Source organism: Parabacteroides sp. AM08-6, from assembly GCF_003473295.1.
In the GTDB taxonomy this organism is placed as follows: Bacteria; Bacteroidota; Bacteroidia; order Bacteroidales; family Tannerellaceae; genus Parabacteroides.
Genome location: NZ_QRMP01000013.1, coordinates 1 through 57,671, shown reverse-complemented (window position 1 = coordinate 57,671; position 57,671 = coordinate 1). Strand labels below are relative to the sequence as shown.

Genomic DNA, 57,671 nt, shown 5'->3' with positions numbered 1-57,671 from the left:
TCTTCCACCTGCCACATGTACAACAGATATTCGGCAATGTTTTCTTTTCTTTTTTGTCGTGCGATAATCATGGTTGCAAAGATACACTATATTCAGATAACGCCTGATAAAAATCAGCATCTTTTACACCTAACTGTCGGCAAGCCAGACGCGCAGCATTCAGATTAATAAGGAAATAGCGGTCCGGCACATAGACGGGATAATCTCCGTAACGTGTCTTCAGATACGTCTGTCCATCCTTTTCTATTACTTCATGCTGGTTGTAGGGCATGGCAGTGATGTCTTCACGCACTTCTCCCGCCAGCTGCAACACGACCGGATCGCCTTCAAAGTAAATCAATTTGCCTTCACGTTCGATGGAAGAAGCAAAATTACGGAATGTGCTATGATAAGCCTCCGGCGAGGCGTGGTCCGTCTCGGGCGTCCACGACAAATTAGTCAGGATAGCAATATGCGGACGGTAGAATTCGAGCCGGAAACGTTTTTCCAACGCAGAAGTCACATGCTCATCCCCTTCGATAATCGCTATCCGGGCTTCATAGCTCAGATGCACACGGTTGGACAAGAGAGGTATTTCACTGGTCAACGCATAGTCGAACGCAAGTTTCTGTCGCTTCAGGGCACAAACAATCATCGAAATGATTGTTTTCTTTCCCCGGCTACCGGCTACAACCACTCGTATCTTTGCTTTGGTCCGCTGAAAAATAAATTCAGGGATTGAAAGCACCAACAATCCCAATTCCTTTGCTCGTATCAATTCGGGGTTTTCCTGCCTGACAGTAGCCCCTAATACCACAAATTGAATATCTTTAGTTAATCTCTCCGGAAACCATCCGTTCCCATAACAGGAACATCCTTCTTCTCCAAGTTTAGCCAGGACTGCATCTGTCAGTCCGTCTCCGGATACGCTTACTTCATATCCTTTTTGATGAAGCGCTAATGCCAGATCATAAACCAGAGGTTCGGTTACGGAGATTAAATGAACTTTTCGCATTGCTTAGATTTTGAATGCAAATGTACGCATTTTCATTTATGGAACAATTGCCTTGAAAAGAAAAAAACTTCCCTATATTTGTATCCAAAGTATAACAGATGGACTTACAACTCATTGACACAGGCTTTTTCTATGCGGACGGTGGCGCCATGTTCGGTGCCATACCCAAAACGGCTTGGAGCCGCCGTTATCCCTGCGATGAACGGAACGGATGTGTGCTGGCCATGCGAACCGTTTTGGTGACTACAGATTGCGGGCGTATCATCCTGATTGACAACGGAGCCGGGGAGAAACACCTGAAGCAACTCAGCTATTACCGTTTTTTCGCCCTTGCGGACTTGAATACCGAATTACTAAAACGAGGCATCTCGCCGGAACAAATTACAGACGTAGTCCTCACCCACCTCCATTTCGACCATTGCGGCTACGTGACCCGGGAAAAACAACAGCCGGACCACACGCCGGGCTATGAATTATCCTTTCCCAACGCCACCCATTGGGTGAGCAGGAGGCAATGGGAGAATTTCCTCCATCCGAACGCACTTGAAAAGGATTCTTACTTCATTGAAAACATGCAGGCGGTGGAAGAGAACGGCAAACTTTACCTGATAGATGAAGATACGCAGCTTTGCCCCGTTGTGAACCTCCGCCTCTTCGACGGACATACGCCCGGCCAAATTGCCCCCTACATCACGATGCCCGAACGTACTTACGTATTTGCCGGTGACGTAATCCCCCTGGAGGCAAGCGTTTCCCCCGAATGGATTTCCGCCTACGACACCTACCCTGTTCTTTCCTACCGCGAAAAAATCCGGATGCTGGAAGAAGCTGCCCGCGAGAAACAGGCACTTATTTATTGCCACGATGCCTATACACGTTGCAGCACTGTGAAGAAAGTAAACGCCTTTTACAAGAAAGAGAATGTGATTAATCTATAATAAAGATACGAGAGAGGTAAAAAGGGTCGGTAGCTTTCCTAAGAAAGCCGCCGAGTATTAAAAAAAGACTATAGTCTTTCATTCAAAAAGCGTAAGACTTTTCGATAAAGATTCATATCTTCTTTTTTCATTCGACAACATGAGCCCCTTTTTCTTTCCCGAAACGTACATGTTTCAACTCTTTTTCCAGACGGCTCCGTTCGCGCAGGGTTCGTGCGATACCTACCACAACCAATATCAATCCGATGACCAATACCAATGTGGCAACCGTCAATACTAAAATGAGTATTTGCCCATGCATATCCGATTATTTTTTGCACAAAGATGAAGAATAAGGAGGAGAATTATGTCTCATGCTGTCCCGGCTTTATCCCAAATTGTCACTCTTTGCGGGATTTTTCATGAAACAAAATACCCAAAAAGAGACAGAGATTAAAGGATACAGCCTCTTAAACTTCTTTCGACCGGCAGTTGTCAGCCCTGTTGCGACTTGGCAATCTTACGGTATTCCGTAGGACTGATACCATAATGTTTACGGAAAAGACGATAGAAAGTGTTGACCGCATTGAACCCACACTCCAACGCAACGGCCTCGACAGTCAGTTCAGGATGTTTATCCAAACGCCGGCGAGCTTCATCGAGCTGCAACACCCGGATATATTCCATCGGCGTTTTTCCGGTGACAACCTTGACTGCTTCGGTCAGCACATTCTTATTCGTACCGAGCACGGAGGCTATCTCGTCACGGGCAATATTCGTATCGGAAAGGTTGTTGCCTGAAAACAAATAGTCCCGCAACTGTGCAACCAGTTCGCGCTGCTGGCTACTTCCGGGAAGCATATCGTCGGCCGAGTCCACAACCTCCACAGGAGGCGAGACATGGGTCAGCAACGACAATTCGTCCGCCATACGATCCTGTTCCTTAATTTGCTTATACAAATTACGGTTCTTGGCAGCAATAATCCGGTTATAATAAACAACTCCTGCGAGCAGCAAGACCAGAAAAAGACAGATACCGAGCGTGAAGAGGAAATAAATCCGGTTATGCTCCTTCTCCGCAACGTATTTGTCCACCTCGTACTGTGTCCGAATTTCATCCAGCTTGGCATTAAAATTCGTATTATAATCCGCTTCCAGTTCCTCTATTACTTTATAGAACAGCTCCACAGCTTTCTCCCTTTCTCCCATTTGGATAAGCGTCATCAGCTTCAACCCTTTCGATTCGAGCAGATGAGGAGATACCTCTATATCCTTGTCGAACATTTCGAGTGCTTCCTTATAACGTTTTTTCCCGTAAAGGATGTGTCCGCGTTCCTTATACATCTTGATTGAACCTTTAGTGACACTGTCTACTTTGTTAATGTATAACTGTGCCTCGTCGAATTTATTCGTCTGGCGATAGAGATCTATATAGCTGAACCACAAGTTGCACCATGCGGAAAGCTGAACGGATTTCGATGCTTTTTCGTAGCGGCGGTTCACCTCCTCTGTCTCATGGGCGGCTTGCATGGCATCGTCATAGCGTTTTTGGGCAATAAGATTCTGCACAAGATTGTTGGAAACGGTTGCCAGCATATTCAGATAGGGCGTTTGTGGCTGCAACATGTCGATGCTTTCCCTCAAACACTTTTCCGCTTCGGAGAACCGCCTTTGAGAAGTATATATCTTAGCGATAGCATACTGTATGAGTCCCATTCCACCACGGTCGTTTTGCTCTTTGGCATAGTTATAGATACTATCGGCCTTATCGAGAGCTTCTTCATAGTCCCCTTTACGCCGATAAGCTTCGATGAACATACTGCACGATTGATAGTAATTTTTCCATAAATTGTTTTTGGCAAGAAAATCGAGGATAGCAGGGCTTTGACGGATTACTTCGTCGTAAAGGCGTTTACTGGAGATTGCCGCAAGACGGTTGTAGCAGGCACTTCCTTGCTCTTCAAGGTTTTCCAACTTCCGGGCATCAGCATCTATCGCATCGTAGATAGTAAGAATTGTATCGAGCACCTGGTCTTTGTTCACTTCCATCTGATAGAGACGAACCAGTTTCTTGTTAGCTTCCAACCGTTCGGCAGCATCAGCTTTTGAAATGACAAGGCGCAGGGAATCTTTTTCCTGCTGACGGGAATTTTGTGCCGAAACAGGCGAGACGAAACATAGGTATAGAAATCCCCATAAGGAAATCAGGCAGATGGTGCACTTCATAATGTAGCTTATTTTCTTTATTCTCAACAAATATACTATTTATTTTATTGAAACAACTATGCAAATACGCTCTTTTCTGCTACCACTACCGATTGGCAGGATGTTCTTTTTTTGGGTGTTTTGCTATCTGTTTGATACGTTAAAAAGGGTTACATGTGCGGGTAATTTATTTTACCTGCTATACTAATCCCATTTAGTTGCTCTATTAATGACATTTTGATAGTCGGCTTAGGATACATTTCCGACACAACAGTCTATCTATTGAGTGAAAAGATTATACCTGTTACAAACGTGCGAATACAAACATAATATGTGCGTTTTCGCTCTACAGGAAAAGACATTCCGGACTGTTTAATGGTGATTATCAACCTGTAATCTCTTTGGCATATTTTTTGTATCATCAATAAATAATATTTATAAAGAAAGCATACCATTATGATAGCACATATTATCAAAGTCAGCATTCGAAATCTATTAAAATATCGTCAGCAATCCATAATCAGCATCATCGGATTGGCAGTCGGAATTGTCTGTTTCGCCTTATCAGCCTATTGGATACGCTATGAGAGAGGGTTTGATGCTTTTCACAAAAATGCAGACCGTATCTATCAGGTCAGACAAATCGACCCAAATCACGAATATGGAATATATATTAATACGCCACCGCCATTGGCACAGACTCTGGAAAAATATTTTCCCGGGATAAAAGCTAGTGCCGTTTCTCAGAGAGTTTACGACATCGAACCAGAGGAAAGCAAAAAAGAGATTGATGTAGAAGAAGTTGATAAAAACTTTTTTGAACTGTTCGATGTTCAGATACTTCTCGGGTCTATTGATTTTAATGACGAAAGAGGAATACTGGTAAGTGAATCCTTTTCCAAAAATTATTATCATACAGACAATCCGATTGGAAAAGAACTTATCCAATATGTCAGTGGAGAAGAATATAAGCGATTTACCGTACGGGGAGTTATAAAAGACTGGCCTAAAAATACGAATATGCCTTTCCAGGCGATTTGTCCTATCGGAAAAGAAGAAATCTCAAATTGGAGCATCCCGAGCATAAACTATATTCTTTTAGACAAAGAGACAGACGCCCGGACTTTTAAGGAAAAACTGGAGAAACTTCCTGTTAAAGAAATGCTATCCTCCCCGTCTTTCACCATTGTTCCAATCAAAGAAGCTTATTACACAGAGCCTACCTATAATGATGCCGGACTTAAATTCAAGCAAGTAGCGCTTTTTGCTTTATTAGGCCTGCTTGTTATCGCTTCCGCATTATTCAATTACCTAAATCTATACGTAAGCCGCATCTGGATACGAACCAAAGAATTATCTCTCAGAAAAGTAATCGGGTCCTCTAAGTTCGAAATATTCATTTTACTGTCCACTGAATTCCTGATTCTACTCCTTGTCGCTTGTTCAATCGGGCTTATCGGCATCGAATGGAGTCTGCCCAAATTCAAGACATTTGCAGATATACAATCCGACACTATCCTGATATATCGTGAATTAGCCGTTTATCTTTTCATTCTGATTGTTATTTCCTTGTGTATGGTTTCCGTTGTCATTCATTATACGCAACGTCGTCTATTCCAAGAATCCATTCGTACGGTTCTACATCCTCGCGGAAAAGGGATATTTAGTAAAATAAGTCTTTTGCTACAGATGATAATCGGTGTAGGATGTATTTTCTGCACAACGGTTTATTATAAACAAATTCATACATTAGGCCATGCGAACCCGGGATTTGATAGGAGCAACATTCTTTCATTCCACACATCTCCCAAAAACACATTCTTTTATAGGCCCTCTGCGCAAGAGTTTGAATTGATTTCCAGCGGATTAAAAAGCATCCCTACAGTCACTCAATTCATGCCAATCGGATATGGCGCTATTCTACCACGCACAATCTCAAGCAGCTCGCAAGCCCGCACTGAAAAGATGAACGATAATGAATGTATTGAATACAATGATTTCTCTGTATATCCGGATTATATCAAATTCTACGGTTTACAACTCATTGCCGGAAAAGACTTTAAGACAACTCCTGAAGAGAATGGGGCAGATGTGATAATTAATCAGACTCTGGCTCAAAAACTCGGATTGAAAGATCCGGTCGGGCAAGTAATCATAGAAATCCCAAAGGCTTATTATCTACCAGATGGAACGTCTTTCCAACCACAATGGAGCCAAAAGCACACCATCATCGGTGTAGTAAAGGACTTTGCTTATGCTTCACTAATCACTCCTTGTCCGCCGATTGTTCTATCTGTAAAAAATGAATTTATAAGCACTGCTGTTAAATATCAACCCGGCACCTATAAACAAACAAGAGAAGCGATAACCCAAATGGTAGAAAAAAAGATACCCGGTTATGAAAGTAAAATTTTTAACATGGACGAAGAATACAGGAAACAGTTTGCCTCCGAAGAATCATTGCGTTTTCTGTATGCACTATTGACCTTGGTCTGCGTGATTATCTCCCTGTTCGGGATTTATTCGATGATAGCACTCGACTGTGAGCAGTACAGAAAAGAAATCGCCATCCGCAAAGTAAACGGGGCTTCTCTACTTTCCATCTTCTACCTGCTTTTCAAAGGGTATATCCAACTGCTGGGTATTGCATCCGTTTTTGCTTTCACGACCGGATACCTCATCATAAAACCTTGGACGGAACATTATGTCCTGCAAACCAAGATTAATTGGTGGCTCTACCCGCTGCTGTTCCTTATCACTACAGGGATTGTATTCCTAACCGTATTTGCCAGGATTTGGCACACTGCCCATATTAATCCGGCGGAGGAATTGAAGAAAGAATAAACAAAAGAAAAACAGAATGACACATAAGCTGGCCTAATTTTTCATTTTTTATTTCTATCTTTACGCGCAATCAGCTACAATTTGGAATTATCATGAAAAAGACATTATTAGCGTCGCTTGTCATTCTGGCTCTTTCGGCAGTGGTGGTTTGTTGTAATAACAGTGCTCCCAAGCAGGAAAAAGTACTCCGGCATGTGGTAATGTTCGGCTTTAAGCCAGAAGTGTCGGCCGAACAAATCAAAGAAGTGGAAGACGCATTCTCTGCCCTCCCTTCTAAAATAGACCTGATAAAAGGATATGAATGGGGAACCGATTGTAGTCCCGAAGGGCTACAGCAGGGACTGACCCACTGTTTCTTCTTGACTTTCCATTCGGAAGCCGACCGGAATGCTTATCTGGTACACCCGGACCACAAAGCGTTTGGAAAAGTACTGGGCAATAAAGCGTCGGCCGTCACGGTTGTCGATTACTGGACAAAATAACAAACAATACTTTTTATATCATAACTTATAAACGCATGAATAGACTAACAAAGTACGCATTGTTGCTGGCAGCTTGTGCCGGCACAATGGCCTGTTCCGACAGGAAAAAAGCACAAGGTGATTTTGAAATCGTCCCATTACCACAGGAAGTCAAGGCTCAAAACTCACATCCGTTTCTGCTGACACCGGCTACAGTGATTACCTATCCCGAAGGGAATGAACAAATGCAACAGACCGCTTGGTTTCTGGCTTCTTACATAGAGGATGTAACCGGCTATGCTATCCGAACAGCTCCTTCTGCCGAAGGAAAAGCACCCATTCATTTATCAGTAGACAAGAGTATCCAGAATCCGGAAGGGTATCGACTGGCCGTCACAGACCAAGGTATCGAAATAGCCGGTGGGTCGGAAGCCGGCGTTTTCTACGGAGTGCAGACACTGCGCAAATCTCTTCCGGCCACAGCAAAAGCGATGGATATAGAAATTCCGGCTGTGCAGATAAACGATTATCCGCGCTTCAGGTATCGTGGAATGATGCTTGACGTAAGCCGTCATTTCTTCTCCATCTATGAAGTAAAGAAATATATCGACATCCTGGCTTTACATAATATCAATACTTTCCACTGGCATCTTTCCGACGACCAAGGTTGGCGTATCGAGATAAAGAAATATCCGGAACTGACCCAAATAGGTTCACAACGAAAGGAGACGGTCATCGGTCACAATTCCGGTGAGTACGACGGACAGCCTTACGGTGGCTTCTATACGCAGGATGAAGTACGCGACGTCATTGCCTACGCGAAGAAACGCTTCATTACCATTATCCCTGAAATCGACATGCCCGGCCATCAGTTGGCAGCTTTGGCTACCTACCCGGAACTGGGATGTACCGGAGGTCCGTACGAAGTATGGCGCCAATGGGGTATTTCGGAAGATGTAATCTGTGCCGGAAACGAAAAATCCATGCAGTTCCTCGAAGATGTATTGGCTGAAATCATCGACCTTTTCCCCTCGGAATATATTCATGTCGGAGGTGATGAATGCCCGAAAGTACGCTGGGAACACTGTCCGAAATGTCAGGCACGTATCAAAGCCGAAGGTATCAAAGGCGACAGTAAACACAGTGCGGAAGAATACCTGCAAAGCTACGTAATTTCACGTATGGAAAAATTCGTGGAAAGCAAAGGCCGCCATATCATCGGTTGGGATGAAATTCTCGAAGGTGGACTGGCTCCGAACGCGACAGTGATGAGTTGGCGGGGTGTCAGCGGCGGTATCGAAGCAGCCAAACAACAGCATAATGTGATTATGACTCCGAATACCTATCTATATTTCGATTATTACCAATCTTCCGATACGGAACACGAGCCTCAGGCCATCGGAGGATACCTTCCGCTCGAACGCGTTTATTCGCTCGAACCGACGGCTGGAATACCGGATGAGTCGAAGAAATATGTAATCGGTGCACAGGCCAATCTGTGGACGGAATATATCCCGTCATTCAGACAGGTGGAATATATGGTAATGCCGCGTATAGCTGCTTTGTCGGAGGTGCAATGGAGCGATCCGGCTAAAAAGGATTATAAAACATTCCTGCCCCGTCTGGTTCGGTTGACAGCCTTATATGACCAACAAAGATACAATTATGCCAAGAACATCTTCGATATTCAAGCCACATTCACTCCGGATACGGAAAGCGGACAAATCATCGTAGACCTGACAACAATGGGCAATGGCGATATCCGTTATACGCTGGATGGAAGCGAACCTTCGGCAAACAGCCTGTTATATGAAGCCCCCTTGAAAATAAAGGAAGATGCCGACATCCGGGCAGTTGTTGTACGACCGAACGGAAACAGCCGTGTTTTCTCTGAAACAATTCATTTTAATAAAGCGACCTCCAAACCGGTCACACTGCTTGTTCCGCCCAGCCGGGGATACAGTTTCAACGGAGCCCCGGTATTGACGGATGGACTTACCGGAGACGGAAACTACAAGACCGGCCGCTGGCTGGGCTTCCAAGGAGTGGACCTCGATGCAGCTATCGACCTCCAGAAACCAACCGAAATCAGTAAAGTATCTTTCAACACCAACGTGGTAAAAGGAGACTGGATTATGGGAGCTACCGGTGTAACGGTGAAAGTCTCGGAAGACGGCCAAACATTCAAGGAGATAGCAACCGAAGCTATTCCTTCGCTGAAAGCAGACGATAAGGACGGCATATATCCGCATGAACTCACTTTCTCCCCGGTAAAAGCCCGCTACGTAGAAGTAATCATCAAAAGCGATAAACTCCCGGCCTGGCATGGTGGTGCCGGTAATGCCGCATTTCTCTTCGTAGATGAAATAAATATAGAATAACAGCATCTTTTATTCAAGAAAGATTATAAAAAAGAAGTGTGACTCTAATTATGGGCCACACTTCTTTTTTATTTCATACAAGCCTACCATATGCTTTTCAATATATCATTTACATCCAAATGTAAGCATGAAAATGCAACCTCAATAATCAGTAATTTTCCCTGTCTGCCGCTTCAACTGTTCAAACCGAATCATCATCTGGCGAAGGCGACGAGGTTCCTTGGTCGCTAAGTTATTCTGTTGATTCACATCTTCCTTTACATTATATAATTGATAACAATTCCCCAAACCGGAGAAATCGGCCTCTTCCTCATCACCATAATAGTTGGGGTAAGGGGGAATCATCACCCAGTCGCCTTGACGAAATGCATAGTTGAACATGCCTTCGATAACAAGTTCCGAACGTCCTTGCTTGTTCTGCCCTAAAAAAACGGAGAGCGTATTCTGGCTATCAGTCTTATCCGCATACGTCTGTCCTGTCAATGCGGCCAGAGAAGCCAGCAAATCCATTTGGCAAACCAGCACATCCGAAACAGCCGGTTTCACTACAGCCGGCCAGCGAAGCATAAAGGGCACACATGTTCCACCATTATACAAACTGGTTTTTCCTCCCCGGTAAGGCCCGGCCATCTTATGGTTGCCTACCAGTTCCACTGCCTGGTCTTTGTATCCGTCATCCAGCACAGGACCGTTATCGCTGGTAAAAATAACTAAGGTATTTTCTGTCAGCCCCAGTTTATCCATTTCTTTCAGGAATTCAGTCACACACCAATCAGCCTCTAAAATTACGTCACCACGCGGCCCCATACCCGATTTACCGGCAAAACGCTCGTTAGGAACGCGGGGAACATGCGGTTGATGTAACCCGTAATACAGAAAAAACGGTCTATCCTTATTCTCCCGCATAAAACCTTTTGCCTTTTCCAGAAAAAGCTCAGCCATCTCTTCATCTTTCCATTGCGCAGCCTTCCCCCCTTTCTGGAAACCAATACGGGGAACACCGTTCACAATCGAACCGGCATGCCCCACACTCGGATGCATACGAAGCAGTTCGGGATTATCTTTTCCCGTCGGTTCGCCTGCAAAGTTCTTTTTGTAACTGACCAAAAGAGGGTCGGAAGGATTAAGCCCCACCCCTTCGCCATTTTCGATAAAGATACAAGGAACACGGTCATTGGTTGCAGCCTGTATAAAGGAATAATCATACCCGACCTCTTTGGCTCCCGGATAGATTTTATCATTCCAATCTACAGAACCGTCTCCCAGTCCCAAGTGCCATTTACCGACAGAACCGGTCACATAGCCGGCTTGCTTCAGAACCTTCGGTAAGGTTATTTGCCGGGGATTGATAATCAATGCCGCATTGCCGGGAAGTATTTTAGCATCCGTATTCGTCCACGGATACATACCGGTCAATAAGGAATAGCGACTGGGCGTAGAGGTAGCGGCCGTACAATAGCCTTGCGTAAAACGTAATCCTTCGTTCGCCACCCGGTCCATTCCCGGCGTTTTGATGGAGGATGCCCCATAACAGCTTAAATCGCCATAACCTAAGTCATCGGCAACAATAATCACGATATTCGGTTGTTTTTGTGCGTTTTGTGCGTTCGAAGCAACAGGCAACAGGCTTGCGAAAGCCCCTAAAGATAAAAGATGAGTGTGTTTCATGTTAGTCTCTATAGATTGATATACAAAGAAAGTATAAATTTAAGATACTTGAAAATAGATGATTAGATTTTTATTAGGAGATAATTGATAACTTTGTCCGAAAATATCAAATTCACAAGCCATGAAGAGAAACGCCTTGCTATTAGCAGCACTATGTGCCTGCAACCTACTTTTTGCTGAAGAAGTAATTGTCAGGCAGTATAATTACGCAGGTCCCTACGAAGTTCAGAAGCCATTTCTGGCAGACAGCTTGGACGTAAACAGTAAGAAGTTTACGGAAGCAGAGTTATTAAAAGCCACATTGCCTTTCGAGAATGTCCGGCAAAACGGTCGGATACTTGAGGCCGCATCCAACGGAGAACTATCCCTCCCGGCTCCGGCAAGCAACTATGCCGTCAGCCTCGTCTCTTTCTACCTGAACAGCGACCGATACGTAAAAGGCACGTTGCATATCAAAGGGCCTGATACGTACGAAGTCTATATTGACAACGAGAAACAGACACCGGCAGAAAATAACATCGCCCTGACTCTGGAACCCCGCCGATACGAAGTCATCATCAAATATCTTGCGGAAGGAAAGAAAGAAACTTCCCTGAAAGCCTCTTTCGAAACAGAAGCCGAAGCAGTCGTTTCCGCTACCACCAATCCGGAAAAGCGATACACGTTAAACGAAGTTTTCGACGGTACCCGTTTGCGTTCCGTCAGTCTTTCGCCAAATGGGAAATACCTGCTTACTTACTGGCAAACAACTTATCCGGGAGGCCAAACAAACAGTTACCAACAGGTAACGGATAAAGCGACCGGACAGGTCTTGCTGGAAAGCAGTACCGATGATTACGACTGGATGCCTGCCAGCAACCGGCTGTATTATACCCGCAAAGGAATAAACGGAAAAGAGCTGGTCACTGTAGACCCGGTCACCAGAGCTGAAACCGTTTTGTCCCACAACCTGCCGGATGGCGCATTCATCTTTGCCCCGACGGAGGACTATCTTATCTTTGTGATTTCCGAAGAAGGACCGAAAAAAGGGGAAGACCTGCAAGAAATACTCGTGCCGGACGACCGCCAGCCCGGTTGGAGAAATCGCTCCTTCCTTCATAAATACGACTTGACTTCCGGGCTTTTCCAACGACTAACGTACGGACATACTACCACCGCCCTGAATGACATTTCGGAAGACGGTCGCTACATCCTTTTCTCCTGCAGCGAACCGGACTTGACCAAACGCCCGTTCGAAACGGCCACCCTCTATCGCATGGACTTGCAAACACGGGAAGTTGAGGAGTTGCTGAAAGACGCATTTTTCAGTTATGCCCGTTTCTCACCCGACGGTAAACAGCTTGCAATAGCTGCTTCCGGAGAAGCATTCGGAGGTATCGGCCTGAACATTCTTCCGGGACAAACCTCCAATATGGGTGACGGACAACTGTTCCTTTACAACTTGGCTGACAAAAAAGTAACCCCTGTCACCAAGGACTTTGACCCTTCTGTCCAGCGCTTTGCCTGGAACAAAAACGATAAACAAATCTACCTGCAAGGAGAAGACAAGGATTGTGTCCGCCTATATATGCTCAACCCCACAAATGGAGCCATCAAACCGGTTCTGTTAAAAGAAGACATTCTCTCTGATTTCACATTCTCACAAACCACCCCTGAATTAGTCTATTTCGGAGAAAGTGCTTCAAACTCCCAACGCCTGTATGCCGTAAATCTGAAAAAGCAGACCTCCGTTTGTCTGAAAGATTTATCCGAAGACATCCTGAAAGACGTGGTACTTGGAGATGTGCACGACTGGAACTTCAAAGCTGCTGCAGGCGATACGATTTACGGTCGCTACTACCTGCCTCCCCATTTCGACGCAAATAAAAAATACCCGATGATTGTCAATTACTACGGAGGAACCAGTCCGACGGAACGTTCACTTGAAAACCGTTACCCTTCACATGTTTACGCGGCATTGGGATACATTGTCTACATCATCCAACCCAGTGGGGCAACCGGCTTCGGACAGGAGTTTTCGGCCCGCCACGTGAACGCATGGGGAAAACGGACAGGAGATGAAATCATCGAAGGGACAAAGAAGTTTTGCGAGGAACATCCGTTTGTCGACAGTGAAAAGATAGGTTGTATCGGCGCCTCCTACGGAGGATTTATGACGCAATACCTGCAAACGAAAACCGATATTTTCGCCGCCGCCATTTCACATGCCGGCATCAGCGATATTACCAGTTATTGGGGAGAGGGCTACTGGGGCTACTCCTACAGTGCCCTTGCCAGTGCGAACAGTTATCCCTGGAACGCGCGCGACATGTACACACAGCAAAGTCCGTTGTTCAATGCCGACAAAATCAATACGCCTATCCTGTTCCTGCACGGTACGGCCGATACCAACGTCCCTATCGGCGAAAGCATCCAGATGTTCACAGCATTGAAGCTTCTGGGTAAACCGACTGCTTTTGTTCAGGTAGTGGGACAAAACCACCAGATTTTCGATTACAAAAAACGAGCCGAATGGAATAAAACGATTTATGCCTGGTTCGCGAAATGGCTGAAAGAACAACCGGAATGGTGGAATGCGATGTATCCGGAAAAAACATTATAAAAATCCTAAAGGGGCTGACTCCCTTTTACAGTGAGCCAGCCCCCAAACCATCTTAAAACCCAAAAAGAATACTTAACCTACTATTATTCCCCTCATTCTGTCTTCGAATGCGGAAAGTGCAGCCTTAGCCCCTTCCCCCATCGCTATGACAATCTGTTTATATGGTACAGTCGAAACATCACCTGCGGCATAAATACCCGGAACATTCGTCCGGCAGTGCGCGTCAATGACGATTTCTCCCTGCTTATTTGTTTCCACCACTTCGCGGAACGGGCCACTATTGGCAGCCAAACCGATTTGAACGAAGATGCCGTCCAAGTCAATCACACGCTCTGCTCCCGACTTCCGGTCTTTCACCCGGAGTCCCGTTACCTTTTCCCCATTCCCTATCACTTCCAAAGATTGGGAACTTAAGAATATTTCCACGTTCGGCAGACTTTTCGCTTTCTCCTGCAATACCTTATCCGCCTTCAGCTCGTCCATAAATTCCAGTACGGTTACCCGGGAACAAATACCCGCCAAATCGATAGCCGCCTCAATACCCGAATTTCCGCCACCCACTACGGCTACATGCTTCCCTTTGTAAAAAGGTCCGTCGCAATGCGGACAGAAAGCCACCCCGCGGCCAATGTATTCCGCTTCACCGGGAACATTCAGTTTCCGCCAGCTGGCTCCGGTTGCCACGATAACGGCGGGAGCGGAAAACACTTCACCCGAGGCTGTGGACAATCGCTTTTCCGAACCGTTCAGTTCGACCTTTTCAATCCGGCGATGTTCCAGGATATCAACGGGATAATCGTTCATATGCGCACGCAAGTCGGCAGCCAACTGTTCGCCGGTAGTTTTAGGAACGGAAATCAAATTCTCGATACCGACGGTTTCTTTCACCTGTCCCCCTACGCGCTCCGCCAAAACAGCCACTTTCAACCCTTTCCGGGCGGAATAAATAGCGGATGCGGAACCGGCCGGACCAGCGCCTACAACAATTACATCATAATTCCGGACTGTCCTTTCGGCTGTATTTTCCTTTACTCCATACTGAGCTTCCAGCTTGGACAGCAACTCTCCGAAATCGCTACGTCCCACGTGCAGCAATTTTCCATCGGCAAAAACAGAAGGAACGCCCTGTACTTTCATCTCTTCAACCTCTTTCTGGTTGATTGCGCCATCCACCATTTCATGCGTAATTCCACTATTCAGCGTGGTCATCACGTTTAAAGCCTGTACAACATCCGGACAATTGGTACAAGTCAGGGAAACATAAGTTGTCAGTTTTATCGGGCCGTTCAGCACTTTTACCCGTGCACGGATACTTTCATCCGGTATATTTTTCCCTTTTCCGTCACTATTCAGAATAGCAAGCAGCAAGGAGGTAAATTCATGTCCGTTGGGTACGGCGCGGAAACTGAGACCCGTAGGTTCACCGTCCTTCAACAAAACAAACTTCAATCCCTCACCTTCCGAAACCCGATACGACAATTTACCGGAACAGGAGGCCACATCGCCTAAAAGCTCCAGTAATTCACTGCGGCTCTCATGCTGCGGGGATACCTGAATATCAAATGTATAATCAGAAACCAGCCCGGCAAAAATGCCGGATAACTGGTCTTTCATTGCTGCATCCAACATAAGCCTTATCAGATTTTACCAACCAGGTCGATACTCGGCTTCAAGGTAGCTTCCCCTTTTTTCCACTTGGCAGGACAAACTTCATTCGGGTGAGAAGCAACGAACTGTGCAGCTTCCACCTTACGGAGCAATTCGTCTGCATTACGGCCAATGCCGTTATCGTGGATTTCGGCAATCTTAATTTTTCCTTCCGGGTTTACCAGGAATGTCCCGCGGTAAGCCATTCCGTCTTCTTCAATCATCACGCCGAAAGCACGGCTCAGAGCACCTGTGGGGTCTGCCAGCATCGGATATTTGATTTTACGGATTGTTTCGGAAGCATCGTGCCATGCTTTATGTACAAAGTGAGAGTCCGTACTTACGGAATATATTTCGACACCCATTTCCTGGAACTTGGCGTATTTGTCCGCCATGTCCACCAGTTCTGTCGGACATACAAAAGTAAAGTCGGCAGGATAGAAAAAGAATATAGCCCATTTACCTTTGATATCTTCGCTTGTTACAGTCTTGAAATCACCGTTCTGGAAGGCTTGAACTTTAAACTCGGGTGCTTGTGAATTAATAATCGGTTCCATGATTTTTACTATTTAAATTGTTCTTACTATTTTTGATTACGATGCAAAGGTAAATCGTAACCACCTGATAGAAAGAATTTTTCAAATTGAAAAAATTTATGGACCGATAGATGACTACCGGCAGCAGCTTCCGTCGCAGCAAGCCCCAATCGTCTCAAATTCGAGTGTAGCATGCCGGATACCATCCTGTAGCAGTTTATCTTTAATCGCTTGCTTGATAGCTTCCATCCGTCGAGTATCCTTTATCAGAATATGTGCCGTCAGGGCCGTTTCCGTTGTGCTGATAGCCCAGATATGCAGGTGATGAACTCCTTCCACCCCATCCACTGCTTCAATCGTTCCGGCCACTTCTTCCAAGTCCGTTCCTACCGGAACGCCGTCCAACGAAAGGCGCACACTGTCCCGCAGCAGTCCCCAGGTGGAATAAATAATAATCAGCGCAATAACGAGCCCTATCACCGGGTCGATAACGTACCATCCCGTACGGGCTATCACCAAGCCCGAAATAACTACACCGACCGAAACCAATGCATCCGCAGCCATGTGCAGATAAGCACCTTTCACATTCAAATCTTTGTCCTTATCCTTCATAAACAGCCAGGCTGTCACCGCGTTTATCACGACTCCTATACCGGCTACCCAGGCAATGGCATCTCCTTCCACCGGTTGGGGATGAAACAATTTACCGATACTCTCCCCTATGATAATCCCGACAGCCACCAGCAAGATAACGGCATTCAGCAGCGATACCAATACCGTGCTTTTTTTGTATCCATAAGTAAAACTGGAGGTAGGATGCACTTTCGCGAGCCGGAAAGCCAGCATGGCAAGTACCAGACTCGCCACATCTCCCAGATTATGCCCTGCATCCGACAGCAATCCCAGTGAATTATACCAGAACCCTGCCAGAAACTCAGCCACAACAAAAACCAGATTCAACGAAATGCCAATGATAAACGCTTTATTCAAGGAAGTTATTTCGTGATGATGATGTTCATGATTATGATGTTCCATATCCCTTTCTTTTTTAATGATAACAAATCGATACAAAACTATGTTTTTCCGGTCAAATATAGAACACCTATTTGTAAGTATTCAAAATTTCTTTTTCAGTAATGCCTTATATTGTTCTTTCATATCTTCGGGAAGAAAAGATGTATCAATAAATGCCAGCCATTTCCCGGAAAGTGCTACAAATTTAGAGAATATATTATCAATAACCTTCTTTCCTAAACCGCTGTTATTCATTGCAATCTCAAAATCCAAACGCTTGATTTTACGCTTTTTCCCATTTAAAGTTAAAGCCAGTTCTTCCGTATCCTCCGGCATGACAAGAGCAGTAGAGAGCATATCATACCCTGGAGTCAGAGAATAATATCCCCGGCGCAAACTATACAACGAAAAGTTCTTCAAATGCATATCCGCATTGCCCGTAAGCCATGAAAAAACGACCTGTTCCCAAAAATTCACTACATCGAGCTTGGGGATTGAAGAGTATTGCATGATAAGCTTTGCTATCTGCTCATAAGAACCCTTGTATTTATATTCCGTAAGGCGTTCCGACAGTTGGCACATATCTTCCATCGGATATTTTTCTCCTTTCAAGCCTCGGTCTATACGCTTAGTTATATACGACAACTCCCCGTCGGCAAAACGTATAAGAGAGTGAGGTACAACATTTATTTTCGCCAACTCGGCAAGATGCATTGTCAAATCTTCCACTTCCGGCAAGTGCTTGAATTCATCAGTTTGCGGCTTAAGTATATAACGCCCCCACAACCCTACAATAGTAAAACGTTGGGACTCATTACGTGAAGAAGAAATATCAAGTGACAATTTAGCTTGTACGCCTGTAAGAGTGGTCTGTGAACGAATCACCTGTTCTGCCAACTGCGTAATATCCGCTCTGGTATAGGGCAATAAAGGGGCTGTTTTACTTCCGAATATTTTTTTGGCACAACGAGGATGAAAATCAGTTTCACCCTCACGGAGTTCTTGATAACAATATAAACACCTGTCCATAACTACTCCTCGTTTGATATAGGTATAACACTAATAGCTCCGATGCAATCTTTGCAACACGCCAACAATAGCGACATACGATCGTGGCGGTCAATTTTCCAACTCTTTTCTGCAATATCCAAAAGCCAACCTTCGGGGATTAAACCGTCAAAAAACGGGAATAAAATCAAGCTGGTATAAGGCTTCTCCGAAAGAGGTAGCGTAAGGCTGATTGCTCCCGCTCCGTCAGATTGAAGATAAGCAGCATCGTACTGAAAGGTATAACCGTTCTCATTTTCAGTCAGTATTCCGGCCAATTGACCATCATTATATATAGAGGCTTGTCTCATTATCTATCGGACTTAGTCATTGGAACAACACCTACTTCTGCTCCAAAGAGGTTGAGTACCTGGTTCACTTTATCAAGGCGTAGTGTCTGTTTACCTTGCTCGAGTTCACGCACAAAACGGAGACCGACTCCCGATTTTTCCGAAAGTTCCACCTGCGTCAGATTATGCTCTTTGCGCATCTGCTTTACGTATTCAGAGAATAATTTAGTATCCATAATTATACCCTTTTGGGTACAAATATAATACAATCATTTTATTTTGCACCCTTTAGGGTATAAAACTATTTATAAAACTATTATTTATACCATATCAGGTGTAATTCATCTATTCTCAGGAAAGGATTCGATTCATAGCTTTATTCTTTCTTCCGCACATAAGAAAGCCCCGGAGATTGATACCTTCGGGGCTTCTTGTCTTGTTCTGCTTTCCGGCCTTCACAGGGGAGAAAACAGATGAACTTTTAGTTCATTACTTTAGTATTATTAATATTAAATTATCCGGATTGCTTGTTCGCCCTCGCGGGGTAGTTGGCAGCTTACCGCGCAATCCGGTGAATTATTCTTTTCTAATAATCCTTATTTATTCATTAACTTATTCAACAATCGCTTTTACAGCTTCTTCGCCTTCAACAGCTACTACTACAACACCTGCAGGTACTGCAATCGTTTCGTTGTCGGAAGCAAGGATTGTGTTAGCTTTTACTTGACCCAGCATGTTGCTGATGACAACCTTCTTGCCGGCTGCACCGCTGATAGTCACCTTACCTTCGCTTGCGATTACGCTTACTTCGGATACGGATACATTATCATTGTCGGTCGGAGCCAGTTCAGTGTCTTTGATTGCGAACAACTGAGCTTGGTCTTTATCACCCAGTACGAGGATACCGTTCAGGTAGCTTACATACTGCTTAACTGCATCTTTGGATGCTGCTACTTCAATTCTGTAATAGCCTTTAGCTTTTTCATCTTCAACAAATGCCCAAGTTGCATTGCTGTAACCCATCTTAGCTGCTATATCCAATGTGTCAGACTTAGCTGCTTTCGGCAATCTTTCGATAGCCAGAGAGTCGCCTGATGCGTTGTCTACGCGGTTTGCATATACGAAACCTACACGTGTCAAACCATCTTGTTTATATTTAACATCTTTGGTGTCGGTAGAGTCTGCATAACTTACCATATAAGCTTTTCTATCGAATGCGCCTACCTTTTCAGTATCGACTGCTTTCGTGATGTAGTAAGCATAACGGAAGTTGTCTTCTCTTTCAACATAAGCAGTATCCAAACCTAATACGAAGTCGTTGTCTGTTGCAGCAGCCTTCAGTTCCAGACCTGTACGTTTGATTTCGGCAAACGGTTTAACAGCTGTTACCTTAGAAGCTTCGTCGTTCATCAAGGAGATGATTACGTTCTTCGGAGCATCTGTAAACTTATGGTAAATATCAATTGTAGCAGCTTCCAGGTCGAATGCCCAGTTGGTGATTTCGGTCGGACCTACTACGACAACATAACCATTCTGGTCTACAGCAACTTTCTTAGCCGTATTACGAGCATCTTCAGCAACTCTCCATAAGATTTCATACTGAGCAGCTTTGTCGCTTGTACGACGCAAAGTCAAATCAGCTTCATTCTTTTTAGCTTTCTTTGTCAATACAACCTTATTTGAAGCACTCATCGTTAAGAACAATGTATCGCCATTGAAGTAAACTTCGCCATTGTATTTGTTTGCTTTCAAAGTTACGTCTTTCAGATTTTCTGCTGCGTTCGTTTTCATCTTGAATTCCAATGAGCTTTCAGCATCATCTGTCATCACAACGGAAGAGTCAGTATTCATCGTCAGATAGAATGTCTTTGTCGGATTTGCGAAGTTTGTTGCTGTCAGTTTGTATGTCTGATTGTCGATAGCTTCTTTCGACAAGTTCTTGTAACCGGCAGGAATAGCTTTCACTTCTTCCAATTGAATAGTATCCTTTACTGTAACGTCTGATACTGTCCTTTCTACTTCGTAGATTTTCTCCTTTTCATCTATTACATAGAATTTTTGAGCGCCAACCAATTCCTTATTGAAGTCACGGTTTGCAATCGCATATTTACTTGCATCATCATCAGCTGAAGAAACGAACCACTGAGTCGCCGGAACATTCGCATAAGTAACTGCAGAATGAGCCCAAGCATCCCCTGTAGTAGAAGTCATCACGAAGTACGGTTTAGTTTCATATTCCTTCTTCAGAGACTTCACATAGTAAGGAGTACCTTTTTCCAACTTAGCTGTTTCACGTACCACTTGTTTGATTGTGATTGTAGAGTTATAATAAGCAGGGTCATAGATATCTGCTGCTACGGAAACTTCACGATGTGTCTTAGCCAAAGAACGGATAACAACAACTGCATTGGTTGCTTCAAAACCTTCTTTATACCAAGTACCATCCAGCTTATTAACATCCGGCATAAATGTATTGACAGTCACTTCGTCACCGGCAATCTTTTCAGGAGCTACCTGCAATTGGAATGCGAACAGATTGATGTTCTTTTCTTTAGCGGCTACAACGGCGTTATCTTTCTCTTCACCTACTGTAGTCAATGTATCAGCTTTGAATGAGAAATATCTTTCATTTCTAGCTACGTAGTTTGTATCTACAGAGAGATAAGCTTGTTTTCCATCAATCATTGAGTCTACGATTGCGATAGCATAGTAACCTTTAGCACCACCTTTGTCAACTTCTTTAGCCAAAATGTCTTCAGATACTCCAAATTTATCTTTAGAAGCAGAAGTTTTAACAGCAGCCAACAGTCCTTGAATTGTAGTGCTATACTGATCATATACCTTATTCTTACCAGTTCCAGCTGCTTCAAACATCGCAATCTGTGCTTTTGGACTAGCAGATGTAAAATCAGGTTCATCTTCAGCTTTCAGATACGGTTTTTTCATAAATGCAGTCATCGTAGAGTCTACAACAGTATAAGCTTTGTCTGTTGCAGCTTTCACTTCACCAAACAGTTTTGTTGCAGCAGCTAAAGCTGTTTTATACTCTGTCAATGCTTTATTATCGCTGGCAAGTTTTGTATTTTTAGCCAACTCAACCTTCGCTAACGCATTCACTTTAGCATTTGCATCTTTCAAAGCCTTAATTAAAGTTCCCTCGGCAGTTCCATCAGCAAAAGCGGCTAATGCGTCATCCAAATCAGCGTAAGTTTCTTCAGCTGTTGCTACTTGTTCTTTGAATAAATCCCCAATGGTTGCAGCATTTCCTGTTGTATTACCCGTATTTTTAGCCAAGGTAATTACCTCCTCAATACTGTTTATTGTAGCTGTTAATGCAGCATCCAAATCAGCCAAAGCTTCGTCCGTAGCGTCTTTTGCGGCAGCTAAATCTGCTTTGAAAGAGTTTGTACCCGTTGTTGCAGTCGTAAACATGGATTTAAAGCCTACGGCACGCAATTTTCTACCGCTCAATAAATTTCCAATCGTGCTATTCTTAACGTCATTAGAGAATACCAATTCGAATGCTTCATCTTTCGGATTTTCATTCAAATCGGTAACAGTCATAGAATAAGGAGTATCCACATCTACCAACTGAAGTGTAAGAATTTCGCCTTGACCTCCATCTGGAGTAACCGTTGCTTCTTTTCCGGCCTCAGCCTCAGCCATCATGACTTTTACTTCTCCTTCTCTTTTTACCAATGCATACTGATAATTCTTTTTTGCTGCAGCATCGTAAAAATTAGTTCTGGCTTCCTGAGCACCGGTAATGGTGATTGTTCCATCTTCGGCAATAGTAATAGATCCGTCTTCAGCATTCATCGAACTCAGACCATCAGATGTAACATAAGCATACTGAGCCTGATAGAACTTTTTCTGACTTGCCGATACGTTTTTCTTAGAAATAGCCAAAACCTGACCGTCTTTGTTTTCCAAGTTAAACTCATAGGAAACATGACCCTTTTCGTCAATAACTTCCTTCACTGTCGGCTTCCATAGAGTTGCATTAAATGCTTCATAAGATTTTGCTGCGTCATCTGCTTTAACAAACGCCACACTGTCTCTCTTACCGTCAGCACTATGACCAATAATCAAACGGTCTGTTTTGGAAGCAGCTAAAGTCACATGATAATACTCTTTCGGGTTCAGGTCTATTGCCATAGCCGAAAAAGAACTACCCGCCAGCAGGATGCCGGCTAAAAGTGTAGAAAACTTCTTGTTCATACTTAAACTTTTTAATTTATAATATTAATGTATATTGAAATGTCTCTTTTTCGATTTTACGCACGCTTGTTAAATTCTGTATAATGACGATTTTAAACGTACGTTTTTTTTAGTCATTTTTTTTTCGATTTTAAGGTTCGTAGTCAAAAGAGCAATTTTTGTACAGACTTCGCTATACACTTGATAAGAAAGCACATACGAGAAGAAAAAAAATTAAAGAAAAGAATTGCAGGTTCAAAACTTATGCCTATTTTTGTGACGAGAAAAAACGTACGTTTTTTTTAGTCATTCTGAATCCTGCACGCAATCAACTCATATTCAATCGTTTCCACATGCATCGAGGCCCATTTTAGCCCCCCTTTTTACCTTGTTTTTTCATTTTTCGGCATTTGTCGTTAATCGCTTATTTTCAATACATTACACGATATTTACAATGCCTGAAAAAGAGCATTTTTCCTTGTTTTTCAAGAAAAATCCCGTTTTCTTCTCTTTTTTCGTTGCCGTAATTCTTATTTTTTATTAAATATCCCAGTTTTCAGGGTCACCCAGATGGTCTAAAAGGATGTGGACCTGGCGAGGGGTGAAAGTACGCTGCCCCTTGAAATAACCTGCCCGCTTCAAGTCCGCAAGCAGTTCCTCGTCCCGTTTTATCATCACACCCAGACGTGTGGAGGCCGATTTGATTTGCATATAGGGGAAATAAAGCACGGCCAGTTCCGTATGCCCCCAGACTCTGTTCTTATTCATGATTCGATTCCTTTCTTCTTTTTAATGCCAAATATTCGTCATACGTGATACCGCCTGTCGCAGAGGGACAGGCGCCTTGCTCGCGTTCCTTTTCCCGGGCAGCCTTATAGCGGGACACTTCCTTGCGCCTCTCTTCCATAAACTGAAGCAGCGCGCTTGTGATGAACAGTGCGTCCACCATCCCGTAAAAACGGCCGTAGCGACCACATTTCAGCCGATGGAAGAACAACAGCAGTTCCGTCACCTTCAGCACCGGATACTCTGTCAGGATGATGCCGGCAAGCTCCTTCTGACGGCTGACGGGCATCTTCTCCTTCACGCCCACGAAGTTGTTCACATCCTCCACCAACAGGCAGAGCAGCACCACGGCCGTATCCTCACCGTAGCCGGAAACGACGGTTTCAAGTGCCGGAGCTTTGCCCAGGTAGGCACGTTCCATGAAACGGGCCGCCTGGAGTTCCAACTCGGGCGTGAAGGTCGCCAGGAATTGCCCGGCATTGCCGTAGCGTGCCTTCATTTCAGCAACCGGCCGTGGCATCGAAGGCCATGCGTTGCAATTCGGCACGTCGCGCGGAGGCGTCGTCGGGGATTGCGGAAAGCTTATATTCAATTGATTTTTCATGTTCGTTTCTTATTAAATTCTTTTTACTTTTTATTTCCTTTTCCTTTTCAAGCGTTTCCGCTGCCGAAGAGGGGGTTTCGGGTACAATAACTCCGGTTTCCGGTGCAATAACTTCCGTTTCCGGTGCAATATCTCCCGTTTCCGACAAATCCAGTTCCGGCAGGATGCGCGGTTGGTTCCGGCGGAACACTTCCCGATACCGTCGTTGTACGGAAGACGAGGTCAGGATGCGGCGGTATTCGTACAAATTGCCGTCGAACAGATGGAGCTGGATACAATAATCCAAGATTTCCCCTACCAGCTCTTCGCTGATGTTCAAGGTAAAGGCGATATCGAAACGGAAATCCGTATCGCAACTCACATAGTAGCCGTTTTCCCTGTAAAGTTCGCACAGGACAGCGACGTAAACGCAAATGCCGTTACAACCGTAGCGGCGGGACAGGCGCTGGATTTTCCTATCGGACAGAAAGTCCGTGTCGAGTGGAAAATAGCTCAGTCCCTTTTTTAATGGACGTGCCATAATCTTTTTGTTTTTTAAATTGTTTTGTGACTTGAAGATTCCGGCAACGACATCCGGTACGATAACGGGGGAAATCAAGGTGGTTTTCCGGGCTAACATTTTAAATAACAGCTACGGACACAAAAAAAGGAGACTCATTCCTGTGAGTATTCACAAGAACAAATCTCCTTTTCACGTCCGGTCTTTATTTCTTCTTCACCGGCAAAGGTAGGCCTTTTGATGGGATAAGGGGAAGGAAAACAAGCGATGCCGCAACAACAAGCATAAACTTCAAAGACATAGCATAAGTGGTTTGGCTAGTTTTATGTTATCAGTCTTTAGTGATAATCCATTTCCCAATTTTACCACCTTCTCGCGTCAGTTTACCATTATCACGTAATTGGTCGATTATTTTCCGAACTTGCCGTTCACTCAAACTAAGCCGCTTTGAAAGTTCAGCCCTAGATATAGATGGGTTGTATTTTATCAATTCTATAAGTTCCCCCTCATTACTTGGAACGCCTTGGATCACCTTTGGATCACCTTTGGAACGCTTTGGATCGTCTTCTCTCTCGCTAGCTCTCCAAATAACAACTCTAAAATCCTCTTCTTGATAGAATTCAGGAGTTCTCAATCCATATTCACGACATTTATTGATAATATCCTCTGTACCTGTTCCCACCTTCTCTATATATCCGTTCCAGTACATTGGGTCTGCAAGCAAAGGATTTGTTGGCAATGACTTATGTGGTCCATGAAGTTTCTGTACAGTAAGACCATAAGGCAACGTCCCCGGATTCCAAACTTCCAATCTATTGCGGAATAGCATTATCTGTACACTGGCATTACTCGTATAATCCCTATGACACACGGCATTCACGATGGCCTCTTTTACGGCATCAATAGGCAATTCGGGGTGCGTTGGAATATCAGCTTTTTTCCCCTCAGTACGTGTACCTACCCAATTATCAATACGACTCATCACAAAACTTGTAGCTTGGTCAACCAATTCAAAGACATCCCCCCTGTATATTTGATATGCAGGCATTGGTTTTTCAACCACATTTCCATAAAACTGCACACACTTTACCTCAGAGGTTATAAAATACTTCTGAGGTTTCTTACCGAATAATAGTACAGCTGCATTTGCCAATCTTCCCCTCTCATCAATCAAGTCCAAATGAGCAAGCAAAGCCTCTGGAGAAGTTTCGACCGAGAGTGGAAAGTTGCGTTTTGAACGAGCCATGTGAATGAAGTTCTTCATCTTGTCCTCATCCAAGTCGTTTAATGTTGCTCCATTATCATAGGATGCATCAAACGGTCGCCAACGAATATACTCCTTCTCCTCCAAGTACCTAATTAAAGATGCATATACCGAAGTGCGTAATCCATCAATATCTACAAAAGTTTTGCGTACAATATCTTGCTCGGCCTTTTTTATCAAAGCAGTTTCTTTAGGATGTCTTTTCTCCTCATCAACGCTCTTTATATATATTAAGCGACTCTTATGCAATGCTGACGCTAAATCGTACTCTCGTTCCGTTGGAGAAACACCTTCTTCATCCTCATATCCATACAGATTGCCATACAAACCCAAATAGATGTCACATAATTCAACTTCTTTCAAAAATACATGGCTTGTTGAATATTCATTAGCAGGAACTTCTTCGAAAATAAACGGCTCGAAGAATTTACCCAACAAAACATCTGTCCGGATATAATGACAGAGCATTGCCCGTTCTTCAATAAACTCACTCTGTACACTACTTATGAATATTTTGATTCGTCTCATTATTAAATTATTTCAAAAAAACGAGAGAATTAACGCTTAATATTTACGTCTTCCAAGTAAATCATTATACTGAATCTCATACAAAGTTATTGTGTTTGTTGGATATGATAAAATAATCATGAAGAATTTTTCAAATGCAATAGCATTTCCTGACTTTGGCAGGAAATTTTCAACAATTCATTTTGGCGTGCAGAGATAATCCCGGCTGTTGCAGAAAGAATAAAATCCCTTTATTGTATTCATAACGATAAGAAACAAGCGACTATCAAAATGTCATTAGTATAGCGGGTAAATAGGATTAGTATGGCGGGTAAAATAAATTACCCGCACATGTAACCCTTTTTAACATATCAATCCAGAGGGTAAAAAGCGGATTGGGGTTACATTTTGTCAATTGGGAGCAAATGCGCTTAACGAAGGAAGCAACAGGAAAAGCCTATACCGTTGTCAGTTTTATGGCACATTTATGTTAAAGTACTTGTGTGTGTAAAGTAAAAGTGTAACCTTTGCAATAATTGTTGATACCATGAACAATTAAATACTTATGCGTGTTACGTATAAACCTAATTAAGTCAATTGAATAATAAATAACATCGTATGGGAACAAAAAGTACATTTAAGAAAGACGTTGCCATACAAGCCATATTGTATGCCGCCCAACATGTAGAACGCAAAGACATTCACAAAATATGTAAGATATTATACTTTGCGGACCAAGACCACTTGTCCAAATATGGAAGAAGTATAACAGGAGATACCTATATCGCAATGCCTTTCGGCCCTGTTCCTTCTAATGTTGAAGATATCTTTAAGGCAGTGAGAGGTGATAGCTTCTTTTCAGATTGTGTAGATGATTTAAAAGAATACTTCGACTTTATCAACAAATATGTCCTGATTACTAAGAAAAAAGCAGATACTGATTATTTGTCAGAAAGTGATTTAGAATGTTTGGACAAAGCAATCGAAAAATGTAAGGACAAATCATTCAACGAACTAACAGAAATGTCCCATGATTTAGCATGGAGTAATACTCAAAGAGACAGAGCCATATCCATCAAGGATATTTTAAGAGAAGTGGGAGATGATGAAGAATATGTATCTTACATAGACCGTAAGATTGCAACAGAAGATATGTTTATATAATGGAATTTCCTTTATCCGGTATTGAAAAAACTATCCAAAGAGGGACTATACTACTTTCTTCTATTTTTGAAGAGATAGGACATAGTAAATACTTTGTTGTAATGGGTATTTCAGAAGATTGCATAGCCGGTTTCTTTTTTGTAAATTCAAATATTCATCCAAGTTTATTCAACAAACCGGACCAGTTGGCAATGCAATATCCATTGAAACACGCTGATTATAGTTTTCTTAAATACGATTCATTCCTTTGCGCTACCAATATATTGACAAAAAGCCGCAAAGATTTAGGATTAAGTATTAGTAAAAAAGAAACAATCATCATTGGAGACTTACAAGAACAGCATCTAAACGAAGTTCTTGATATGGTAAGGGCGTCTAAGCTGTTCAGTAAAATTGATAAGAAAAAATATTTCTACCCATAGATTAGTTGTTTGTCGCACTCTGCGCTATTCCGTGCAAAGTTTTTCAATTGTCCTTCTTCTACAAGGTCTACTCTCTTTCTCAGAAGTTTTTGAAGAGCATCAACCATTCCGGCATATTTAAACAGCGTGATAGTAGCTCCCGGTGAAATTGAACCAGAATATCAATAAATCCGTAAAAATGGTTGTTTAACCCGTAATTTGTTTAACATCGGAACAGATAAGCTGCGCTACCTTTGCTCCCGTCATTTAATAAATAAAAGGTATGATAAAGACACAAGCAATCGCTATTCTGATGCTTCTGACCTTTACGAACGTTATAGCATCAGGGACAACAACGGTAAAGAACATAAAATCAACGGATATGGATACATTGGAATTAACGCAGGAATGGGACAAGACATTCCCACAGAGTGACAAGGTGGAGCACTCGAAAATAACGTTTCACAACCGCTACGGCATCACGCTTGCCGCAGACCTGTATAAACCGAAAAACACACAAGGACATTTGGCGGCCATCGCGGTGAGCGGCCCTTACGGAGCAGTGAAAGAGCAGGTATCGGGTCGTTATGCCCAGACACTTGCCGAGCGCGGTTTCCTGGCCATCGCATTCGACCCTTCGTTCTACGGAGAAAGCGGCGGTACGCCCCGTTACCTGACCTCGCCGGAAATCAGTACGGAAGACTTCAGTGCGGCAGTCGATTACCTGACTACCCGTGATGATGTAGATCCGGAACGTATCGGCATCCTCGGTATTTGCGGTTGGGGAGGGTTCGCTCTCAACGCCGCAGCCAACGACCCGCGCATCAAGGCTACGGTAACTTCTACCATGTACGACATGAGCCGCGTAAATGCCAACGGTTATTTCGATACCATGAGTGCCGATGACCGTTACAAGTTGCGCGAACAGCTCAATGAACAGCGCACTGAAGATTATCGCAACGGCAGTTATGAACGTAACGGTGGTGTGGTCGACCCCGTTCCCGAAGATGCCCCGCTATTCGTCCGCCAGTATCACGACTATTACAAGACCGCGAGGGGCTATCACCGTCGTTCACCCAACTCCAACGAGGGAATCAGCAAGACCAGTTCCCTGGCATTCATCAATATGCCGCTCCTTTCCTATATCGGCGAAATACGCAATGCCGTCCTGATGATACACGGAGCTGAAGCCCACTCGCGGTATTTCAGCGAGGATGCTTACAAACGATTGACGGGCGACAATAAGGAACTTCTGATTATACCCGAAGCCAACCACGTCGATTTATACGACAACCTTGACATGATACCTTTCGATAAAATAGACGAGTTCTTCAAAAAACACATCAATAGATAACAAAAAAGGAGCCGCTCTTCACAGGGGGGCTCCTTTTTTATACCGGAAACAACCAATAAAAACTTTCCGATATGGTGTCTAATCATCTTATATGCTTACATAATTAACAAAAGGTTTTGATATAGCGATTATACTAATAGTGTTACTTTCTTTGTTATGACATTGCAAAGATACCGGTACATCCCATACTCCACAATACCTATATATGAGTAAAAAAACACTGTCACTTACCTATTAATAGCTATTTGCCGCAAAAAACACTGAAAGTACCCACCCAATAGGTATCTGAACAAATAACCGTTTTATTTATCCCCCTTACTCTCCCCCCTATTCCTCCGCGTTCCGCCCTACACCTAAAAGCTGTCGGGCGGTGCCTGTACCTTTGTCATGTTTTCGAAAACGAACAAAGAAGTATTCATTTTTAAAATTAAAGAATTATGTCAATCAAATTCAGATTAGTAAAGAGAAAGAACCTGGGTAAAGATAAAGAAGAAAATCCCCAGAAGATGTATGCACAACCTATCTATTCCGACCTGGTCAGTTTTGAAGAGCTGCTGGGCGAAATCGGAGAGTCGGGTATTCCGTCCAACCAAGTGAAAGGAGTTGCCGACCGTATGAACTATCTTATCCGCAAACATCTGGCTGCCGGTCGACGGATTCAGTTCGGTGAGCTAGGGAATTTCCGCTATGGGGTAGGTTCGTCGGGAGCTGCCACCGAGGATGAATTCGAAACATCGCAAATCAAGATACCCCGAATCATTTTCAGTCCCGGCTCCATCTTGAGAGCTGCCCGCAAAACAGCGAAGTTTGAAAAGGGAAACTTGATTATCCCTTCCGGCGAAGTTTCAAAACCGGATGAGGAAAATCCGGATATCTTATAAACGGACAAAACGATAGGCCATGAGAAAAATCAATCTTATCGTACTCCACTGTTCGGCTACCCGTGAAGACCGGGAATATACGCCCGAACAGTTGGAGCGGGACCACCGGGCAAGAGGATTCATCTCGGCAGGCTACAACTATTACGTTCGCCGTACGGGTAGCCTGCTCTACATGCGTCCTCTCGAACAGATACCGGCCCACGTGAAGGGGTTCAACCGGAACAGTATCGGTATCTGCTACGAAGGAGGTCTGGACAGTCGCGGACAGCCGAAGGACACGCGGACTCCGGAACAGAAAGAGACAATCCTCGCCCTGCTTCACATGCTGCTTATCCGTTTTCCGGGTTGCCGGATATGCGGACATCGCGACCTGATGTCGCTAAAGGCTTGTCCCTGTTTCAACGCGGCCGAAGAGTATGCGCACCTGCCGTCGTAACCTCCTACAAACGTTCCACCGCCAGCCGGCCGGCCTTCTGATAGTCTGGCTGGCGGGGTTCGCCGTGGCACTTCTATGCAGTTGTTCGGTCCGGATGAAGCAAGACGGGCGGCAGAAGACAGAACGGCAAACGCAAATATCCGACTCTGCTTGTTACCGGTTGTTCCGGACAAGCCGTCAGTTATTGGATGCGGAAACGGTGTTGCAATGGCAGCAAGTCACTTTTTCCGTCCCCGATAGTGCCAAACGCCAGTATCCCCTACAACTTGTCCGGGGTACTTTGACGAAGGAATTCCAAACGGAACGGCAAGACACCGCACGACTTTCGGCCCGCCAAGAATCGAAGATGTCCGAAACGACACAAATGCAGCAGCAAACAGCTACCGAAACCCGCAGGCACAGTCCGGCCGGTTACTGGCTGATAGCGATTATCATTCTGATTATTCTGATTTTTGTTCGGAGATAGAGTATTCCCGGTATCCGCATCGAAAATTGGATAAAAAAGGAATAAATAAAAAAGGAGCTGCTCTTCATAGGGCAGCTCCTTTTTTATTTATATCTTTACAGACGTAATTAATCGGTTCTGACTGAATATTTTGATAAACACTATGGCCGACAAGCTGATTTCAAGAAAGATAATACGACTGTACGCCAGACTATTATTTTGCATACTCCTTGTGCTGATAGTCCGGGAAGCTAATGCCTCTTTTTCTTTGAACAAAGCGGATATACCCGATTTGTCGAACAATGCAATCCTCTGTATGCATCAAGACCCGGACGGGTATATGTGGTTTGGCACGTATGACGGCCTGAACATGTACAACGGAAAAGACACCTATGTATTCCGATTTGAACCGGGTAATAAAAGTTCCTTGAGCAGTAACATTATTCACCGGATAACCGATGCGGAACCGGGCTATCTTTGGGTCTCTACTTTTCTGGGACTGGATAAATTCTCCATCAAGGAAAAAAAGGTGACAGAAAGTTACCTTCAATACGCCGACGGCAGATTGATGGCTGCAGATAAAGACGGGAACACGCTGGTTATCGGGCAAAAAGACTTTATCTCCTGCTATTCCCCCCAAACAAAACTGATGCAGGATATCCATACGCCGGGCATCAATACCAAACATGTTAAAACCCTGTTTACAGACAGAAACAACAAATTCAGGTTGTTCACGGACGATGGCAAACTGAAGACGATAGAACCGGACTTCTCTACAATGCCAGCCACCCTGAATATTCAGGAAAAAGCACTACATACCCCGGATATTCTATACGCTTGTACGGAAGATTATATACTTTATTTCGTGGATAAGGACAAACAACTGTACGAATACAACACAATCGACGACAAGAAGAAATTCCTTTCAGACCTATCAGACCTTATCGAACAATATGGGCCCATTTCCCAAATCACCTTCTATCACTCGGAAATATACATCGGTTTCTCCGGTAGCTACCTGCTCCCGATAAGCCATCCGGAAAAAGCGATAAACCTGAATATCGGAATATTCTGCCTGCTTAAAGATAAAAACCAGGACATACTTTGGATTGGGACGGACGGGCAAGGAATAGAAAAATATTATGAAAAGCACAACATATTCGAAAGCCTGCTGACAAAAGATTTGCCTATCATGTTGCGCAAACCGATTCGCGCCATTTATACCGACAGCCTGAAAAATCTCTGGATTGGAACCAAAGGGGATGGAATTGCCCGTATCAAGGAATACGACCAGTATGGGGAAGACCCTATTCCTGCCTCACAAATCACCCATTTTTCAGAGGAGGACGGGCTTTCGGACGATAAAGTATATTGTTTCCTGAGAAGTAAATTCAATCCAATCATCTGGATAGGGACGGACGGCCCCGAACTCTCCTACTATTCCTATAAAGAGGATAAAATCAAAACCTTGACCAACGAGACAAGTACCAAAATCGCAATGGTGCATTCCATCTGCGAAATTAACGACACGACTCTTTGGGTGGCAACGGCAGGAGACGGGTTGAAAGAGGTCAACTTATCGAAAAAAGAAGAGCAATTGGCTGTCAAATATATTGAAACATACGTATTCGAACGAAACAGAAGGGTTTGCAAAGAATTCCATTCCATGTGCCTGGCCGATGATTCTACCCTGTATCTCGGCAGTCGTGGAGGATACGGCTTGATACGTTTCAATATCTACAACAAAAAGTGCGATTATATCTCGATGGACAATCTGGAAAGTTCACCCATCGGTGATATCCTGTGCGTACACCCGAGCCAAAACTCCACCTATTATTTCGGAGCCAGTTCCGGCCTGACTCGCATGACTTTTACGCCGAACGGAGTCGACACAAAGCAATTCAGCCGGAAAGACGGACTGGCAAACGATATGATACATGGTATCCTGGAAGATGAAGAAGGATGTGTCTGGCTGAGTACCAACAAAGGGTTGGCCAAATACAACCCGCATAACAACTTTTTCCACAATTACGATTATGCCGACCTGAAAGTCGTGGAATTTTCAGACGATGCGTACTGGAAATGCCCGGAAACCAACCGGATGTTCTTCGGAGGCATAAACGGGCTGGTATGGATTGACCCGCAAACGAGTAATAAGGACTTCTACAGGCCGGACTTACGTTTTTTCGAGCTGAATATGGGAGACGAAACATTCGATTTGCTCGATTATACGGAAAACAAGTCGGATTATGTGAAAATACCGCCTTCCGTCAGTTCATTTACCATCTCTTTTGTCGCGACCGACTACATCAACGGGGAGAACTACGAATATTCCTATCTGCTACAAAACTACAATACGACGTGGACGGATTTGCAAAAGGAAAACAAAGTGACCTTCACCAAACTTCCATACGGCGATTATATCCTGAAAGTAAACTATAAGAATGATGTGTTCGAATCGGATACCAAAAATTACCTGTTACATATACGGGTATTGCCTCCCTGGTATCTGAGTAGTTGGGCGATACTGGTCTATGTGGCACTTGCCTTACTGGCAGCCCTATGCGCATTCTATTCATTCCGCCGGAAATTCATACGCAAGCAACAGCAAGTGGCTAAAAAAATACAGGAAGAGCAAAAAGAAAAACTGTATGAAGCGAAATTGAACTTTTTTGCCAATATCACGCACGAGCTTTGTACGCCGCTTACATTGATAAATGGGGTTAGCAACAATATCCGCGAATATGCAAAGACTGAAACGGACGAAAAGCTAATAAAGAACGTGGATGTCTTGTCCGAAAACGTAAACGGACTGAATGAACTGATACAGGAAATTCTGGATTTCAGAAAGATAGAGGAATCCGGCATTAATAAGTGCCATATCAGGAAAGTATCCATTTCCGAATTGATGAAACGGCAAGCCAATTCATTCGCTCCTATAGCCGAACATAATCAAATTCGCTTTGAGTGTTCAGTGCCCGGCAATCTCGACTGGAATACCGACCCCGCCTTTTTTAAGAAAATCGTAGTCAACCTGATATCCAATGCGTTTAAATACACGGAAGAAAAGGGACTCATACAAGTTTCGGTTTTTACAGACAGCGACCGCACACTTACAATTAAAGTGTACAATACGGGCCAAGGCATCGAGGCAAGTAAACTGAAAGGGATATTCGACCGTTACCGCATCCTCGACAACATGGAAGAGAATGCATATACACAAACGACATCCCGCAACGGGCTCGGATTATTTATCTGCCACAGCATGGTACAATCCTTACAGGGAGAAATAGAAGTGAAAAGCGAATTCGGGAAATATGCCGAATTTATCGTCACCCTTCCCTATCTGGAGACAGAGGAAACAGAAGTGCCCCAAACAACATCGGCAACCACAAAGCAGGAGGTTACCCCTGCCACAAAAACGGACGATACGGACAAAATCTCCTCTTTCCGCCCTTATATATTGGTTATAGACGACAATAAAGACATTGTCTGGCTGATAGCCTCCTCTTTATCCGCCGATTATTCGGTAAAAGAAGCCTACAGCGCCATGGAAGCATTGAAAATGATGGAACAACAAACACCTGCCCTTATCATTACAGATATTATGATGCCGGATATGAATGGCTTGGAACTGGTGAAAACCGTCAAAGCAAACAAATTCACCAAACAAATCCCGATAGTCATCGTCTCGGCCAAAATCACCGACAGCGAGCAAGCGGAAGGATTAAATCTCGGTGCCGACGCGTATCTGACAAAACCTTTTTCACCTTTGGTACTCCATTCCATCGTAAACCGGCTGATGTCCAGCAAACAGGAAATGAAAAACTATTATCATTCTCCGGAAAGTGCATACGAATATACGGACGGACAATTGATACACCAGGAAGATAAAGAATTCATGGACATGGTAAATGCCATCATCAAGGAAAATATCGACAACGAGAACCTGCGTCCTGAATTTGTGGCGGAAAAAATGGGTATGAACAGCCGTAGCTTTTACCGGAAATTCAAGAAGATTTCTTCACTCGCCCCTTCCGATTTTATCAAAGATTACCGGTTTATTTATGCAGCCCAATTACTCATAACCACCAATCTGAATGTACAGGAGATTATCTACAAAGTAGGTATCACCAACAAATCCTACTTCTACCGTGAGTTTGCCCGGAAGTATAATATGACCCCGAAAGAATATCGTTCCCAACAATAAACGGCTGAAACACAATAGTGTCCTGATTTACTAAATAAGTATCCTAAAATGCCAGATGTATTTCAGGATACTCGTTTGGCGAATAGGGATAAACGTTTTATTGTCATCTCACTGTAATATTGCATTCGGATTACAACATGAAAAAAAGTATACAATAATTACAGGGAGGAAGTGGAGTAAATAATACTCCGGTGTGTTTTTAATTTTCATTCTTTAGACCTTTTTTTATAACACTATTAATTATTCAAATGAAGAAGTATCTTATATTTATTTCCAGTTGCCTGCTGTTTGCTTGCCAGTCGCAGGAGAAAGTATCTGTCAACGTACCTGAATTAACAGACGGTAATCCCTCTACTGCTTGGGTTGGAGGGCCTAAAGTGAATAAAATCATTTTTGATAACCAATTCAACTCACCCATCCAGAGCTATAAAGTATATTCGTCAGGCAATACACCTGAACACGACCCGGTAAACTGGACCTTACAAGGTTCATACGATGGAAAAAGCTGGGTAGTCGTAGATGAACGGAAGGATCAATCTTTCTGCTCCCGTTTTCAAGAGAAATTGTGTACAATAGCCAACCCCTCCAACTATAAACAATATATGCTGGAAGCCGAAACTGCCAATGGCGACTCGTTAATACTCGGCGATGTATTGTTTTATGAAGCCAATTTACGTGCCGGATGGGAAGACTTTAAATATCCGAGAGTAAATTTCAAAGTACTGGACCCCGAAGCCAAAGGAAGTGAAACCTACCAGACGCTGGTGCAAAATCCGGATGAGTATGTACAGTATCACACGCAGAAAGTAGCGGAAATTCTATTCTTCAGCGCAAAAGACACCATGAACGACGTTCAGGAAATCAACTACACTTTGAAAGAATATGACGGAGTTTCGGCAAAATCAGGCAATCCACCTTCGATTGCGATTGTATACAGCACCAAGCATATACAAAGGTCTGCCGAAGAGTCGCTTTATAAACTTGATTTCGAAACACGTGGCGTACTTTATCACGAATTGGTACACGCCTACCAGTTCGAACCGAAAGGTATCGGTTCCTACTCGACCAATAAGGAGTTTTGGGCTTGTATCGAAGGAATGGCAGATGCAGTCCGTGCACAGGCCGGATTGTTTGACATGAGTACCCGCAAACCGGGTGGAAACTGGATGGATGGCTACCGCACGACCGGTTTCTTTATTCAATGGCTTACCACCAAAGACCCTGATGCCATTCGTAAATTCCATCTGACCGTACGCGACCTCGATGTATGGAGTTTCGACAAAGCAATTAAAAGCATGTTCGGACCGGAAAGCAGCATAGAATGTATCTGGAACGAATATCAGGAATTTCTGACAAAATCGACAAACAAATAACAAGCGAGAAAGTATGCGCGGAGCGAAATTTATTTTATCTCTGTCCGTCCTTCTTATCAGCGGAATCGGACACGCACAGGACAAAGTTTCTTACGTAAATCCCATTATCGGGACCAATGGCATGGGGCATACTTTCCCCGGAGCCTGCGTTCCGTTCGGCTTGGTTCAGCTAAGCCCCGACACGGATACAATTCCACATAATGTCAACGGAAAATATCAACCTCGTGTATATGAATACTGCGCCGGATACCAACATAAAGACAGCAGTATCGTAGGTTTCAGCCATACCCATTTCAGCGGTACGGGACATTCCGACTTGGGTGATATCCTGATTATACCGACTACCGGAGCTTTAAAGCTGAATCCCGGCACGGCAACAGACCCGGATGCAGGTTACCGCTCCCGCTTTTCACACGACACGGAAATATCCCGCCCCGGATATTACGAAGTGATGTTGGCCGATTACGGCGTAAAGGCACAGCTTACCACAACCAAACGGGTAGGTGTACATAAATATACATTCCCTCACCAAAGCAAGGAGCAACGTATCGTCCTGGACATGATACATGGGATTTATAATTACGACGGCAAAGTGCTGTGGACGAATATACGGGTTGAAAACGACACATTGGTCACCGGCTACCGTATCACAAACGGTTGGGCTCGTACGAATTATACATATTTTGCCATGTCTTTTTCGAAACCTATCGCTCAATATGGCTGCGAAGAAAAAGCAAAAATAGACTACCGCGGCGGATACGGAAAATTCAATATGAAAAAGAATTTCCCGGACATCGGCGGACGTAAAATTGTCGCTTATTTCGAATTCGACCCGTCCACTTCCGATGAGCTGGAAGTAAAAGTTGCCCTTTCCGGTGTCAGCACGGACGGCGCATTGAAAAATTTGCATGCCGAGGCATCCGGATATAATTTCGACCAACTGGCTGCCCGCGCTTCGGATACTTGGAACAAAGAGTTGTCCGTCATCGACGCAACAGGAAACAACGACCAGTTATCCATGCTCTATACCTCATTGTATCACACGATGATTAACCCTTGCGTTTACACGGACGTGGACGGTCAATATCGGGGGTTAGACCATAATATTCATCAGGCTGACGGCTTCACCAACTACACCGTATTTTCCGTTTGGGATACTTACCGCGCTTTGCACCCGTTATTCAATATCATCAACCGTCAGGTAAATACGGATATTGCCAAATCCATGCTGAAACATTGCGAACAAAGCGTTCATAAAGCACTTCCTATCTGGAGTCACATGGCTAATGAGAACTGGTGTATGATTGGTTACCATTCTGTATCCGTACTGGCAGACGCCGTAGCAAAAGGTCTTCCGCTGGACAAAGAGGAGGTGTTGAAAGCGATGGTTAGCAGTTCCACTATTCCCTATCTCGACGGGACAGGCGAATATATGGAAAAAGGATATGTTTCTTTGGATCACAACGGAAGTGCCGGTTCCCTGACCCTGGAATATGCGTACGACGACTGGACTATTTACAATACAGCCCGTCTCGCCGGAAAACAGGATATCGCGGATACCTATAAAAAACGTGCCGCCAACTTTATGAATGTGTTTGATACCAGTATCGGTTATGCCCGTCCACGCTATTCGGACGGACGTTGGAAAGAAAACTTTAACCTGCTGAGTACACACGGAGAAGGCTTTATTGAAGGAAATGCGTTGAACTACGGTTTTTATGTTCCACAAGACGTAAAACAGATGATAGCCCTGATGGGAGGCGAAAAGTCTTTCATTACCAAATTGGATTCACTCTTTACTATGCACCTGCCGGACGAATTTTTTGCGGAAACGGAGGATGTAACCAAAGAAGGCTTGTTGGGAGGTTATGTGCATGGAAACGAACCGAGTCATCATATTCCATTCCTGTACGCTTGGACTTCACAGCCTTGGAAAACACAGTATTGGCAGCGTGAAATCATGAATAAAATGTACCGTAACAATATAGACGGCCTGTGTGGTAACGACGATTGCGGACAGATGTCGGCTTGGTATATCCTTTCGGCAATGGGATTTTATCCTGTTTGTCCGGGAACAGACCAATATGTCTTAGGTGCTCCTTACCTGCCCTACATGAAAGTGAAACTCGAAAACGGTAACATATTCGAGGTGAAAGCAGATAAGGTCAGCGATAAAAACCGGTATGTGAAATCCGTCCGCCTAAACGGACAACCCTACACCAAAGGATATATTACGCAACAAGATATAATGAACGGAGGTGTATTGAGCTTTGAAATGACTTCATCGCCCAACAAAAAGCGTGTATTCGAGGGAGAAAATCAGCCTTATTCCATGTCTAACAATTAATATTCATATTCTATCCATGAAGAAATTATTCATTTTAGCAATTACTCTATGCAGCAGTTTTCTGACAATGAGAGCTGCAGACAAAACAGAACTTGTGGACTTTGTCAATCCATTAGTCGGAACTCAATCTAAAGTTTCCCTCTCAACAGGTAATACATATCCGGCTATCGCCATGCCTTGGGGAATGAATTTCTGGATGCCTCAGACCGGAAAAATGGGCGATGGATGGGCTTATACATATGATGCTGATAAAATACGCGGTTTCAAACAAACCCACCAACCCAGTCCTTGGATTAACGATTATGGACAGTTCGCCATCATGCCGATTACCGGTAAAGTGGTGTTCGACCAAGATAAACGAGCCAGCTGGTTCTCACACAAAGCAGAAGTGGCTAAACCGTATTATTACCGGGTTTATTTGGCAGAACACGATGTCGTAACCGAAATCGCTCCGACAGAACGTGCGGCAATGTTTCGTTTTACATTCCCGGAAACAGATAAATCGTATGTGATTATAGACGCTTTTGACCGTGGTTCATACGTTAAGATTATTCCCGGACAGAATAAAATCGTCGGCTATACGACCCGTAACAGCGGTGGTGTTCCGAAAAACTTTAAAAATTATTTTGTTGTAGAATTCGATAAACCATTCACCTATCAGGCTGTTGTTGGCGATAATGAAATCCGTAAAGGTGAAACCGAAGCACAAGAAAACCATACCGGTGCAATCATCGGATTTGCAACAAAAAGAGGTGAAATCGTTCATGCTCGTGTCGCTTCTTCTTTCATCAGTCCCGAACAAGCGGAACTTAACCTGAAAGAACTGGGTAGCAACTCTTTTGACGAAGTAGCTCAACAGGGCCGTGACAGATGGAACGAAGTACTGGGTCATATCGAAATTGCAGATAATGACATGAAAAGCTTGGATAACCTGCGTACTTTCTACTCTTGCCTGTATCGCTCGGTTCTTTTCCCCAGAAGTTTCTATGAAATCGATGCTGCCGGACAAGTCATGCATTACAGCCCGTACAATGGCGAAGTATTGCCGGGTTATATGTTTACAGATACCGGTTTTTGGGATACATTCCGTTGTTTGTTCCCATTCCTTAACCTGATGTATCCATCTATGAGTGCAAAAATGCAGGAAGGGTTGGCTAACACTTACAAGGAAAGCGGTTTCCTTCCCGAATGGGCCAGTCCGGGACACCGGGGTTGTATGGTTGGAAACAACTCAGCTTCGGTTGTAGCCGACGCCTATCTGAAGGGATTAAGAGGTTACGACATTGAGACTTTATGGGAAGCCGTTGTACACGGAACCGACCACGTTCATCCGAGAATCAGCTCTACCGGCCGTTTGGGTCACGAATATTATAATAAATTAGGTTATGTGCCTTATGATGTAAGAATCAACGAAAGTGCCGCCCGTACACTGGAATATGCTTTCGACGATTGGTCTATTTATAAACTGGGACAGGCATTAGGCAAACCGGAATCCGAAATTGCTATTTATGCTAAACGCGCCATGAACTACAAAAATCTGTTCGACCCCGAACACAAACTGATGCGTGGCAAGAATCAGGATGGAACTTTCCAATCGCCTTTCAACCCGTTAAAATGGGGAGATGCCTTTACCGAAGGCAATAGTTGGCACTATACCTGGTCGGTATTCCACGACCCGCAAGGATTAATCGACCTGATGGGCGGAAAAGATGGCTTTAACAACATGATGGACTCCGTATTCAACGTTCCGCCCTTGTTTGATGACAGTTATTATGGTGGTGTTATCCACGAAATCCGCGAAATGCAGATTATGAATATGGGTAACTACGCGCATGGCAACCAGCCTATCCAGCATATGATTTACCTGTATGATTATTCCGGTCAACCCTGGAAAGCCCAATATTGGGTACGCGAAGTCATGGACAAAATGTATAATCCGAACATGGACGGTTATTGCGGCGACGAGGACAACGGACAAACTTCCGCCTGGTATGTATTCTCAGCGATGGGCTTCTATCCTGTTTGCCCGGGTTCCGGAGAATATATCTTAGGTTCCCCGCTATTCAAAAACATGACATTGCATTTGGAAAATGGCAAAAAGGTAGTGATTAAAGCAACAGACAACAACAAGAATAACCGCTACATCTCTTCTATGACGGTAAATGGTAAAAACTATACTAAAAATTACCTGACGCACGAAGCGATGATGAAGGGTGCAACTATCCAGTGTAAAATGTCCGCAACCCCGAACACAAAACGCGGTACACAGGATAGTGATTTCCCCTACTCATTCTCAAACGAATTGAAAAAATAAAGATATTATAATTCTCAAATAGACCTATGTAAAAAACCACGCAAAGGGCTGTACTACGAATTGTAGGCAGCCCTTTTTTTATGATTAATATCCCTCTACCAGTTTTTCTATTTCCGCATAAGGCAATTCGATTTTACCTGTCATAAATTCCGGGATATTATAGGAACGATCTTGGTATATATAATAAGAGCTTGTTTTCTGCGGCAATAAAAAAGGTTTGCCGGCTGAGCCGTCTTCTGCAATATGCGCCAAATAAGGACGTGTGTACAGACCATCTCCCCGGCGGCTGCCGAAAATAACCCATCGGCTATTGGACGACCAAGAGTGATAGCTTTCTGTCTCGGAGGAATTTAATATCGAAACATCGACCGGACGATTATTTGCCAAATCCAACATTTTCAAATCAGCTTCCCGGTGCCAAATAGAGAAATTACCGTAGTTATGCTGTGTATACAACAGGTAGCGCCCGTCCGGAGAAACACGGGGAAAAGAGACACTATACTGATTGGCAGCAGCATTTATGACCGTATCGACCTGACGCCCAAACAACCTTTTATCTAAATCCAGCCGGATGGAACACAAATCATAGCGGATATCCATAATAGAGTCCGGGAGAGAAACAGCCTTTGCGGAGCAGAAATACAACGTTTTCCCATCCGGAGAAAAAGCCGGAAATGTCTCATACGAGTTCTCCTGCATTAATAACGGAACAGTTATCAAACTATTTGTCCGGACATCCAGAATGACAATGTCCGACCATTGATCCCAGACCTCTATCCGGTTTGGATTTTTAGCATGTACACTCTGCACAGTCTTGTTTACGGAAAAAGCGATATAATTGCCGGACGGATGCCAGGAAGGGTAAACAAACGTCTGTATTTTTTCATTATAATGTGCATTCAATTTCTTTAAAATCCCCTCTTTTGCCAGAATAGTTCCCCCACCCGGACGTTGATGGAATAAAAACTCTTTCGGATTTCCCCAATTAGTCGTATGGCAATTGACGCAAATCAGATTTATGTTCGTGTTCTCATAAATGGGGCTTTCCTCATAAGAAGATAAATCGCGTTGATAAATGCCCATTCGGTTCCACACCTCATAACCCGGTGCAATCAACCGGTATGTAATAAACGGATCTATTTTATCTTTCGACACATACAAGAAGAATGAATGTAGATAACTCTTTTTCGCTCCTTTTTTTGCAAAAATATCGACTTGGATTGTATCTCCTGAGCTGAGTAAATTTTTCCATTCCCGGACAGAGGGGCTGACCTCTTTACCATTTATCGAAAAAGAATAAGCGGTTGTATGCAACATCGTTTCCACATTTTCCTCATCCGTATTGATTCTAAATGAGAGAGGAGCAATATCCTGTGGAATAGTCACCCCTTCATAATCCGGATAAATAAAAGAAGAAGACAATCCTTCCGACAACTCGACCGGAGTATAGCTACATGCACAGCAAATGCTAAGTAAGAATAATGCCAGACACTTCTTCATAATTTAATTTCTTTATAGTGAAAATAGAACCAATAGCTGTTTACATGATACAGGGACAACCACTTTTTCCGTTCTTCAGGATTGTTTGTCCCCTTATAAATAGAAGTATACGTTTCGAAATCCTCCTTTATCTTTTCCGGTATAGGATAACGAGTCAAAACATCCGGAACGAACGGCGCACATGCCATAAGCCCTTCATAATACACTTTCGGAATATCTTTCATTTCCGTATTATCATAATAAAAACCGAACCAGTCTAAAAAGGCATTCAAATTCTTGTCTAATAAAAAAGAACACAACACGAAATCTCTTAATTTCTTGTTTTCCTTATCCGAACCAGCCAAGAAACTCCATTCGTTTGATGAGACAAAATGATTACCCGTTTGTTGGTATTCAAAACTTCCGGTATACTCTTCATCCTTCTCCATCTGTTCCGGTTCCGAGAAATAAGATAACTGTTTCTCCGCCCATTCTTGATAGGAGAACGTCTGTCGTAAATAATTGATATATTTTGCCGCAACCCGGTATTCTTTCTGTAAAAGATTTGTACGTACCAACATTTTCATCGTTTCAGGAAATCCTTTTGTAGAAGATGATACATTCCCTTCAAATGCAAATTTCTGGGCAAAAGCGACATCACCGTAATAATAACAAATCTTCTGTATGGCAAAAGCTGCATATACTGTTCTGTCCCAAGGGGCAAACAACCCGGCTCTTCCCTTTTGTGGGAAATATAGAAGAGAATCGGCAAGAATACCTTTCTCGGCTAAGGCCAAATTCTGATAATTCAAACTAATAACCTCATCATTCTCAGGATGTGCCCGGCAATAGGCAAGAACATCCTCCCATTCTTCCTGTATGACAGCATGATGCAACTGCTTGAAAGGTAATGACCAGTTATCGTCATAGCGAGGGAAAAGATAAGCGAAAAATCCGATTATCAATCCGACCTGAACCACTATCAACCAACCGTTTTTCTTCATCCATACCGCCATACGTTCCAACAAAGGGGTCAATAAAATAGCTATGGGCAACAATACCCAAGCTGCATATTTTGTCCAACCGGGAATAATCCGCAAAGAACAAACCCCGCTCACATCCACATACATGCGGTATGCACCATTTCCCAGAAAAGAATTGACAACATAACCATAAACAGCTACAATCAACAAAGGAAGCAAGCTTTTTCCTTTACCCAAACCATGCTCTTTCAATTCAATACAACTTGCTGCTATCAGAAACAGTGTCTGGAAAGGAGCAGCAACCCCAAACAATAAAAATGCCAAGAAAAGAGAAAAAGAAAAACGTTTCAGAAAAGAAAGGTTTTGTATCCGGTTATAAACAAGCAAAGCCGCCAAGCAAAAAGAATATCCGATTATACCCTTGTAGCGGAACTCCATATCCAACAAATCTATTAACAAAAAAAGAAGGATACAACATTCGAAAACAAAAATAAAAGAAGGATATTCCCGACTACGTATCAACAGCAAATGTATCATATAGCCAATCAACAAAAGTAAACAGGTGGTAAAAACACTCCCTACATAATCAAACTTAAAAAACTGAATACAATACTCACTTATATATTCTATCACTCCACCCGGTTGTAGCACGACTTCCCTAGCATACTCTTTGCCTGCTAAAAACAATTGTAATTGCTCTAAAAAATATATATGGAAAACATACCTATATTGCAACAAGGCCATAATAACACTTCCGCCAATAAGTAATAATAGCAGCTTCAATTTCATCATCTGTGTTCCCTTATTCATCTCAATCATCGTGTAAGTACTAATTTGATACTCATCCAATACAGACTAAAAATAAAACAGCAGGCCAAAACCCGACCTGCTGTTTTTCCAATAATCCAAGACTTAAATATCCAGAATTTCTACATAGCGAAGTAAGTTTTCAGTAATTCCAACCCATTCACCAAAATCGGCATCAGCAGACGAACGCGTACGGTAACGATATGATAAATAGAAGCGATAGTTACCGGCAGAATCTTGTCGGTACTGGTTGTATCCTTCTTGACTTACCATTTCTATATCTACAAAATCAGAATTAAAAGGAGTTATAGTCAATGAGTTATCCGCATTGATTTCTATAACCATACAACTGGAATTGATTACGTCCATTTTAGCTTCAAAAGCCTTCTGCTCAATCGTTGTCCGGATTTTATTCTTGCTTATCGGTAATATCACTTTATTTGTCATGATAGTATAAGGAACTTTTCCCGATTCTGTTTTTTCACCACGCATCGAATAGAGAGTTTGTTCCTGTTGGTCCGCATATTTATTTTTGATAAATACACGATACATCACATTACTATGTTCTTCTGATATACTATCGATAGAAGCACTCTTTATTTTCAACGGAATAAAATAAGTAGAGTCCGGAGAAAGCCCTTCCGGCATAACATGAATAGGCAAATAAGCACGGGCCGGAATGTCTGTCGGGTCTACAGTTACCTTCATAGAAGGTATTTCATAGAAAGAAGAAGCCAACGGTTTCAGGTATTTATCCTCTTCCACGCCAAACATCTTCTCATTATATTCGTCCAAAGCCTTCGGATCTGATTCAAATTCGACCGTAACAGGTTCCGTCACTTGCAATGAACCGGAAACCATCACTATCACATTACCTTTCGAAACATCTTCGTCCAATGAATGAACTTCTGAGAAAACTTGATTATCTTCTTTTGTCAACACATACACAATTTTCTCATACAATTCCTCTTCAAACATTTCATATCCCTCACAAGCGGCCAAAGCTGTAAGACATAAGAAAGCGGCTGTTATTTTGATTATTTTCATATCTTTTACTTTATTAGGTTATTACTTTGTCCAGCCCGGATTTTGATCCAACGACGGCATCTTTCTCAGTTCATTTTTCCAGATAGGAACCAATACCAACTTCGGTGAAACCATACGAGTCTTTACATTTATATGATTTACACGTACGCGTTGGAAGAACTGTTCTGTCAATGCTTCTATATTCATTCCGATAAACGGTTCCGATTCAGATTCCTCATAAATACCCCAACGACGAACATCATAATAGCGTCTGTTTTCATGGAAGAATTCCACCATGCGTTCCTGCTGAATCAATTTATTCACTTCTTCTTTAGAGAGTCCCTGTGGAATACCCGGCAATCCGGCACGATAGCGGACCTGATTAAAGTACTTTGCTATTTCGTTATAATCACGGGAATAAGTAGCTGTCACTCCATCCGCATCAGTTACAGTATGGGTTCCATCAATATTATTAATCGCTTCCGCATAAGAAAGTAACATTTCAGCATAACGGATAATCGGGAAGAATTTTCGTGTAACAGTTGCACCATTCCCGGCAAATGCGTCATCATCATGTACATATTTCACCGGGACATAACCGGTAAGTGTATAGTCGGTAGGTGATGTTGTCGCTGCTTTACCGCAGTTTCCATCTTTCGCATAATTAGCCACAAAATTTCTTCTCGAATTATCGGTTGTCGAATTACAAGGCCATAAACGATTCTGGTATCCGATACTTGCATAGAAACGCATTTCACGATTCGCGTAAGCTTTCGAAGTACCGGGTTGTAGCTGATAACCGGAGAAAGAAACTCCGGCATCAATCTTTTCTTCTTCGTTGATACCTGCTTTTTCATACTCTGTACCATCGGCCATACGATAAGCATCAATAATTTTTTGGGGAATTCCCATACCGCCCCATCCCTGAAGGTTTCCTACCGGGAAGAAATGATGAACATAATTTTGTACAGCATCGGAATATCTCGCCCAAATAAATTCCGGGTTTTTATAACCGACAGCTTCTCCCGAGAACATATCTTTATAGGATTTGTACGGATCTATGCCTCCGGCACCATCCGGAAAGTTTTCACTGGGCACATTATCAGGAAGCGCAGGAGTCATTTCATCACTCATTACCGTGTGAAGTGTATACCCTCCTCCATCAATCAATTTTTTCGCATAATGAGCAGCTACCGCCCAACGCTTATTATCCGGCGTTTGAGATACATAAAATTCTCCGTCTGTCGAACGCTTCCAGCTTCCGAAATAACGGCGAGCGGCATCGCCTCCGTTAAACGCGTTACTAGCATGAATCAAACGTAAACGGGCAATCAATGCTATAGCAGCATCTTTACTCGGACGTCCGAATTGTGAAATGGTTAAAGCATCCTTACTTGGCATATATTGTGCAGCTTTTTCAAACTCTGTGCAAACATAATCCATAGATTCGTCGTAAGTCATACGGGCACGGTCATAATAGTCCATATCCTCATTCATATTCGGTACTTCATCATTAACCAACACGAGTGGTCCGTAGTCTACCAAGAGATTATAATAGGCATATGCACGCATAAAATAGGCATATCCCAATATTTCACTTCTCTCCTGTATTGTTAAATCCGGACATTTATCGATATTCTGAAGGATGATATTTACCTTTCGAACAGCACGATACATATCAATCCACATGGTGAAAAATCGGTGCTGGCTATCTTCGGTTACAAGTCCGCGAGCATATTTAACGCCCATAAACTCATCCGTATCCCAAGTTGGAAGAGCCTCATCGGTAGCCGTAACTCCAGGAGTCCAGTTATTTCCCCAAATTTGTCCCTCATCTTTGAAATAAGTCGGAATATTCCACAAATAACGTTGCACATTCACTTTATTGGAAAAAATAGAATCATAATTGAATGTGTCCATAAAATAATCATCCACATTCAGATAATTACACGAACTGAAACATCCCCATATAGCTACGATTGTAGTAAAAAACAGTTGTTTTATATATTTCATATTCTTATTCTCCTCTCATTAAAAGTTTACGTAGATTTGAGCAGCATAGCGTGCCGGAATCGGGTAAGACTGCCCATTTCTTTCAGATTGTTCCGGGTCATACATTTTTACTTTCATATTGCTCCATACAGCCAGATTATAACCGATTACCTGGAAATCCATTGAACTTACACCTAATTGTCTCAGGAACTTGCCCGCAGCCAATCGATAAGTTACGCCGATTTCTTCCATACGCAAATAACGGGCATTATCCATCCAGAATGTAGATATTTTGGTATTGTTCTCATTCCGTCCGTATGTCAGACGAGGAAACATAGCATTGGGATTTTCCGTAGAAGGATCACCGGAATAAGAAGCAGGAGTCCAACGATTAGCCTGGTCGGCAACAAGTTGCAGCACATTACCGGTTTTTCCGTTATTAAAAGGAATCCACCCTTCGTCATTCAATCTGCCATTACCGTCCCCAACTGCCGTACGGAAAACATCTACACGTCCGGTTCCTTTAAAGAGGATATTGAAAGTCCAGTTCTTATAAGTAAATTCACCACCGAATCCATACATAAACCGAGGATAATTAGAATACGAGAGCGGCACCATATCATCATCGTTAATGACACCATTACCATCCACATCCTTATATTTAATGTCACCAGGGCGAACAGTTCCAAACTGAGCCGGACTATATTTCACATCCTCTTCATCTTTAAACAAACCTAAAGCGATAAAACCGCGTCTTGCATTATAAGGCCATCCTTTTTTGAACAAATAATCATAAGGCAAATTATTTTCTTCCCATTCCTTTACATCATTAGTCGAATAAGTATAATTTCCACGTAATGTAAAGTACATGTCTTTACCGATAGTCTGAGTAAAAGAGATATTACCGTCAGAGCCATAACTCCTCATCTTACCGACATTACCAAACGGGAAACCAACCGGAATACCGACATAATCAGGAATATTGGTACGCTGCTGGAAAATACCGTTACGTTCGTCATTAAAGAAGTCTACAACGAAGTCCACTTTTTCATTAAAAAGTTTTCCTTCCACACCGATATTGGACTTGATAGCACGTTCCCATTTCAGATTATCAGACCCCATTACACTTTCCGATACACCTGTCATTGTAGCTCCCCAACCTGTACCGGCCTGAGAGTTCATCTGTGTCAAATAAGGGAAACGTTTGTCCGTAATACGGTCGTTACCAACAGTACCGTAAGAACCACGAATTTTCAAGAAATTCAACCAAGGAAGTGCTTTTTGTACAAACTTATATTGAGTAGGGACCCATCCGAAAGAAACAGAAGGAAAGAAACCGAATTGACGACCCGGCTCAAAGTTTTCGGAACCTGTATAACCGAAATTACCATCGATAAAATAAGTATCTTTAAATCCATATGTAATTCTACTGGATAAACCCTGATAGCGTCTGGGAATTGCTTTCAACGATTCCTCCGGTTTATAGCCTGTATCAGATTCGTCACTCATATAATAGTATGCCAATCCGGTGAAACGATGGTCGTCACCTACCACCCGTTCATAATTCAGCATCGCTTCAAGATGGAGTTTACGCCAAAAATATTTGTCCTCATTATAAGTCACCGCTTGCTGGTCACGCTTTTTGATTAATTTCAATTCTCCGTTCGTATCACGTTCCGTAGCATTATACATTTCAGGGAAAAGCAAACGTTTTTCCTTTTTCTGCATCGTCGTATTCAACGCACCTTGTACACGGATTTTCAAACCCGGTGTAATCATGGAAAGATCCTGATTAAGCGCCAGAGTGGCCATATTCTTAAACTCTTCATCTTTTCCCATACCTGTGGCATTCAACAAAACGTAAGGAGAATAAATATCTTGGTCATAACAAGGATAAGAGCCGTCCGAATACATAGTAGGAATTGTCAACGGAGTAAGCATAGCTTGTTGATACCAAACATAATCCGTACTTTCCCCTCCCGGTTTTCCTGTCGAAGAAATGAAACCGTCCACACCGAAATACAAGGCTGTCGTTTTCGTCACATTAATATCCAAATTGGTACGATAACCATATGTACGATAACCAATATTCGTTTTATACTTTGAATTCGGATCTTGTTTATAAGCAGCTCCTTCGTTCGACATATTCAAACTGATAAAATACTTGGCAACATTACCACCCCCTTGAGCACTTACATAATAAGTTTGTTGCAAAGATGTTTTATTCAGAATTTCATCTTGCCAGTCCACATTCGGGAATAAATCCGGATCCATATTATATTTAATCAGATTTAAATCCATCGCGCTATATAGCGGAGACATATTTGAAACAACGCGAGCCTCATTTGCCAACTTGGCATAGTCGTAAGAATCAACAAACTCCGGTAAGTGTTTTAACTGAGCTACCGTAAAATTAGCACGAGCCGTAATGCGCAAACGGTCTGTTTGTCCACGTTTAGTTGTTACAAGAACTACACCATTCGCACCACGAACACCATATACGGCAGTTGCCGAAGCATCTTTCAAGATAGAAAAACTTTCCACGTCGGCCGGATCGACATCGCTCAAACGGCCTTCCAATCCATCTATCAATACCAATGCACTACTGTTGGCCCCGAAAGTACCGATACCACGAACCCAGAATTCCGAAATGTTTTTACCCGGTTCACCGCTCGATTGCAGAGAGATTACACCGGCAACACGTCCACCCAGCATATTATTAAGAGATGTGGCTGGGACCTGCAACTGGGCCACATCAACCGTTGTTACGGCAGATGACACACCAATCTTACGCTGTTTACCCATACCGACTACAACTGCTTCGTCCAATTGAACAGAAGATGGTTTCATCTTAACAACCACCACTTCTTCGTTTTTCTTAACAGGATACAATAAGTTTTCATATCCTAAGTAACTAAAAATAAGGACATCTCCTACATTCGCTTTTACTTTAAATGCACCATTTGCGTCTGTAATCGTACCGACACCCGGTTGGTCTTGAATATAAACATTGACTCCGACCAATGGCTCGTCTTGCATCACTTCGTCTTGCACGACACCAGCAATGGTCACACTCTTCTTTTGTGCATACAAAGCAACGCTTGCACACAACAATATTTGTATGATGATAATAAGTCTTTTCATGAATTAAATGGTAAAAAATGAATACTCTGTTTATTCTATAGAAAGCCTACGGATACAATTATTCTCTCTGTCGGCAATATAGATAGTACCTTCACTGTCTACAGCCACCCCTGTCGGAGAATTGAACATTGCCACCTCCGGATCACCATCCTTATATCCACTTTTACCCGGTATGCCGACAACAGTCGAGACTACTCCTTCCGGTGATATTTTTCGGATACAATGATTACCTTTATCCGCCACAAACAAGTTACCATCCAAATCAAAACAGATTTGTTGGATTTCCCCGAATATGGCATCCTTCACATCACCGTCCTGGTGTCCGACAGTTTGCCCATAGCCTGAATACGGTTTAAATTCATTTGTCAAAATATTATAGATACCTATATACCTAAATTCCCTGAAAGACATATACAATAACTCAGGATGATTCGGACTAAAAACAGCCCAACCATCAGCTCCGGACGCTACATTTTCAGCAACCAGCCATGCTTTTTTGGTATTCGGGTCAAATTTTATCAATTCTCCGGCATATGAACGATAATACATCATTTTATCTATCTGACAAGCAGTTACACCATGTTTCCATTGGCTTGTAAAAGGCTTGGAATCTTCAGCAGCCATAATTTCAAATTTCTTACCATCCCACAACCGTTCCGGGTCAAATTCATAGAAAGTAAGTCCTGCATCCATCGGAATCATCAGCACTTTCCCATCCGAATCAACAGCCGGTGCATTCGGAGAGCCACCTACCCAGCTACCTTCCTTCTTGGTTGTTGTCACCTCATTCTTTTCCATGTTGATACGTCTCAATGCCGGATGGTCGGAAAATTCGCAAACGAAAATATTATCTTCACCATCAATAGCCACGAAACGGGGATCATAAAATCCTGCCGAAATCAGTGTTCCGTCTATTTGCTCATTAACCGAAGGGTTACCGGCGATAGTAGTTACACGGGTGACAGAGGTATACTCAAACGTATTGTCGAAGGATAAAGAATCTTTTCCTACCACAACAGATATTACACAAGTGTCTCCCGGCAAACGCGGTGTAATTACATACAGTTTATCACCTTTTGCACTGACAACTGCAGCTTGCTTCTTGTTGTAGTACACGCGCACATTACTCGGATCTGTCCCAAAATTCTCACCTTCAATGATAACATTTGTAGACATTCCCCCAGAATCTGGGTAAAACGTAGTAAGTTTAACTGGTTGATTCGGGTCATAGGGGCTTCCGCCATTTTTGTCTTTATCATCTGAACAGGCAAAGACAAAGGCCAAAACCAAACCAATCACACCAAGAAAACACGTTTTTTGTAAAAAAGAAAGGCCTCTTTTTTCCATGTGAATTAGATTTTAAAAAGTTAAATTAAAAAAAAACTTCATCTCTCTTTTTCAACAAGTAAATATTTTTGAAGTAAGAATTTTAAGGTCAACAGAATCTTTCTTCGCCATATTCAATTGCATATAATTAACAATCCTGTAATAAGTTCAGCTTTTCACGGTCAACAAATTATCAACATTATCTAGTTTACAGCGTAGTTCTACAAGAACTATGTTAATTACACAGCCAAAAATACGAAAAAAGATTTCAATTTAAAATAAGCGAGTGGCATATTTTATGAATTTTTAAAATTTATAAATCAACTGTTAAAAATATATTTCTACATAATGTCGTGATTATTAAGACATTATTGTTTTGAATCGACATAGTTCTTGTAGAACTACGTATCATAAAAATTAACCCTTCCATGAAATTCCGGACTTCCCGGATAACCCACATACAGAAATTCTGGCATATCCAGGAAAAAAACAGTATCTTTGACTATCAAAAAGCACACCAAAATAAAAAAAGAAAGAAACAGCCTATGTATAAAAACGGAAAATATCGGGAAACAGATAAGATGAGCGACCTGATATGCGAGAACTACCCAATGGTACTCGTAATGAGTCGTTTCGGTATCGCATTAGGCTTCGGCGAAAAGAATATCGGGGAAGTATGCCGGCAAAACGGTGTAGATTCATGCACATTCCTGACTGTTGTAAACTTCCTGACGCAAGATGTTTCAGCTCCGGTCACAAATATAGACAAATGCCTGTCGATTGAATCGCTGATTACATATCTGCATAACGCACATTCCTATTTCTTGGATTTCCGCCTGCCGCATATCCGCCGCAAGCTGACAGAAGCAATTGCCGAATGTCAGAAAGATGTAGCCTTTGTTATTACGAAATTCTTTGACGAATATGCCGAAGAGGTGAACAAACACATGTCGTATGAGGAAAAAGTTGTATTTCCTTATGTACGCAACCTGCTGAACGGGAAAAAGGACCCGAAATACAATATCACGATTTTCAGGAAACATCACGACCAGATTGAAATGAAAATTATCGAGCTAAAAAATATACTTATCAAGTATTATCCCGGCTCCGGTAGTAATCTGCTGAACAGTGTCCTTTTCGACATCTTTGCGACCGAACAGGACCTCTCCTCGCATAATCACGTAGAAGATTATCTTTTTATACCGGCTATTTTAGCTCTTGAAAAAACAATAAACTGAAACAATGAGTACCCAGCTGAAAATAGCTATTGCGGAACCATCCGACATTATCCGCAATGGCCTCGAAACATTGTTGAAACGAATGCCCGGTTTTCGAATTTCGCTGACTATGGTTGCAACCCCCGAACTACTTATCGAAGCGCTCCATACCCATATACCGGATATACTCATCATCAATCCTTCTATACCCGGCTGTCTTTCGTTCCATCATCTCAAAGAAGAAACGGGTGACTACGATATGAAATACGTTGTATTATTATATAGTGTAGCCGACCCTGCATTATTACGTCCGTACGACGAACAAATCAACATCCACGACACCGCGGAAGTCATCTATCATAAACTGGAAAATCTCATATCCGCCCAAATGGAAACAAATGCCGTCGATGAAGAGCAACAGACACTCAGTACACGAGAAAAAGAGATTGTAGTTTGTGTCGTCAAAGGAATGACTAACCGGGAAATAGCAGATAGATTATTTCTTTCCACACATACCGTCATCACGCACCGCCGGAATATCGCCCGAAAGTTACAGATACACAGTGCAAGCGGTTTAACCGTCTATGCCATAGTAAATAAGTTAGTAGAATTAAGTGACATAAAAACAACATGACAAACCTCCCTTTCCGAAAGGATACATCTCTCCTTCCAAAAAGGGAAAACAGAATATCCCCCCTTCAAACAAGTCTCTTATAAATATAATTCCCCAAAGAATTCCGGACAATGGAAATTCGGTTCGGGCATATCAATCGGATTCCAGCTTACAAAATGGGGGAATGCCGTATCATCCGCGCATTTATAAAAATTCCCCATAATCTTCTCCGGTAAATGTTTCGGGTCCAATCCCATTACACGGAACGGAATAGCAACAATCAGTTCCCAGGAATAAAGCCCCGTTTTCTCTTCAAAAGGAATATGTTCTAATGAAGAATACCGGCCTATTGAAGCAAACTCTTCTGCCGTCAGCATTTTTTTCACGTCACGCGACCGGCGGTAGGAAGCATCACAAGTGCCGATACAATTAAACTCAAAGTTATAATAATTACGGTCATCCACCTGCTTCATAAAAAACTCCACACAGCTGTCGGTATAAACAGGCAAACCGTCATGTTCATAAACAGCTTTAAGGGAATTTCCCCTGACAAAATAACGGATATACAGTTTTTCATCCGTCCGCGCAATGTCGAATACCGCAATCGGCTTATAGGGATATTCTTCCCAGTTAATCACATCGATGGATTCCCGATGGGCTTTTGCTTCCATCAAATAACCGACAGACGATAAATCCAGCACGTCGAGCGTCGGCAAATAGGGTACTTTCAGTTTCTTCATTTTAATTACAGATTTGGAGCAACGGCAGATGGAAATAAGAGGTCAGAAGCACAGATAAAACACCCACAACAGATAAAATAATAATGACCGACCCCACAATCCGATTCAATAACCATATACCTCGTACATTAAACCATTTTTTCAATTTAGCCACTATATATGTAATCCCGAACCACCAAAGTACAGCCCCTACTCCTATAAAAGCAACACCTCCCAACAACATCCACGCGGTATATTCCGGTAGCACAAAACCAAAACGGGCAAATAAACCTATATATAGTAAAACAATTAATACGTTGCTAAAGGTAAGGAGAAATGCCGTAATAAAGTCCTGCGTAAACGACAACTTTTTCTCCCCTTGTTTTTTCAGGCTTCCGGTAGGGTTACTTTGGAATATATAATATCCGAAAACACCGAGTACCAGACTCCCCAATAATTGGAGCGGAGTTTGGTTCGCTTCGACAAAATTAACCACGACTCCCATCCCCAAACAGGTAAGCAGTGCATATATAACATCCGACAACGCAGCCCCCAAACCGGTTATAAATCCGTGCCATCTCCCTTTGTTCAGAGTTCTTTGCACGCATAACATACCAATCGGGCCCATAGGGGCAGAAACCAATATACCTATTACAAGTCCTTTACTAACCAATCCCAGCATTATCCTTTTATTTACTGCCTAATGATTTGCAAATATACAGCCTAATACTGATAAAAAAACGTAAAAACTGAAAAAGAGGATATATATATGTTTATCAAAAGCCTCGTACATCTTTCAGGATTGCTTGCAACCGGGCTACAATTTCAGGATGTTTATCCGCCTCATTTTCTTGTTCGTTCACTTTCCGCATATCATAAAGAGATGGTGTTTTCTGATAACCGGTCTCAATCTTGGGTCCCCACGGTATCATAGCCGGCCCGTTGCTGGGTTCGATATACTTCCAGTCTTTGGTCCGGACAGACAGCGTATGGTCGTTCGCCTGCTCGATTACCCAAGGGCGGTCTGTTGCATCCGTTCCCAACCAGTTGCCCAAGCGATTCTGACTGTCGGGTGCTGTTCCCTGCGGAAGAGTAGCTCCTATCAATCCGGAAAAGGAACGGAACCAGTCAATCTGGGAAACCAGTACATCGGACACCTGCCCCTTCTTTACCTGTTTCGGCCAGCTCACAATTGCCGGAACCCGTGTTCCGGCCTCGAAAGCACTGTATTTGCCGCCACGAAGGGGACCTCCCGGCTTATGGTCACCTGCCAATTCTACGGCATGGTCGTCATATCCATCGTCCAGAACGGGACCATTATCACTGGAAAGGATAATCAATGTATTTTCACGCAATCCTAATTTATCCAACAGCTCCATAATCCGGCCGACACTCCAGTCGAACTGAACAATGGCATCTCCGCGCAATCCCATCGGATTTTTCCCTCTGAAACGTTCATGTGGAAAACGAGGTACATGCACATCATTGGTGGCAAAATAGAGAAAGAAAGGATTGTCTTTATTTTTCCGGATAAAATCGAGCGCATGCGTTGTTATGGAGTCGGCTATATTTTCATCTTTCCAGAGTGCCTTTCCGCCACCTTTCATATACCCGATACGGCCGATACCGTTTACAATCGCCATATCATGCCCGTGGCTATGCTTCAGATTATAAAGCAATTCGGGATGGTCTTTGCCTAAAGGTTCGCCTTCGAACGGTTTTTTGTAGCTGACTTCTATGGGAGCGGAAGGGTCATAATTGGCCACTTTCCCGTTTTCGATAAAAACACAGGGAACGCGGTCCGCCGTTGCCGCCATAATATAGGAATAATCAAAACCCAAATCCCCCAAAGCCGTAGGCAACGGGGCATTCCAATCCTGCTCGCCGTCTTTATCGCCCAGTCCCAGATGCCATTTGCCGATAGCCGCCGTTGCATATCCGCTATTTTTAAACATATCGGCAATCGTATAACGTTCGGGGCGGATAATCATGCCCGCGTTTCCGGCCGCAATATCCGTACCGGGTCTGCGCCAGGCATATTCGCCCGTCAGCATCGAATAGCGCGAAGGTGTGCTGGTGGAGGCTGTTGCATGCGCGTTCAAAAAACGTATTCCGCTTTTTGCCAGTTTATTCACATTCGGCGTTTCCACCCGGGTCCCATCGTAGCATTGCAGGTCGCCATATCCTAAATCATCCGCATAAATAAATACCACATTCGGGGTCTGCGGCTTTGCTTCCTGCCCTTTCTGCGCGTAGGAAAAACAAGGGACAAACAGGGAAGCACCCAATCCCAGCAAAGCATTTGATTTCATAACTGATTGTTTATAAGATTCTACCGATTCACTTCGTATACGCAAATATACGATTAAATCGATTGATTATAACAACGAAACCCCGGCAGTTTATACCACCGGGGTTTGTTTTTTGTTCTGCTTCCTTCCTTCACAGGGGTACCGGCAGAAAACTTTTTAATTTTATTACTTTAGTATTAATATTATCACTTGTTCTCCCTCGCGGGGTACTTGGATAAAAACATCCGCGTGATAAATTATTTAGAATTATTTTTTTCCAAATATTCTTTTTCTTATTCAACCATTGCTTTTACAGCTTCTTCACCTTCTACGGCTACTATTACAATACCGGCAGGTGCTGCAATCGTTTCGTTGTCGGATGTGATAACTGTGTTAGCCTTGATTTGACCCAGCATGTTGCTGATAACAACCTTCTTGCCGGCTGCACCGTTGATAGTTACCTGGCCATTGCCACCGATAACTGATACTTCGGATGTTGAAATACCTTCGTTTGCGGTTGCTTCACCTGTATTTACAGGATTGATGATGATAGCTTCGTCTTTATCAGCTGTCAATGTTACATATTCGTTCACAATACGCAGATACTTGCTATCTTTCTGTTCCTGTACATAAACAGCTCCTGATTCACCTGATACAAACGGGAATGCGAATTGGTAAGGTTT

Annotated in this window: 43 protein-coding genes (1 of these 43 running past the window's edge); 17 read left to right on the top strand and 26 right to left on the bottom strand. The window is 43.1% G+C overall.

From position 1 onward, the window contains the following. A protein-coding gene (locus tag DW103_RS10225) for a DUF4924 family protein (RefSeq protein ID WP_122275754.1) crosses the window boundary here: on the bottom strand, positions 1-71 show its start. The gene continues 478 nt to the left of window position 1, outside the view; only the first 71 of its 549 coding nucleotides appear in the window; the start codon lies at positions 69-71; its stop codon lies beyond the left edge, outside the window. Beyond that, positions 68-994, bottom strand: a complete 927-nt coding sequence (locus DW103_RS10220) for a Mur ligase family protein (protein WP_122275752.1) — start codon at positions 992-994, stop codon at positions 68-70. Before DW103_RS10220 ends, DW103_RS10225 begins: the two co-directional genes overlap by 4 nt. 98 nt (positions 995-1,092) lie before the next feature. On the opposite strand from DW103_RS10220, the gene DW103_RS10215 reads away from it, so the two are divergent. Next, positions 1,093-1,932: an MBL fold metallo-hydrolase gene (locus tag DW103_RS10215; RefSeq protein ID WP_122275750.1), complete on the top strand. Its 840-nt coding sequence runs from the start codon at positions 1,093-1,095 to the stop codon at positions 1,930-1,932. 127 nt (positions 1,933-2,059) lie between these two features. Here the strand turns inward: DW103_RS10215 and DW103_RS18115 are convergent, their stop codons facing one another. Then, a complete protein-coding gene (locus DW103_RS18115; RefSeq protein WP_158576687.1) occupies positions 2,060-2,233 on the bottom strand; it encodes a hypothetical protein in 174 nt (57 codons plus the stop codon). Positions 2,234-2,406: 173 nt separating this feature from the next. After that, positions 2,407-4,137 (bottom strand): AraC family transcriptional regulator, encoded by a 1,731-nt coding sequence (locus tag DW103_RS10210; RefSeq protein ID WP_122275748.1) that lies wholly within the window; start codon positions 4,135-4,137, stop codon positions 2,407-2,409. A 435-nt stretch (positions 4,138-4,572) separates the two neighbouring features. Here DW103_RS10210 and DW103_RS10205 point away from each other — a divergent pair, with 435 nt between their 5' ends. From DW103_RS10205 to DW103_RS10195, 3 genes are all read left to right on the top strand, one after another. Beyond that, positions 4,573-6,960: an ABC transporter permease gene (locus tag DW103_RS10205; RefSeq protein WP_122275746.1), complete on the top strand. Its 2,388-nt coding sequence runs from the start codon at positions 4,573-4,575 to the stop codon at positions 6,958-6,960. 92 nt (positions 6,961-7,052) lie between these two features. Further along, positions 7,053-7,442, top strand: a complete 390-nt coding sequence (locus tag DW103_RS10200) for a Dabb family protein (RefSeq protein WP_122275744.1) — start codon at positions 7,053-7,055, stop codon at positions 7,440-7,442. Positions 7,443-7,477: 35 nt separating this feature from the next. Further along, entirely contained in the window at positions 7,478-9,802 is a 2,325-nt protein-coding gene (locus DW103_RS10195; RefSeq protein WP_122275742.1) for a glycoside hydrolase family 20 protein, read from the top strand. Positions 9,803-9,943: 141 nt separating this feature from the next. Here the strand turns inward: DW103_RS10195 and DW103_RS10190 are convergent, their stop codons facing one another. Then, on the bottom strand, positions 9,944-11,470 hold the full coding sequence (locus DW103_RS10190; RefSeq protein ID WP_122275740.1) for a sulfatase-like hydrolase/transferase: 1,527 nt from the start codon (positions 11,468-11,470) through the stop codon (positions 9,944-9,946). Positions 11,471-11,591: 121 nt separating this feature from the next. Between DW103_RS10190 and DW103_RS10185 the strand changes: the two genes are divergently transcribed. Beyond that, positions 11,592-14,072 (top strand): prolyl oligopeptidase family serine peptidase, encoded by a 2,481-nt coding sequence (locus DW103_RS10185; protein ID WP_122275738.1) that lies wholly within the window; start codon positions 11,592-11,594, stop codon positions 14,070-14,072. 72 nt (positions 14,073-14,144) lie between these two features. Here DW103_RS10185 and ahpF read toward each other — a convergent pair whose 3' ends face one another. The 11 genes from ahpF to DW103_RS10125 form a co-directional block, all read right to left on the bottom strand. Next, a complete protein-coding gene (ahpF, locus tag DW103_RS10180) occupies positions 14,145-15,701 on the bottom strand; it encodes an alkyl hydroperoxide reductase subunit F (protein ID WP_122275736.1) in 1,557 nt (518 codons plus the stop codon). An 8-nt stretch (positions 15,702-15,709) separates the two neighbouring features. Continuing rightward, positions 15,710-16,276, bottom strand: coding sequence for an alkyl hydroperoxide reductase subunit C (gene ahpC, locus DW103_RS10175; protein WP_122275734.1), 567 nt, complete (start codon positions 16,274-16,276; stop codon positions 15,710-15,712). Between the two features lie 114 nt (positions 16,277-16,390). Then, positions 16,391-17,290 carry a cation diffusion facilitator family transporter gene (locus tag DW103_RS10170; protein ID WP_122275733.1) on the bottom strand — a complete coding sequence of 300 codons (900 nt, stop codon included), beginning with the start codon at positions 17,288-17,290 and terminating at the stop codon, positions 16,391-16,393. A gap of 81 nt (positions 17,291-17,371) precedes the next feature. Beyond that, on the bottom strand, positions 17,372-18,298 hold the full coding sequence (locus DW103_RS10165) for a HipA domain-containing protein (RefSeq protein WP_122275731.1): 927 nt from the start codon (positions 18,296-18,298) through the stop codon (positions 17,372-17,374). A gap of 2 nt (positions 18,299-18,300) precedes the next feature. Continuing rightward, entirely contained in the window at positions 18,301-18,627 is a 327-nt protein-coding gene (locus DW103_RS10160; RefSeq protein ID WP_122275729.1) for a HipA N-terminal domain-containing protein, read from the bottom strand. Continuing rightward, positions 18,627-18,842: a helix-turn-helix transcriptional regulator gene (locus tag DW103_RS10155; RefSeq protein WP_122275727.1), complete on the bottom strand. Its 216-nt coding sequence runs from the start codon at positions 18,840-18,842 to the stop codon at positions 18,627-18,629. The genes DW103_RS10160 and DW103_RS10155 overlap by 1 nt, the downstream gene beginning before the upstream one ends. Before the next feature lie 376 nt (positions 18,843-19,218). Beyond that, positions 19,219-22,827, bottom strand: coding sequence for a DUF6383 domain-containing protein (locus DW103_RS10150; RefSeq protein ID WP_122275725.1), 3,609 nt, complete (start codon positions 22,825-22,827; stop codon positions 19,219-19,221). Positions 22,828-23,346: 519 nt separating this feature from the next. Beyond that, a complete protein-coding gene (locus DW103_RS10140) occupies positions 23,347-23,574 on the bottom strand; it encodes a DUF4248 domain-containing protein (RefSeq protein WP_122275721.1) in 228 nt (75 codons plus the stop codon). After that, positions 23,567-24,196, bottom strand: coding sequence for a DUF6633 family protein (locus DW103_RS10135; RefSeq protein WP_233545666.1), 630 nt, complete (start codon positions 24,194-24,196; stop codon positions 23,567-23,569). The genes DW103_RS10140 and DW103_RS10135 overlap by 8 nt, the downstream gene beginning before the upstream one ends. Beyond that, the gene (locus tag DW103_RS10130; RefSeq protein WP_122275805.1) at positions 24,093-24,716 is read right to left on the bottom strand and encodes a DUF4373 domain-containing protein; all 624 of its coding nucleotides are present in this window, start codon (positions 24,714-24,716) and stop codon (positions 24,093-24,095) included. Before DW103_RS10130 ends, DW103_RS10135 begins: the two co-directional genes overlap by 104 nt. A 310-nt stretch (positions 24,717-25,026) precedes the next feature. Beyond that, the gene (locus tag DW103_RS10125) at positions 25,027-26,487 is read right to left on the bottom strand and encodes a DUF4062 domain-containing protein (RefSeq protein ID WP_122275719.1); all 1,461 of its coding nucleotides are present in this window, start codon (positions 26,485-26,487) and stop codon (positions 25,027-25,029) included. A 597-nt stretch (positions 26,488-27,084) separates the two neighbouring features. On the opposite strand from DW103_RS10125, the gene DW103_RS10120 reads away from it, so the two are divergent. The 10 genes from DW103_RS10120 to DW103_RS10070 all read left to right on the top strand — a co-directional run bounded on the left by DW103_RS10120 (position 27,085) and on the right by DW103_RS10070 (position 41,391). Then, the gene (locus DW103_RS10120) at positions 27,085-27,630 is read left to right on the top strand and encodes a Panacea domain-containing protein (RefSeq protein WP_122275717.1); all 546 of its coding nucleotides are present in this window, start codon (positions 27,085-27,087) and stop codon (positions 27,628-27,630) included. Next, the gene (locus tag DW103_RS10115; protein WP_122275715.1) at positions 27,630-28,052 is read left to right on the top strand and encodes a hypothetical protein; all 423 of its coding nucleotides are present in this window, start codon (positions 27,630-27,632) and stop codon (positions 28,050-28,052) included. Before DW103_RS10120 ends, DW103_RS10115 begins: the two co-directional genes overlap by 1 nt. Before the next feature lie 265 nt (positions 28,053-28,317). Then, positions 28,318-29,385, top strand: coding sequence for an alpha/beta hydrolase (locus DW103_RS10105; protein WP_122275803.1), 1,068 nt, complete (start codon positions 28,318-28,320; stop codon positions 29,383-29,385). Positions 29,386-29,822: 437 nt separating this feature from the next. Continuing rightward, positions 29,823-30,266, top strand: coding sequence for a DNA-binding protein (locus DW103_RS10100; RefSeq protein ID WP_158576686.1), 444 nt, complete (start codon positions 29,823-29,825; stop codon positions 30,264-30,266). Positions 30,267-30,285: 19 nt separating this feature from the next. Beyond that, entirely contained in the window at positions 30,286-30,702 is a 417-nt protein-coding gene (locus DW103_RS10095; protein ID WP_122275713.1) for an N-acetylmuramoyl-L-alanine amidase, read from the top strand. After that, positions 30,683-31,168, top strand: a complete 486-nt coding sequence (locus DW103_RS10090) for a hypothetical protein (RefSeq protein WP_147381200.1) — start codon at positions 30,683-30,685, stop codon at positions 31,166-31,168. Before DW103_RS10095 ends, DW103_RS10090 begins: the two co-directional genes overlap by 20 nt. 142 nt (positions 31,169-31,310) lie before the next feature. Continuing rightward, entirely contained in the window at positions 31,311-35,357 is a 4,047-nt protein-coding gene (locus DW103_RS10085) for a hybrid sensor histidine kinase/response regulator transcription factor (protein ID WP_122275708.1), read from the top strand. Positions 35,358-35,605: 248 nt separating this feature from the next. After that, complete coding sequence (locus tag DW103_RS10080) at positions 35,606-36,730, top strand: basic secretory protein-like protein (protein ID WP_122275706.1); 1,125 nt, start codon at positions 35,606-35,608, stop codon at positions 36,728-36,730. A gap of 13 nt (positions 36,731-36,743) precedes the next feature. Continuing rightward, entirely contained in the window at positions 36,744-39,077 is a 2,334-nt protein-coding gene (locus tag DW103_RS10075) for a GH92 family glycosyl hydrolase (protein WP_122275704.1), read from the top strand. 16 nt (positions 39,078-39,093) lie between these two features. Then, the gene (locus tag DW103_RS10070; RefSeq protein WP_122275702.1) at positions 39,094-41,391 is read left to right on the top strand and encodes a GH92 family glycosyl hydrolase; all 2,298 of its coding nucleotides are present in this window, start codon (positions 39,094-39,096) and stop codon (positions 41,389-41,391) included. A gap of 84 nt (positions 41,392-41,475) precedes the next feature. Here the strand turns inward: DW103_RS10070 and DW103_RS10065 are convergent, their stop codons facing one another. The 6 genes from DW103_RS10065 to DW103_RS10040 all read right to left on the bottom strand — a co-directional run bounded on the left by DW103_RS10065 (position 41,476) and on the right by DW103_RS10040 (position 52,169). After that, positions 41,476-42,891 (bottom strand): PD40 domain-containing protein, encoded by a 1,416-nt coding sequence (locus tag DW103_RS10065; protein ID WP_122275700.1) that lies wholly within the window; start codon positions 42,889-42,891, stop codon positions 41,476-41,478. Then, positions 42,888-44,663: a DUF6057 family protein gene (locus tag DW103_RS10060; protein ID WP_147381199.1), complete on the bottom strand. Its 1,776-nt coding sequence runs from the start codon at positions 44,661-44,663 to the stop codon at positions 42,888-42,890. Before DW103_RS10060 ends, DW103_RS10065 begins: the two co-directional genes overlap by 4 nt. 102 nt (positions 44,664-44,765) lie before the next feature. Next, positions 44,766-45,707, bottom strand: a complete 942-nt coding sequence (locus tag DW103_RS10055; protein ID WP_122275696.1) for a BT_3044 domain-containing protein — start codon at positions 45,705-45,707, stop codon at positions 44,766-44,768. 21 nt (positions 45,708-45,728) lie between these two features. After that, positions 45,729-47,699, bottom strand: a complete 1,971-nt coding sequence (locus tag DW103_RS10050; RefSeq protein WP_122275694.1) for a RagB/SusD family nutrient uptake outer membrane protein — start codon at positions 47,697-47,699, stop codon at positions 45,729-45,731. 18 nt (positions 47,700-47,717) lie between these two features. Next, positions 47,718-50,822, bottom strand: a complete 3,105-nt coding sequence (locus tag DW103_RS10045; protein ID WP_122275692.1) for a TonB-dependent receptor — start codon at positions 50,820-50,822, stop codon at positions 47,718-47,720. A gap of 30 nt (positions 50,823-50,852) precedes the next feature. Then, the gene (locus DW103_RS10040; protein WP_122275690.1) at positions 50,853-52,169 is read right to left on the bottom strand and encodes an IPT/TIG domain-containing protein; all 1,317 of its coding nucleotides are present in this window, start codon (positions 52,167-52,169) and stop codon (positions 50,853-50,855) included. Positions 52,170-52,693: 524 nt separating this feature from the next. Between DW103_RS10040 and DW103_RS10035 the strand changes: the two genes are divergently transcribed. Together DW103_RS10035 and DW103_RS10030 are read left to right on the top strand one after the other, a co-directional pair. After that, complete coding sequence (locus DW103_RS10035) at positions 52,694-53,386, top strand: hemerythrin domain-containing protein (protein ID WP_122275801.1); 693 nt, start codon at positions 52,694-52,696, stop codon at positions 53,384-53,386. A 4-nt stretch (positions 53,387-53,390) separates the two neighbouring features. Further along, a complete protein-coding gene (locus DW103_RS10030; protein WP_122275689.1) occupies positions 53,391-53,999 on the top strand; it encodes a response regulator transcription factor in 609 nt (202 codons plus the stop codon). 77 nt (positions 54,000-54,076) lie between these two features. On the opposite strand, the gene DW103_RS10025 is transcribed toward DW103_RS10030, so the two are convergent. The 4 genes from DW103_RS10025 to DW103_RS18455 all read right to left on the bottom strand — a co-directional run. Continuing rightward, positions 54,077-54,718: a carbohydrate-binding family 9-like protein gene (locus DW103_RS10025; RefSeq protein WP_122275687.1), complete on the bottom strand. Its 642-nt coding sequence runs from the start codon at positions 54,716-54,718 to the stop codon at positions 54,077-54,079. A gap of 1 nt (position 54,719) precedes the next feature. Further along, entirely contained in the window at positions 54,720-55,379 is a 660-nt protein-coding gene (locus tag DW103_RS10020; protein ID WP_122275685.1) for a LysE family translocator, read from the bottom strand. 94 nt (positions 55,380-55,473) lie between these two features. Continuing rightward, positions 55,474-57,009, bottom strand: a complete 1,536-nt coding sequence (locus tag DW103_RS10015) for an arylsulfatase (protein WP_122275683.1) — start codon at positions 57,007-57,009, stop codon at positions 55,474-55,476. 272 nt (positions 57,010-57,281) lie between these two features. Next, the coding region (locus DW103_RS18455) for a DUF6383 domain-containing protein (protein ID WP_233545665.1) at positions 57,282-57,671 on the bottom strand (390 nt) is incomplete at its 5' end.

Coding starts and splice junctions, on each gene's coding strand:
- DW103_RS10170 (WP_122275733.1), bottom strand. CDS start 17,290: ATGGAACATCATAATCATGAACATCATCATCACGAAATAACTTCCTTG.
- DW103_RS10075 (WP_122275704.1), top strand. CDS start 36,744: ATGCGCGGAGCGAAATTTATTTTATCTCTGTCCGTCCTTCTTATCAGC.
- DW103_RS10130 (WP_122275805.1), bottom strand. CDS start 24,716: ATGGCACGTCCATTAAAAAAGGGACTGAGCTATTTTCCACTCGACACG.
- DW103_RS10205 (WP_122275746.1), top strand. CDS start 4,573: ATGATAGCACATATTATCAAAGTCAGCATTCGAAATCTATTAAAATAT.
- DW103_RS10080 (WP_122275706.1), top strand. CDS start 35,606: ATGAAGAAGTATCTTATATTTATTTCCAGTTGCCTGCTGTTTGCTTGC.
- DW103_RS10210 (WP_122275748.1), bottom strand. CDS start 4,137: ATGAAGTGCACCATCTGCCTGATTTCCTTATGGGGATTTCTATACCTA.
- DW103_RS10165 (WP_122275731.1), bottom strand. CDS start 18,298: ATGGACAGGTGTTTATATTGTTATCAAGAACTCCGTGAGGGTGAAACT.
- DW103_RS10035 (WP_122275801.1), top strand. CDS start 52,694: ATGTATAAAAACGGAAAATATCGGGAAACAGATAAGATGAGCGACCTG.
- DW103_RS10085 (WP_122275708.1), top strand. CDS start 31,311: ATGGCCGACAAGCTGATTTCAAGAAAGATAATACGACTGTACGCCAGA.
- DW103_RS10150 (WP_122275725.1), bottom strand. CDS start 22,827: ATGAACAAGAAGTTTTCTACACTTTTAGCCGGCATCCTGCTGGCGGGT.
- DW103_RS10065 (WP_122275700.1), bottom strand. CDS start 42,891: ATGAAGAAGTGTCTGGCATTATTCTTACTTAGCATTTGCTGTGCATGT.
- DW103_RS10155 (WP_122275727.1), bottom strand. CDS start 18,842: ATGGATACTAAATTATTCTCTGAATACGTAAAGCAGATGCGCAAAGAG.
- DW103_RS10030 (WP_122275689.1), top strand. CDS start 53,391: ATGAGTACCCAGCTGAAAATAGCTATTGCGGAACCATCCGACATTATC.
- DW103_RS10070 (WP_122275702.1), top strand. CDS start 39,094: ATGAAGAAATTATTCATTTTAGCAATTACTCTATGCAGCAGTTTTCTG.
- ahpC (WP_122275734.1), bottom strand. CDS start 16,276: ATGGAACCGATTATTAATTCACAAGCACCCGAGTTTAAAGTTCAAGCC.
- DW103_RS10095 (WP_122275713.1), top strand. CDS start 30,286: ATGAGAAAAATCAATCTTATCGTACTCCACTGTTCGGCTACCCGTGAA.
- DW103_RS10045 (WP_122275692.1), bottom strand. CDS start 50,822: ATGAAAAGACTTATTATCATCATACAAATATTGTTGTGTGCAAGCGTT.
- DW103_RS10190 (WP_122275740.1), bottom strand. CDS start 11,470: ATGAAACACACTCATCTTTTATCTTTAGGGGCTTTCGCAAGCCTGTTG.
- DW103_RS10015 (WP_122275683.1), bottom strand. CDS start 57,009: ATGAAATCAAATGCTTTGCTGGGATTGGGTGCTTCCCTGTTTGTCCCT.
- DW103_RS10140 (WP_122275721.1), bottom strand. CDS start 23,574: ATGAATAAGAACAGAGTCTGGGGGCATACGGAACTGGCCGTGCTTTAT.
- DW103_RS10040 (WP_122275690.1), bottom strand. CDS start 52,169: ATGGAAAAAAGAGGCCTTTCTTTTTTACAAAAAACGTGTTTTCTTGGT.
- DW103_RS10125 (WP_122275719.1), bottom strand. CDS start 26,487: ATGAGACGAATCAAAATATTCATAAGTAGTGTACAGAGTGAGTTTATT.
- DW103_RS10120 (WP_122275717.1), top strand. CDS start 27,085: ATGGGAACAAAAAGTACATTTAAGAAAGACGTTGCCATACAAGCCATA.
- DW103_RS10020 (WP_122275685.1), bottom strand. CDS start 55,379: ATGCTGGGATTGGTTAGTAAAGGACTTGTAATAGGTATATTGGTTTCT.
- DW103_RS10050 (WP_122275694.1), bottom strand. CDS start 47,699: ATGAAATATATAAAACAACTGTTTTTTACTACAATCGTAGCTATATGG.
- DW103_RS10100 (WP_158576686.1), top strand. CDS start 29,823: ATGTCAATCAAATTCAGATTAGTAAAGAGAAAGAACCTGGGTAAAGAT.
- DW103_RS10185 (WP_122275738.1), top strand. CDS start 11,592: ATGAAGAGAAACGCCTTGCTATTAGCAGCACTATGTGCCTGCAACCTA.
- DW103_RS10220 (WP_122275752.1), bottom strand. CDS start 994: ATGCGAAAAGTTCATTTAATCTCCGTAACCGAACCTCTGGTTTATGAT.
- DW103_RS10055 (WP_122275696.1), bottom strand. CDS start 45,707: ATGAAAATAATCAAAATAACAGCCGCTTTCTTATGTCTTACAGCTTTG.
- DW103_RS10025 (WP_122275687.1), bottom strand. CDS start 54,718: ATGAAGAAACTGAAAGTACCCTATTTGCCGACGCTCGACGTGCTGGAT.
- ahpF (WP_122275736.1), bottom strand. CDS start 15,701: ATGTTGGATGCAGCAATGAAAGACCAGTTATCCGGCATTTTTGCCGGG.
- DW103_RS10195 (WP_122275742.1), top strand. CDS start 7,478: ATGAATAGACTAACAAAGTACGCATTGTTGCTGGCAGCTTGTGCCGGC.
- DW103_RS10115 (WP_122275715.1), top strand. CDS start 27,630: ATGGAATTTCCTTTATCCGGTATTGAAAAAACTATCCAAAGAGGGACT.
- DW103_RS10135 (WP_233545666.1), bottom strand. CDS start 24,196: ATGAAAAATCAATTGAATATAAGCTTTCCGCAATCCCCGACGACGCCT.
- DW103_RS10090 (WP_147381200.1), top strand. CDS start 30,683: ATGCGCACCTGCCGTCGTAACCTCCTACAAACGTTCCACCGCCAGCCG.
- DW103_RS10060 (WP_147381199.1), bottom strand. CDS start 44,663: ATGAATAAGGGAACACAGATGATGAAATTGAAGCTGCTATTATTACTT.
- DW103_RS10160 (WP_122275729.1), bottom strand. CDS start 18,627: ATGAGACAAGCCTCTATATATAATGATGGTCAATTGGCCGGAATACTG.
- DW103_RS10215 (WP_122275750.1), top strand. CDS start 1,093: ATGGACTTACAACTCATTGACACAGGCTTTTTCTATGCGGACGGTGGC.
- DW103_RS18115 (WP_158576687.1), bottom strand. CDS start 2,233: ATGCATGGGCAAATACTCATTTTAGTATTGACGGTTGCCACATTGGTA.
- DW103_RS10200 (WP_122275744.1), top strand. CDS start 7,053: ATGAAAAAGACATTATTAGCGTCGCTTGTCATTCTGGCTCTTTCGGCA.